At 70.9% G+C, this 57,671-nt stretch carries 44 protein-coding genes and 1 pseudogene (2 of these 45 only partly in view); 22 read left to right on the forward strand and 23 right to left on the reverse strand.

The features are described 5' to 3' along the window. From MYF83_RS23600 to MYF83_RS23635, 8 genes are all read left to right on the forward strand, one after another. Positions 1–89, forward strand: the final stretch of a protein-coding gene (locus tag MYF83_RS23600; protein WP_248962807.1) for a sugar phosphate isomerase/epimerase family protein. 715 nt of this gene lie to the left of the window's left edge; only the last 89 of its 804 coding nucleotides appear in the window; its start codon lies beyond the left edge, outside the window; it ends in the stop codon at positions 87–89. Further along, positions 86–1,075, forward strand: coding sequence for an NAD-dependent epimerase/dehydratase family protein (locus MYF83_RS23605; protein WP_248962808.1), 990 nt, complete (start codon positions 86–88; stop codon positions 1,073–1,075). Before MYF83_RS23600 ends, MYF83_RS23605 begins: the two co-directional genes overlap by 4 nt. 90 nt (positions 1,076–1,165) lie before the next feature. Continuing rightward, entirely contained in the window at positions 1,166–1,921 is a 756-nt protein-coding gene (locus tag MYF83_RS23610) for a GntR family transcriptional regulator (RefSeq protein WP_248962809.1), read from the forward strand. Positions 1,922–2,248: 327 nt separating this feature from the next. Next, positions 2,249–3,286, forward strand: a complete 1,038-nt coding sequence (locus tag MYF83_RS23615; protein WP_248962810.1) for an SIS domain-containing protein — start codon at positions 2,249–2,251, stop codon at positions 3,284–3,286. Further along, on the forward strand, positions 3,283–4,179 hold the full coding sequence (locus tag MYF83_RS23620; RefSeq protein ID WP_248962811.1) for an N-acetylglucosamine kinase: 897 nt from the start codon (positions 3,283–3,285) through the stop codon (positions 4,177–4,179). Before MYF83_RS23615 ends, MYF83_RS23620 begins: the two co-directional genes overlap by 4 nt. Before the next feature lie 15 nt (positions 4,180–4,194). Beyond that, positions 4,195–5,112, forward strand: coding sequence for an alcohol dehydrogenase catalytic domain-containing protein (locus MYF83_RS23625; RefSeq protein ID WP_248962812.1), 918 nt, complete (start codon positions 4,195–4,197; stop codon positions 5,110–5,112). Between the two features lie 257 nt (positions 5,113–5,369). After that, complete coding sequence (locus MYF83_RS23630; RefSeq protein WP_248962813.1) at positions 5,370–7,565, forward strand: xanthine dehydrogenase family protein molybdopterin-binding subunit; 2,196 nt, start codon at positions 5,370–5,372, stop codon at positions 7,563–7,565. An 11-nt stretch (positions 7,566–7,576) separates the two neighbouring features. Then, entirely contained in the window at positions 7,577–8,038 is a 462-nt protein-coding gene (locus MYF83_RS23635; protein WP_248962814.1) for a (2Fe-2S)-binding protein, read from the forward strand. Positions 8,039–8,080: 42 nt separating this feature from the next. On the opposite strand, the gene MYF83_RS23640 is transcribed toward MYF83_RS23635, so the two are convergent. Next, positions 8,081–8,290, reverse strand: a complete 210-nt coding sequence (locus MYF83_RS23640) for a DUF397 domain-containing protein (protein WP_248962815.1) — start codon at positions 8,288–8,290, stop codon at positions 8,081–8,083. A 60-nt stretch (positions 8,291–8,350) separates the two neighbouring features. Continuing rightward, entirely contained in the window at positions 8,351–9,220 is an 870-nt protein-coding gene (locus MYF83_RS23645; protein WP_248962816.1) for a helix-turn-helix domain-containing protein, read from the reverse strand. Between the two features lie 620 nt (positions 9,221–9,840). Here MYF83_RS23645 and MYF83_RS23650 point away from each other — a divergent pair. Both MYF83_RS23650 and MYF83_RS23655 read left to right on the forward strand, forming a co-directional pair. Then, entirely contained in the window at positions 9,841–10,371 is a 531-nt protein-coding gene (locus MYF83_RS23650) for a hypothetical protein (protein WP_248962817.1), read from the forward strand. A gap of 261 nt (positions 10,372–10,632) precedes the next feature. Next, the gene (locus MYF83_RS23655) at positions 10,633–10,845 is read left to right on the forward strand and encodes a DUF397 domain-containing protein (RefSeq protein ID WP_248962818.1); all 213 of its coding nucleotides are present in this window, start codon (positions 10,633–10,635) and stop codon (positions 10,843–10,845) included. Positions 10,846–10,964: 119 nt separating this feature from the next. Here MYF83_RS23655 and MYF83_RS23660 read toward each other — a convergent pair. Next, positions 10,965–11,204, reverse strand: a pseudogene (locus MYF83_RS23660) (hypothetical protein); the annotation flags it as partial. Here MYF83_RS23660 and ligA point away from each other — a divergent pair. The 7 genes from ligA to MYF83_RS23695 all read left to right on the forward strand — a co-directional run bounded on the left by ligA (position 11,187) and on the right by MYF83_RS23695 (position 20,315). Beyond that, entirely contained in the window at positions 11,187–13,313 is a 2,127-nt protein-coding gene (gene ligA / locus MYF83_RS23665; RefSeq protein WP_248962819.1) for an NAD-dependent DNA ligase LigA, read from the forward strand. The pseudogene MYF83_RS23660 and the gene ligA sit on opposite strands and share 18 nt — an antisense overlap. Before the next feature lie 823 nt (positions 13,314–14,136). After that, positions 14,137–15,465, forward strand: coding sequence for an extracellular solute-binding protein (locus MYF83_RS23670; protein ID WP_248962820.1), 1,329 nt, complete (start codon positions 14,137–14,139; stop codon positions 15,463–15,465). Next, positions 15,462–16,388: a carbohydrate ABC transporter permease gene (locus MYF83_RS23675; protein ID WP_248962821.1), complete on the forward strand. Its 927-nt coding sequence runs from the start codon at positions 15,462–15,464 to the stop codon at positions 16,386–16,388. The genes MYF83_RS23670 and MYF83_RS23675 overlap by 4 nt, the downstream gene beginning before the upstream one ends. Position 16,389: 1 nt before the next feature. Beyond that, positions 16,390–17,280, forward strand: a complete 891-nt coding sequence (locus MYF83_RS23680; RefSeq protein WP_248962822.1) for a carbohydrate ABC transporter permease — start codon at positions 16,390–16,392, stop codon at positions 17,278–17,280. A 94-nt stretch (positions 17,281–17,374) separates the two neighbouring features. Beyond that, positions 17,375–18,319 (forward strand): fumarylacetoacetate hydrolase family protein, encoded by a 945-nt coding sequence (locus MYF83_RS23685; RefSeq protein ID WP_248962823.1) that lies wholly within the window; start codon positions 17,375–17,377, stop codon positions 18,317–18,319. Positions 18,320–18,328: 9 nt separating this feature from the next. Further along, entirely contained in the window at positions 18,329–18,790 is a 462-nt protein-coding gene (locus tag MYF83_RS23690) for an NAD-dependent epimerase/dehydratase family protein (RefSeq protein WP_308201495.1), read from the forward strand. An 88-nt stretch (positions 18,791–18,878) separates the two neighbouring features. After that, positions 18,879–20,315 (forward strand): M28 family metallopeptidase, encoded by a 1,437-nt coding sequence (locus MYF83_RS23695; protein WP_248962825.1) that lies wholly within the window; start codon positions 18,879–18,881, stop codon positions 20,313–20,315. A gap of 266 nt (positions 20,316–20,581) precedes the next feature. Here MYF83_RS23695 and MYF83_RS23700 read toward each other — a convergent pair whose 3' ends face one another. The 4 genes from MYF83_RS23700 to MYF83_RS23715 form a co-directional block, all read right to left on the reverse strand. Further along, entirely contained in the window at positions 20,582–21,109 is a 528-nt protein-coding gene (locus MYF83_RS23700) for a DUF6461 domain-containing protein (RefSeq protein ID WP_248962826.1), read from the reverse strand. Positions 21,110–21,257: 148 nt separating this feature from the next. Continuing rightward, positions 21,258–25,739: a DNRLRE domain-containing protein gene (locus MYF83_RS23705; protein WP_248962827.1), complete on the reverse strand. Its 4,482-nt coding sequence runs from the start codon at positions 25,737–25,739 to the stop codon at positions 21,258–21,260. 537 nt (positions 25,740–26,276) lie between these two features. Further along, positions 26,277–28,292, reverse strand: a complete 2,016-nt coding sequence (locus MYF83_RS23710; protein WP_248962828.1) for a serine/threonine protein kinase — start codon at positions 28,290–28,292, stop codon at positions 26,277–26,279. Further along, positions 28,289–30,295 (reverse strand): protein kinase domain-containing protein, encoded by a 2,007-nt coding sequence (locus tag MYF83_RS23715; RefSeq protein ID WP_248962829.1) that lies wholly within the window; start codon positions 30,293–30,295, stop codon positions 28,289–28,291. Before MYF83_RS23715 ends, MYF83_RS23710 begins: the two co-directional genes overlap by 4 nt. Positions 30,296–30,938: 643 nt before the next feature. Between MYF83_RS23715 and MYF83_RS23720 the strand changes: the two genes are divergently transcribed. The 5 genes from MYF83_RS23720 to MYF83_RS23740 all read left to right on the forward strand — a co-directional run bounded on the left by MYF83_RS23720 (position 30,939) and on the right by MYF83_RS23740 (position 38,568). Then, the gene (locus MYF83_RS23720) at positions 30,939–32,762 is read left to right on the forward strand and encodes a feruloyl-CoA synthase (protein ID WP_248962830.1); all 1,824 of its coding nucleotides are present in this window, start codon (positions 30,939–30,941) and stop codon (positions 32,760–32,762) included. 156 nt (positions 32,763–32,918) lie between these two features. Beyond that, positions 32,919–34,640, forward strand: a complete 1,722-nt coding sequence (gene boxC, locus MYF83_RS23725) for a 2,3-epoxybenzoyl-CoA dihydrolase (protein ID WP_248962831.1) — start codon at positions 32,919–32,921, stop codon at positions 34,638–34,640. Between the two features lie 2 nt (positions 34,641–34,642). After that, entirely contained in the window at positions 34,643–36,061 is a 1,419-nt protein-coding gene (gene boxB, locus MYF83_RS23730; protein ID WP_248962832.1) for a benzoyl-CoA 2,3-epoxidase subunit BoxB, read from the forward strand. Positions 36,062–36,077: 16 nt separating this feature from the next. After that, entirely contained in the window at positions 36,078–37,637 is a 1,560-nt protein-coding gene (locus MYF83_RS23735) for a benzoate-CoA ligase family protein (RefSeq protein WP_248962833.1), read from the forward strand. Positions 37,638–37,707: 70 nt separating this feature from the next. After that, complete coding sequence (locus MYF83_RS23740; RefSeq protein ID WP_248962834.1) at positions 37,708–38,568, forward strand: amidohydrolase family protein; 861 nt, start codon at positions 37,708–37,710, stop codon at positions 38,566–38,568. A 108-nt stretch (positions 38,569–38,676) separates the two neighbouring features. On the opposite strand, the gene MYF83_RS23745 is transcribed toward MYF83_RS23740, so the two are convergent. The 16 genes from MYF83_RS23745 to MYF83_RS23815 all read right to left on the reverse strand — a co-directional run. Further along, positions 38,677–41,070: a DNA/RNA non-specific endonuclease gene (locus MYF83_RS23745; protein WP_248962835.1), complete on the reverse strand. Its 2,394-nt coding sequence runs from the start codon at positions 41,068–41,070 to the stop codon at positions 38,677–38,679. An 80-nt stretch (positions 41,071–41,150) separates the two neighbouring features. Then, positions 41,151–43,310 (reverse strand): hypothetical protein, encoded by a 2,160-nt coding sequence (locus MYF83_RS23750; RefSeq protein WP_248962836.1) that lies wholly within the window; start codon positions 43,308–43,310, stop codon positions 41,151–41,153. A gap of 235 nt (positions 43,311–43,545) precedes the next feature. Beyond that, on the reverse strand, positions 43,546–43,869 hold the full coding sequence (locus MYF83_RS23755; RefSeq protein WP_248962837.1) for a prefoldin domain-containing protein: 324 nt from the start codon (positions 43,867–43,869) through the stop codon (positions 43,546–43,548). Between the two features lie 25 nt (positions 43,870–43,894). Beyond that, complete coding sequence (locus tag MYF83_RS23760) at positions 43,895–46,069, reverse strand: hypothetical protein (protein WP_248962838.1); 2,175 nt, start codon at positions 46,067–46,069, stop codon at positions 43,895–43,897. Beyond that, on the reverse strand, positions 46,066–48,198 hold the full coding sequence (locus MYF83_RS23765; protein ID WP_248962839.1) for a bactofilin family protein: 2,133 nt from the start codon (positions 48,196–48,198) through the stop codon (positions 46,066–46,068). The genes MYF83_RS23760 and MYF83_RS23765 overlap by 4 nt, the downstream gene beginning before the upstream one ends. Positions 48,199–48,235: 37 nt before the next feature. Beyond that, positions 48,236–49,927 carry a phage tail protein gene (locus MYF83_RS23770; protein ID WP_248962840.1) on the reverse strand — a complete coding sequence of 564 codons (1,692 nt, stop codon included), beginning with the start codon at positions 49,925–49,927 and terminating at the stop codon, positions 48,236–48,238. A gap of 31 nt (positions 49,928–49,958) precedes the next feature. Further along, positions 49,959–52,166 (reverse strand): putative baseplate assembly protein, encoded by a 2,208-nt coding sequence (locus MYF83_RS23775; protein ID WP_248962841.1) that lies wholly within the window; start codon positions 52,164–52,166, stop codon positions 49,959–49,961. Further along, positions 52,163–52,552 (reverse strand): GPW/gp25 family protein, encoded by a 390-nt coding sequence (locus tag MYF83_RS23780; RefSeq protein ID WP_248962842.1) that lies wholly within the window; start codon positions 52,550–52,552, stop codon positions 52,163–52,165. Before MYF83_RS23780 ends, MYF83_RS23775 begins: the two co-directional genes overlap by 4 nt. Beyond that, positions 52,549–52,887 (reverse strand): hypothetical protein, encoded by a 339-nt coding sequence (locus MYF83_RS23785; protein WP_248962843.1) that lies wholly within the window; start codon positions 52,885–52,887, stop codon positions 52,549–52,551. Before MYF83_RS23785 ends, MYF83_RS23780 begins: the two co-directional genes overlap by 4 nt. A 14-nt stretch (positions 52,888–52,901) precedes the next feature. Beyond that, the gene (locus MYF83_RS43865; RefSeq protein ID WP_248962844.1) at positions 52,902–54,545 is read right to left on the reverse strand and encodes a phage baseplate assembly protein V; all 1,644 of its coding nucleotides are present in this window, start codon (positions 54,543–54,545) and stop codon (positions 52,902–52,904) included. Beyond that, on the reverse strand, positions 54,542–55,306 hold the full coding sequence (locus tag MYF83_RS23795) for a CIS tube protein (RefSeq protein ID WP_248962845.1): 765 nt from the start codon (positions 55,304–55,306) through the stop codon (positions 54,542–54,544). Before MYF83_RS23795 ends, MYF83_RS43865 begins: the two co-directional genes overlap by 4 nt. 1 nt (position 55,307) lies before the next feature. Beyond that, complete coding sequence (locus tag MYF83_RS23800) at positions 55,308–56,309, reverse strand: eCIS core domain-containing protein (protein WP_248962846.1); 1,002 nt, start codon at positions 56,307–56,309, stop codon at positions 55,308–55,310. A 40-nt stretch (positions 56,310–56,349) separates the two neighbouring features. Next, positions 56,350–56,562 carry a DUF6760 family protein gene (locus tag MYF83_RS43870; protein ID WP_308201494.1) on the reverse strand — a complete coding sequence of 71 codons (213 nt, stop codon included), beginning with the start codon at positions 56,560–56,562 and terminating at the stop codon, positions 56,350–56,352. Next, positions 56,508–56,870, reverse strand: coding sequence for a hypothetical protein (locus tag MYF83_RS23805; protein WP_248962847.1), 363 nt, complete (start codon positions 56,868–56,870; stop codon positions 56,508–56,510). The genes MYF83_RS43870 and MYF83_RS23805 overlap by 55 nt, the downstream gene beginning before the upstream one ends. A 2-nt stretch (positions 56,871–56,872) precedes the next feature. Continuing rightward, positions 56,873–57,313 carry a phage tail protein gene (locus tag MYF83_RS23810; RefSeq protein WP_248962848.1) on the reverse strand — a complete coding sequence of 147 codons (441 nt, stop codon included), beginning with the start codon at positions 57,311–57,313 and terminating at the stop codon, positions 56,873–56,875. A 14-nt stretch (positions 57,314–57,327) separates the two neighbouring features. Continuing rightward, positions 57,328–57,671, reverse strand: the end of a protein-coding gene (locus MYF83_RS23815; RefSeq protein ID WP_248962849.1) for a phage tail sheath family protein. Its footprint extends 793 nt past the window's final position; 344 of the gene's 1,137 nt are visible here — the last part of the coding sequence; its start codon lies off the right edge, out of view; it ends in the stop codon at positions 57,328–57,330.

Consider the following 57,671-nt stretch of genomic DNA (forward strand, 5'->3'; position numbering starts at 1 on the left):
GCTACGACCATCTGGTCGGACGCGGACTCGCGACGGGAAGGCGTCACGTGGAGGGTCCCGGGGCGGACAGCGAGCTGGGGCGGCGATGAACCGGCTCAGAGTGCTGTTTCTCGGCGGCACGGGTGTGCTCAGCGCCGCCTGCGTTCGCGAGTTCCTCGCCTGGGACGTCGATCTGACCGTCCTGACCAGGGGCAGGACGCACCTGCGCCCCCTGCCCGAAGGCGTGCGGTCGCTCACCGCCGACGTGCGCGACGACCCTGCGACGCGCGCCGTGCTCGGTGACGAGACGTTCGACGTCGTCGTGAACTTCATCGGGTACACCCCCGAGGACGTCCGGGCCGACGTGGCGCGGTTCGGCGGCCGCACGGGCCAGTACGTCTTCATCTCGACGGGTTCGGTGTACGCGCGGCCCGCGCCGTCGCTGCCGATCGTGGAGTCCTCCGCGCGGCGGAACAACGGATTCGAATATCCCACGCAAAAACTCCGCTGCGAGGAGGTGCTGGAACAGGCCTATCGCTACGAGGACTTCCCGGTGACGATCGTGCGGGCGGCCCACGTCTACGATGAGATGGTGATCCCGAACCTCGCCGGGTGGACCACCGTCGCCCGCTGGCGGGCGGGGAAACCGGTGGTCGTGCACGGCGACGGGACCTCGCTGTGGAATCTCCTGCACGCGCGTGATTTCGCCCGCGGCCTCGCCGGGCTGATCGTCAATGGGCGTGGAGTCGGGGAGAGCGTTCATATCACTTCGGATGAGCTGCTCACCTGGGACGAGATTCATTTCTCGCTCGCGCGCGCCGCGGGCGTCGAGCCCCGAATCGTGCACCGGTCGAGTGAGGACATCGGGCGGGTAATCGCGTGGATGGGGCCGGTACTCGGCGAGGATTTCCGCCACTCGGTGATCTATGATAATTCCAAGATCAAGCGGCTTGTCCCGGAATTCTCCCCGCGGGTGCCGTTCACTCAGGGGGCGCGTGAGATTCTGGAGTGGTTCGACGCGGATCCATCGCGTCAACGCGTCGACGGTGACGTCGACGCGGCATTCGATCGCCTGGTCGGAGATCGCGATGGATGACGGCCGACGGTGCGGATCAGACATGACGAGGACGCTGTGTTCGCCGGAAGACGGATGAGGTCAGGGAAGGACATGGACAGGGTGAACATCGTGCCCCAGGCGACTCTCATCGCGTCCGACAATCCCGAGCCATTGTGGGTGCAGGCGGCCGAGGTGATCGAGCGCCGCGTGCGGGAAGGGGCTCTCCCCGCCGGAAGGCGCCTGCCCGCCGAGCGTGACCTGTGCGCCCAGTTGGGCATCAGCCGGGTGACGCTGCGCCGTGCGCTCCAGCACCTGGTCGAGGAAGGGATTCTGCGCTCGTCGCACGGCCGCGGCTGGTACGTCGCGGCTCGTACCGACCGCGAGTGGCCGAACTCCCTCGAGTCGTTCACCGAGACGGCGCGCCGCAAGGGCCTGGTCTCGACGTCGAAGGTCATTCGTGCCGAGGTCAGGGCGGCGTCCCTCGACGAGGCGGACGAGTTCGGCGTGGTCGCGGGCACCGACCTGTTCGTACTGGAACGCGTCCGCATGCTGGATGGCGTCCCGATAGGAGTCGACGCCTCCCGCGTGGCACTTCATCTCGCCCCCGGGCTCGCCGGCGCGGACTTCTCGCGCGCGTCACTGCTGGAGGAACTGGCCGGAGCCGGCGCGGAACCCATCGTCGCCGAGTCGATGATCGAGGCCAGAGGGTGCACGGTCGAGATCGCTCCGCACCTGGATCTCCGGCCTGGAGAGCCGGTGCTGGTCATGTACCAGTCCATGGTCGACGCCACCGGGCGCGTCGTGCTCGTGTCGACCATCACCTACCGGGGCGACAGGTATCGCCTGCGGACTTCCTTCGTCCGGGGCGGCGGAAGCTCCGTTTGACGGCGCGGCCGGTCCACAGGCGACACGAACGACGTCACCTCCAGACCACCTGAAGACAGGACCCGGTACTCCGGCCGGGCGTGTTCCCGGACCCCGGACGCACGAGTGCCATCGCGCCGCCGGGCGGCCGCATGACACGTGCCGCACCATCCAGCACGAGAAGTTCATTGAGTACCACTGTCCGCAGAAGAGGCAAGCTGGCATAACCTTGGTATGCTGTGGTCTGCAGTGGCATTCATGAGAAATCTGTGGTCTGCCGCGATAGGGGTGCGCGCGTGGAGAGCACCGGCGCACAACCCGTGAACCAGAAAAGGGAAAGAAGCTGAAATGGCCGGATCGAGGATCCCCTATGTCGAGGGCCGGGCGACCCAGCCCGCAGCGCTCGAACGCGTCGCGGCCCACCTGGCGGCGCGGCTCGCCGTCCTTGGCTCCGAGGGCGGCGCGCTGGCCTCGTGCTCGCGACCGGTCTTCGTCGGCATCGGGGCGAGCTACGCCGCCCTCGCGTTGCCGCTGGAGATGCTGGCCTCCGGCGGAGTCCTCGCGCGCCGCGAGATGGCCGGAGAGATCGGATCCGGCATCGAGTTCACCGGCGCCGACCTGGTGATCGGGGTCTCGCAGTCGGGGCGCAGCCCGGAGACCATCGACGCCCTCGCCCTGGTCCCTCGCGAGCGGCGGGCCGCCGTGGTGAACGTGGTTCCATCGCGCCTCGGCGACTCGGTCGCCCACCGCCTCGACCTCGGCGATGAGCCCGACAGCTACGCCTCCACCATCGGGTACACCGCCACCTTGATGGCGCTCGCGATGATGGCGCGCACCATGCTGGGACGTCCCGCCGGCGAGGTGGCGGCCGAATGGTCCGGCATCGGACCCGCGCTCGTGCGCCACGAGACCGCTCTCGCTCCCGTCGTGGACCAGGTGGCCCGGCTGGCCGAGAACGTGGTCGCCGCCGACGTCGTGGCCTCGGGCGCCGCGCGTTCCGCCTCCGAGTCGGGCGCGCTGCTGCTCCGCGAGGTCTGCCGCGTCCCCTCATCCGCCCTGGTCACCCGCAACTACCTGCACGGCGAGATGGAGTCGGCGGGCGGGACCCTGCACGTCGTCGTCGGCGACGGCCGCGAGGTGGAACTGGCACGCAGCCTCGCGGGCGCGGGCCACCTCACCCTGTGCGTCACCTCCGCCGCCGTCGACCCAGGCGGCCACCTGCACGTGGTGCCGATTCCGGGCGACGCTCCCCTGCCCGTGCGCACCTTGCTCCAGACCCTGGTGATGCAACGGCTCGCGGGGTCGATGGCCGAGGTTCGCGGCGTGGAGATCGAGGACTTCGTCTTCGACAACACCGACACCAAGATCGAGGAGCCCGTCGGATGACAGGCCTCCTGGCCGGCGTCGACGTCGGGGGCACCAAGACGCACATCCGGCTGGCAGACCCGCGGACCGGACAGATCATCGCCGACAGCACGCTGCCGAGCTCGGGGTGGCAGACGCGCTCTCTCACCGACGCGGCGGTCTGGCTGGCGGAGCGGGTCTATCCCCTTGTGCCGGCCGGTGACCGGATCCTCCACATGGTCGCCGGAGCGCAAGGATGCGAGACCGAGGAGCACTGCGGCGCCCTGGCACGCGAACTGGGCGCCACGATGAGCGCCCCGGCGACGGTCGTCAACGACGCCGAACTGCTGGTGCCGGCGGCCGGGCTGGAAAGCGGCATCGGCCTGGTCTCCGGCACGGGCGCCGTCGCCGTCGGCAGGCACCGCGAAACGGGCCGCTTCATGTCCGCCGGAGGCTGGGGATGGGTCCTGGGCGACGAGGGATCCGGCTCCGCGCTCGTCCGCGACGCCGCCCGGGCAGTGCTCGCGCGCGCGGACGAAGGCGCGGGCACGGACGAGCTCGAGGTCGCGCTGCTCCGGTCGTTCGACGTCCCGGGCCTGGCCGAGCTCGCGGCCACGATGAGCTGGGACTCAGGCGTGGAGACCTGGAGCGCGCACGCTCCCGTGGTCTTCGCCGCCGCGGAGCGGGGGTCGGAGCTGGCGGCGACCGTGATCAGGGACGGCGGCAGGGCTCTGGCCCGGCTCGTGGTGTGCCTGGTCCGGCGGGGCGCCGGCGGCGCGGCCGTCGTGGTCGCGGGCGGAGTCATCGTGAACCGGCCACGCCTGCGAGAGCTGTTCGAGAACGAGCTGGCCTCCCAGCTGCCCGAGATGCCCGTCACGGTCCTGCGGGCGCCGCCCGTCCAGGGGGCCGTCGAGCTGGCGCGGCGTGCCGTCTGAGGCGAGGAGAAGGACATGCGGTACTCACAGGTCGTCGCGCCGCGCACGTCGGAGGTGGCCGAGGTCCCGGACCTGCCACCCGGCGCCGGGGAGGTCAAGATACGGGTGCTGGCGTCGGGGATCTGCGTGTCGGAGCTGCCCGTGTGGGCGGACCACGACGGCACCGACCCCGTACGCCTCGGACACGAACTGAGCGGTGAGATCGTGGAGGTCGGCTCCGGGGTGCATGGCTGGTCCGCCGGAGACCGGGTCACGGGCTTCGGGTCCCCGGTGTTCGCGGACACCGTGAACATCCAGGCGAGGTCGCTGCTCCCCGTTCCCGCCAACGTTCCGGCGCGAGCGGCGCTCGGCGAACCCGTCGCCTGCGTCGTCGAGGCCCTGTCCAGGTGCGATCTGCGGCCTGGGCAGCGGGTCGCCGTCGTGGGTCTCGGATTCATGGGGCTGACGGCGCTGCAGGTGGCGGCGAGCCGCGCGCCCGCCGGCATCGCCGGCGTCGACCCGGCGCCGCACCTGCGCGAGCTGGCCTTGGAGCTGGGGGCCGGCGACGTTCTCATGCCGGAGGAGGCCGCGGACGACCTGCGCGCGAAGTTCGATGTGGTCGTCGAGTTCTCCGGGAGCGCGTCCGGGCTGGGCCTGGCGGGCGACCTCGTCGCGGAGCACGGTGTGCTGTGCGTCGCCGGGTACCACCACGAAGGCCGCCGCGATCTGGACATCGAGCTCTGGTACCGCGGGGTCACGATCGTCAACGGCTTCACCAGCCGGCGATGGCGCCTGATGGAGTCGATGGCCGAAGGCCTCCATCTGATGTCCGAACGCCGGCTGACCCTCGAGCCCCTGATCACCCACAGTGTCACGCTGAACGACGTGGACAGGGGATTCGCCTACTTCGGCGACCGCCCCTCGGGGTTCGTCAAGTGCGTCGTCATTCCTTGACCGTGGCGAGCGCGAGTCGATGGATCGTCAGGGCCGGTAGCCGGTCTTGTATGCCTGGGCGCACTGGTCCTACCCCTTGACGATGCGACCAGATGGTCTCTAGCGTGACTTCGATCACACGCCCGGTGCGCCCGTTCCGGCGTTGCCCGACCCGCACGAGGGGTGCCCGCTCCGCGCGGATCCGCTCCAGGCGTCCGGCGAAAGGGGATTCGATGTGCGACCCCGTCGCGAATTCTGCCCGGCACGCGGACAGTGGAGTGAGCCGGCGCCGGTTCCTGACCTTCCTGGTCGCCGCCCCGACGCTGACGCTCGCGACCGGCCTGGCTCCTGAGGCGGCCCTGCCCGCGAACGCCGAGACGGCCCTGCCCGGCCTCCCGCAGCCCGCGGACATCATGGACCTCGGCGAGATACTCATCCTCGCCGGAACGCCGACGGCGCATCTGCTGGTGCTGGAGGTGACCGAAGAGGGCGAGGCCCACTTCGAGCTGCCCCGCGCGGAGGTGGGCCAGGGCATCACCACGGCGGTGGCGATGCTGGTGGCCGAGGAACTGGACCTCCCGCTTTCCAAGGTGCGGGTCCGGCTCGCCGACGCGCGGCCCGAGCTGCTGATGAACCAGCTCACCGGCAGTTCCAACACGATCCGCTCGGTCTACGGCCCGGTGCGCCGGACGGCCGCCGCCGCGCGAGCGCGCCTGATCGCCGCGGCCGGCGCGCAGTGGGGCCTGCCGGCCGACCGGCTGGTCACCCGGGACGGCGCGGTCGTGGCGCCGGACGGGCGCACGGCCCCGTTCGGCTCGCTCACGACCATCGCGGCGAAGCTCTCCCTGCCGGATCTCACCGTCACGCCGAAGCCGGAATCCGAGCACCGGCTGGTGGGCACGCCGGCCTCGCGTATCGACGCCCGTGCGATGGTCACGGGCCAGATGCGGTACACGCTCGACCTCGACGTGGCCGGCGCCAAGCCCACGATGGTGCGGCGGCCACCGACGATCAACGGCACGGTGCGGTCGGTGAACAACGAGGCCGCGGTGCGGGCCATGCCCGGTGTGATCGATCTCGCCGTCGTCCCGACCGGCGTCGCCGTCATGGCCGAGACGTTCGGGCAGGCGCTGGACGCCAAGGACGCGCTCCAGGTCACCTGGAACGGCGGGACCGTCGACACCCTCTCGGACGCCGACATCCGCCTGCGGCTCCGCGCCGCCGCGCTGCCGTTCGTGGTGCCGCCGCTGCTGACCCTGCACCTGGACGCGGAGTTCGACTTCGCCTTCGTCAGCCACGCGCCGCTGGAGACCAACTCCGCGATCGCGGACGTGCGCGACGACCGGGCCGAGATCTGGGCCGGGCTCAAGTCCCCGATCGTCGCCAAGCAGACCATCGCCGCGGCGGTAGGCCTGCCGGCGGACCGGGTCACCGTGCACGTGACGCAGAGCGGCGGCTCGTTCGGCCGCAGGCTGTTCTTCGACGGCGCGCTCGAAGCGGCGCGGATCTCCAAGGCGATGCGCAAGCCGGTCAAGCTGATGTGGTCGCGGATCGACGACATGCGGCATGGCCGGGCCCGGCCGGCGACCCACCACAAGATCCGCGCCACCTACGCGCTCGGGCAGGTGCTGACCTACGAGCACCGGGTGGCCGCCGTGGAGACCGACTTCCGGCATGGTCTCGGCGAGATGCTCACCGCCGTCGCCGCCGACCTCCCGGTGGGCGGCGACCTGACCTTCGCGCAGACGGTGTTCCTCACCACGGTGAAGGTGCCCTACGACTTCGGGGTCGTGACCGAGCTGCTCAGCGAGGTGCCGCTGAAGATGCACACCGCGAGCTGGCGGTCGGTCTACTCGGCCAACACCCGGGGCGCCGAGGAGATCCTCGTCGACGAGCTGGCGAAGAAGATGGGCCAGGATCCGGTCGCGTTCCGCCGCAGGTTCCTCAAGACCGCCCGGCAGCGCGCGGTGCTGGACAAGGTCGCCACCGCCGGGAGCTGGGGGCGCGCCATGCCCGCGGGCTTCGCCCAGGGCGTCGGGTTCCACGAGGAGTACAAGTCCTGCACGGCCTGCCTGGTCGAGATCGACGCGCGCGACCCGAAGACGCCGAGGGTGGTCAAGGCGGTGATCGCGGCCGACGTCGGCCGCCCGATCAACCCGCGCGGGCTGGAGGCGCAATTGCTCGGCGGCCTGACCGACGCGATCTCCACGACGCTGCGCGCGGGCCTGCACATCGACAAGGGCCTGCCGCTGGAAGGCAGCTACTCACAGTTCCACTACGCCCGGCAGAAGGATTCACCGTCCGACGTGCAGATCTTCATCATGCCGGCCGGCGGCGAGCCGGGCGGCGCGGGCGAGCTGGGCGTCCCGGCCGCGGTCGGCGCGATAGCCAACGCCTACGCACGCGCCACAGGCCGCAAGCCGCGCGGCTTCCCGATCAACTTCGACGTCGACTTCACCCCGTTCCCTCGTTGAGGAGCAGCAACGTGCCCACCTACTCCTTCTCCGTGAACGGGAGGACCGTCACCGTCGACGCGCCCGCCGACCTGCCCCTGCTGTGGGCGCTGCGCGACAGGCTCGGTGTGAAGGGGCCCAAGTACGGCTGCGGCATCGATGTCTGCAAGGCCTGTACCAGCCACCTCGACGGGAAGGCGATCAACCCGTGTGTCGTCCCGCTCTCCGAGGTGGAAGGCAGGGAGGTCACCACGATCGAGGGCCTCGCCGACGGTGACAAGCTGCACCCGGTGCAGGAGGCCTGGCTCGAGCAGGACGTCGCACAGTGCGGCTACTGCCAGCCCGGCCAGATCATGGCCGCCGTCGCGCTGCTGAAGACGACCGGCGATCCCACCGACGCGGAGATCGACGCGATCCAGAACGTCTGCCGCTGCGGCACCTACTTCCGGATCCGGGAGGCGATCAAGAGCGCGGCGGCGAAGATGCGCAAATAGATCCGGTGAATGCACCATTCCCGGCAATCTGTTCACCGGACGTCAGACCGTGTCGAACGCGCCGTCCCGCACGCCGCTGATGAAGGCGGCCCACTCTCCCTTCCCGAAGATCAGGATCGGCCCGTCGGGTCGCTTCGAATGGCGCACGCCGACGCTTCCATCCGAGCGTCGCGTTACCTCTACGCATTCACCGTTGCCGAGGCTCCACCTGCTCTTGTGCCAAGACTCCGTCGAGGCATTCCCGTCGCCCATGCAGCCATCCTCACCATAGGATCTACAGAGATATGCCCTACTGGCGGGAAGATCTAACTTTTAGGTGTTTGTCAGGGTATGGAGAAGTTCGACCGACTTGTCGGGCGGCAAGGCCGCGTCTTCCAGGCTCTCGAGAAGGCGGGTGTACTTGAAGGTGATCTCCTCGTTGTCGGCCAGCACCGGAGAACTCAAGTCGTCGACGTAGATCACGTCGGGATAGAGCCGGCCGAGGGTCTCGACCTCAGGGAATCTCAACAATACGAAATTGCTGAAGTCCACGGGATGCGGATGGGACAACGGCAGGACGCGAATCGTCATATTGGGGAACTCGGTCAGCCGTAGCAGATGGCGCAGCTGTCCCCGCATGACGCTCTCGTCGCCGAAGCACCGCAGCAGAACGGCCTCGTCGATGACCGTGGAGTACCGCACGCCGTCCGGATCCGCCAGCCGCTCCTGCCGCCGCAGCCTGAACTGGGTTCGGCGCTCCACCTTGCCCGGGGTGAGGGTGTCCACCGGACGATGCAGGCTGTTGACCGCGCGAGCGTAGTCGGCCGTCTGCAGCAACCCCGGTATCACGGTGCTCTGCCAGCTCCAGATCTCGTCGGCCTCCGCCTCGAAGCCGACGAATGTGATGACGGGCTCCGGGAGGTCATCGGAGTATGACTCCCACCACGCCTTCCCCGCCGCCCCTCGGGCCAGGGCCAGGAGGCGTTCTCGTGTCTCGTGGTCGGTACCGTACCTGTCCAGGAGCGCCGCCACATCGTCCGCGTGCGGGATCACCTGGCCGTTCTCGATCCGGGACATCTTCGAGGTGGACCATCTGAGCTGTTTGGCGACCTGGACGCCATTGAGGTCGGCCTCGCCACGGAGCCGTCTCAGCTCGGCCGCGAGCCTGCGACGGCAGACGGTCGGGCTGAGTTCGCGCACCACCGGCCGCCTCCTCTCAGCAATTCGTAAGTGATACCCCTCCGGTGGAGGCGCAACGCTCGCCGGGACGCCTGAATATTATCCCGGCGGGTGTCCCGTATACCTTCCCAGCGGGAATTGCAGCGGGTGTCCCTTCCGCTCATTCTGAGACCAGCCCCTTCAGGCGAGCGGGGCAGGAAAGCAGCCAAGATGAGCCAGCCGCAGGAGTGGCGGGCGCCGCGACTTCCCGAAGTCGGCGCGCATCCGCCCTAGGACCTTCTCCCCTCGGCCCCCAACGAGCGCGCCTCGCACGAAACGGGCCGGGCCGGCGGCTCTCACCCGCCGGCTCAGCCCACTGCTTCAGACGCTTTCCCCTCGTTGTCAGAAGGATGCGTGCTGTATGACCGAGCGTAACAATGTGCGTGCGTATTTCAAGGCCCTGTTCCATGACCTCGACCGGGCCATCTGGGCGCGGGATGACGCGTTCGCCCGCCGAGCCGGCTGGCGGATCAGCAGGACGCGGTTCGGCGGCCGCGCATACCGGGACCCTCGTTTCGACGATCTGAGGATCGCCCGCACGCGGGACGGCTGCCGGGAACCTGCCCCGGCGGAGCGCGCTCCCAAGGAAAGGAGCGGATCAGGAGGTGGTGTTCCGCCTATGCGGGGGTTTCATCGGCGGGCCAGGACATCCGCGTAGCCATCCGGACATCCCCCGAGCGACCGGACTTCTCGCCGTCCTCGGGATGATCTGGCGCTGGCGCGTAGAAGCGGCGGCCGTCACCGCCACGGCCGGCCTCACCGGCTGGATGGTGGACGGCTCCGGCCTGCCGTTCGCCTGGCTGATGCCGGCCGGCGTCGTCCTCGCCTGTATAGGAACCCCGGTCATCCGGCAGGGCATCGGCGACCGGGTCAGAGCCCTGGTGATCAGGCACCGTTTCCAGGGGCTCTGCCTGGACACCGCGATGCGGACGAGGAAGGGCAGACTCCCGCTGGTGCTGACCACCACCGTAGTGCCGGGCGGGGCGCTGCTGCTGCTCTGGCTTCGCAGAGGGCTCACCGCGGAGCTCGTCGCGGACTACCTGCCGGAGATCCGCAGCGCGTGCTTCGCCGAGCACGTGACCATGACCCCGCACCACCTCGGCCCTCATCTGATCATGCTGGAGATCAGCCGCTAGCCCGGCGACCCGGGTGGAGCGCCGCCCGGGTCGGTCCGAGATCGCTCGGACCGGATGACCGGCGGGCACGGCGCTCTTGGGCCACCGTGCGCGCAGGCATCGGCCGGGGCAACCTTCGATCAAGTGTCGTTGCACGTGTGGCTGTTTTGGCTTCTGTGGCCAGTGTTATAGGGCATCATCGTCGCGTTGTGTCCGTGGACCGGGATGAGGACGGCACCGTCACGCCGGGCCGTACGCGAGAGTAGGTAGTCGGTGTCCTCGATGAACCATGTCGATGTGCAGTCGGTCCAGGTCCCCGTGTGGCGAAAGAGCAGCCACAGCATGGCGAACGGGGAGTGCGTCGAGGTGGCCGGAGGCCTTCCCGGCGCCCGCATCGGGATTCGGGACTCCAAGGACTCCTCCGGCCCGATCATTACCTTGCCGGTCGAGGCGTGGACGCACTTCGTCGGAGGTCTGAAGTCGGCAGGCCTCTGACACCGGCACGCCTCTGGCGCCCTCGCGCAGGGATCATGCGCTAGGGCGCTGTCAGGCGCGGGGGCGAAGGGGATGCCGGGCCGTTCGTGTTCGCGGTCCAGGTCCCAGGAATCGCGGCAGTGGCCGTTGAGAGCGCCGCCCAGCTTCATGCCCGGGGCGATGGTTCCGTCGGGGGCGATGGCGGGGGTGGGGTAGCAGCCGTCCTTGTCGTGGTGACCAGTCCGAGGACCGCGGCGCTCAGGCTCCGTCCAAGGTCGGTCCCGAGCGCGACCACACTGGCGCGCTGTCGACGTGGCCGAGCCTCGGTTCGCATTGTCGGTGGCGCACGGCACGATGTGGGCATGACCGACGCACTCCATGCCACCCCGCTCGCCGACCAGGCCGAATACGCCCAGGCCGTGCGACTGGCCGTCGACGCCGCCGCCGCGTACTACGGGGCGGGTGCCTCCGCCTTGGACGACGATTCCTATGACCGGCTGGTGCGCGGCATCGAGGCGTACGAGGCAGCCCACCCCGATGATGTGCTGCCCGGCTCGCCCACGGGGAAGGTCGCGGGGGGAGCGGTCGTCGGGGATGTGCCGCACACCGTCCCGATGTTGAGCCTGGACAACGTGTTCTCGCCCGAGGAGCTGGCCGGGTGGGCGGCCGGTCTGGAGCGCCGGCTGGGGCGTCCGGTCGCGGTGTGGAGCGTGGAGCCGAAGCTGGACGGGCTGGCGGTCTCGGCCCGTTATCGCGGTGGCAGGCTGGTCCAGCTGGTCACGCGTGGCGATGGCACGGCGGGTGAGGATGTCACGCACGCGATCGGCACCGTCGCCGGTCTTCCCGCGCGGCTGGCCGAGCCGGTGACGGTGGAGATCCGCGGCGAGGTGCTGATGACCGGCGAGCAGTTCGAGGCCGCGTGCGCCAAGCGGACCGCCCACGACGGGACGACGTTCGCCAATCCGCGCAGCGCCGCCGCCGGAACGCTGCGCGCCAAGGACCGGCCCTACACCTGCGAGATGACCTTCTTCTCCTACGGCGCCCTGCCGCTGCCGCCGCAGGACGACTCCGACCTGGCCGGGCGGCTGCGCGAGTCGCCGCACAGCCAGATCATGGCGATGGTGGCCGGCTGGGGTGTGCGGACCACCGAGGCCACTCCGGTCGCCGGGGTCGCCGTTGACTCGATCGAGCAGGTGCAGGTGCGCGTCGAGCAGGTCGCCGCCGCCCGGGCGGAGCTGCCGTTCGGCATCGACGGCATCGTGATCAAGGCCGACCTGGCCGCCGACCAGCAGGAGGCCGGGCTCAGCTCGCGCGCGCCCCGCTGGGCGATCGCCTACAAGCTGCCGGCCGTCGAGAAGATCACCAAGCTGGTCGGCGTGGAGTGGAACGTCGGACGCACCGGCATCATCGCGCCCCGCGCGGTGCTGGAGCCCGTCCAGCTCGACGGCAGCGTGGTCACCTACGCCACGCTGCACAACCCGGCCGACATCACCCGCCGTGGCCTGATGCTCGGCGACTCGGTCACCGTCTACAAGGCCGGTGACGTCATCCCCCGGGTCCAGGCGCCGGTGACCCACCTGCGCACCGGCCAGGAGCAGCCGATCGAGTTCCCGCAGGAGTGCCCGCGCTGCGGCAGCGACATCGACTCCTCGCAGGAGCGGTGGCGCTGCGTACGAGGACGGGCCTGCCACGCGGTCGCCTCGATCACCTACGCGGTGGGCCGCGACCAGCTCGACATCGAAGGGCTCGGCCAGACCCGCATCGTCCAGCTCCTTTCCGCCGGGTATGTCGCCGACTTCGCCGACCTGTTCACCCTCACCCGCGAGCAGCTCCTGGCCCTGGACCGGATGGGCGAGGTCAGCACCGACAACCTGCTGGCCGCCATCGAGCGGGCCAAGGGCAAGCCGCTCAACAAGGTGTTCTGCGCTCTCGGAGTGCGGGGGACCGGCCGGTCGATGTCGCGGCGGATCGCCCGGCACTTCGCCACGATGGACGCCATCCGGGCCGCCGGCGTCGAGGACGTGCAGGCCGTCGAGGGCATCGGCCCGGAGAAGGCCGCCGTCATGGTCGCAGAGCTCGCCGACATCGCGCCGCTCATCGACAAGCTGGCCGCGGCCGGGGTCAACATGACCGAACCCGGCGCGACCCCGCCCACCGCGGCCGGTACGGCCGGTGCCGCAGGTGCGGACGGCGGGGACGGTGCGGCCGGCGGGGAAGCGGAGACCGTCCCGGCGGCTGAGCCGCCGCTTTCGGGAATGGCCGTGGTGGTCACCGGCTCGATGAGCGGCCCGCTTGCGGCGCTGTCGCGCAACGAGATGAACGAGCTCATCGAGCGCGCCGGAGGCAAGGCCTCCTCCAGCGTCTCGGCCCGCACCTCGCTGCTGGTGGCGGGAGAGAAGGCCGGCTCCAAGAAGGCCAAGGCCGAGTCACTGGGCGTGCGCATCGCCACCCCGGAGGAGTTCGCCGCCATGCTCGGCGAATACATCTGACAGACCGCGGCCCGCCCAGCCGCCCAAAGCCGCCCGACGCCGGCGGTGCGGCGGTCTGGTGCCGGTGGTGCGCAGGCCGGGCGCGCGGTGGAAGGCGAGTGCCGCATCGGTGGGGTGAGTGTTTCGGTCAGCCCTTCTTGGTGGGCACCGTCCGGGCCACTCAGCCGTCGCCGTCGGCGGTGTTCGGCGAAGGACATGGGGTGCTCCGTGTTCGCCGATTGTCGGCATCGCGGTAGATATTGCCGTATCGGAGCGCTACGAGTGCGCACCTTTGGCACGAGCGATCAGGTACCCGGCAGGGGTATAGGCCCATGCCGAACCAGGTGTGGTGTTATGGGCGCTTTGTCGGTACTGATCTGTGTGGATCATGTCCGATCGCCGGCCTTCTGAATCCGAACGTCACACGCCTCATCGCCGTGGCCGTGCGGTGATCCGTGGGGGGAGCCGGCGTGTGCCGCCTTCCCGGGCGGCGCTTGTGGTCATAGGGCGTACGAAATGTTTCGAGATCGGGGCGCGAGAGGTCCCCTCGGGGCGAAACCGTCAGGTGGCCGCCGAGGCGAGGCCTTTGAACACGGTCTACCTGCCCGGCGAAGCCGGTGGATCAAAGCGCCTTTACAGCCGGGAAATGGGTCTTGACACGCCAACATCCGAAATCTAGATTGCGTGCCTGCACAGTATTGTCGCAAAAATAGTGAAATGTTTCGACGGGCCGATCCGGGAGGAGTGAGGAGCGGCATCCGGGGATGCCGATCCAGGCCCGCCACCACCGCGTCCACGATCAACGAGCCGCGGCAAGCCCCGGCATTCGAGTACGGAGATCAGCGTGGAGCCCAGGACAACGTCTCGCCGCACCTTCCTCAGCCTCTCCTTGGGTCTTCCTCTAGGAGCCGCGCTCGCCGCCTGTGGCAGCGCGGGACCCGGCACCACCAGCGGTGGTGGTACCAAGGCCACCTACTGGTACCTCTCCACCCAGCCGGCGGAAGGCGTGCGCAAGGCCGCCGTGGACCGGTTCAACAAGGCCAACCCGAACGGCCAGATCGCCGCGACCACCTTCCAGAACGACGCCTTCAAGACGAAGATCAAGACAGCGATCGGTGCGGGCCAGGCGCCCACCATCATCTTCGGCTGGGGTGGTGGCGGCCTGCGCAGCTACGTCCAGGCCGGTCAGGTCGACGACCTCACGTCATGGTTCGCGGAGAACCCCGCCGTCAAGGACCGGCTCTTCCCGTCCGCTTTCGGGGCCGCGACGATCGACGGCAAGATCTACGCGCTGCCGATCGAGCGGGTGCAGCCGATCGTCCTGTTCTACAACAAGAAGGTTTTCGAGCAGGTCGGCGTCGAACCGCCGCAGACCTGGGGCGACATCATGGACCTGGTGCCCAAGTTCAACGCCAAGGGCATCGCGCCGTTCTCCCTCGGCGGGCAGTCGCGCTGGACGAACATGATGTGGCTGGAGTTCCTCTTCGACCGCATCGGCGGTCCCGAGGTGTTCCAGGCCGTGTTCGACGCGGAGAAGGACGCCTGGTCCCACCCGAGCGCCATCGACGCCCTGACCAAGGTGCAGGACCTGGTCAAGGCCGACGGGTTCATCAAGGGCTTCTCCTCGATCACCGCCGACTCCAACGCCGACCAGGCGCTGCTGTACACCGGCAAGGCCGCGATGATGCTGCACGGGAGCTGGTCCTACGGGATCCAGGCGAACGACGGGGGAGACTTCGTCTCCAGTGGCGGCCTCGGCTACCTGAACTTCCCCCCGGTCGACGGCGGCAAGGGCGACCCCAGCGACACCGTCGGCAACCCCGGCCAGTACCTCGCCATCTCCTCCAAGGCCGGCCCCGAGCAGAAGGAGATCGCCAAGAAGTTCTTCGCCACCGGGCTGTCCACCGACGAAGAGGTCAAGCAGTGGATCGACGTCGGCTCGGTGCCGATCGTCAAGGGCACCGACAGCCTGCTGGCCGCCTCCAAGGACGCCGCGTGGCTGCAGTTCCAGTACGGCGTCGCCGGCAAGGCCAAGACCTTCTCCCAGTCCTGGGACCAGGCACTCAGCCCGGCGGCGGCCGAGACACTGCTCGACAACATCTCCAAACTGTTCCAGCTGTCGATCTCACCGAAGCAGTTCACGTCGAACATGAACGCGGTCATCGGCACGTGAGCACGTTCGCGACCTCCGTTCCGCGCGGGACGCCGCCGGCCACCACGCGAGGCGGTCGTGACCGCTCCCTCGCGTGGCTGGCCGCGCCGGCACTGATCGTCTTCGTCGCCTTCGGCGTGATCCCGCTGATCGGGGTCCTCCTGCTCAGCTTCACCACCTGGGACGGGATCGGCACCATCCAGCCGTCGGGCTTCGCCAGCTGGCGGGCCGTCCTCACCGATCCTGGCCTGCCGCACGCGCTCTGGGTGACGTTCCTGGTGATGGCCCTGTCATGGGGGGTCCAGACGCCGCTGAGCCTCCTCCTCGGGGTGTTCCTGGCCGGCGCCCAGCGCTACCGCGGGGTGCTGGCGGTGGTGTACTTCGTCCCGCTGCTGCTCAGCTCGGCCGCCATCGCCGTCACCTACAAGGCCCTGCTCGACCCGAACTTCGGGCTCGGCGCCGGCCTTGGGATCGAACTGCTCAGCCAGGACTGGCTGGGGGAGTCCCACCTCGCCCTGGGTGTCGTGATCTTCGTGGTGTCCTGGCAGTTCATCCCGTTCCACTCGCTGATCTACCAGGGTGGGGTCCGGCAGATCCCGCGCTCGATGTACGAGGCCGCGGAGCTGGACGGGGCCGGGCGGATCCGCAAGTTCTTCAGCATCACCTTGCCGCAGCTGAAGTACACGATCATCACGTCCTCGACCCTCATGGTGGTCGGGTCGCTGACCTTCTTCGACCTGATCTTCGTGCTCACCGCCGGTGGCCCGGGGGACGCCACCCGGGTGCTCGCCCTGGACATGTACAAGCGGGGCTTCCAGGGCAATCTCATGGGCCCTGCCAGCGCGATCGCCGTGATCCTCGTGCTCGTGGGCCTCGCCCTGGCGCTGTTGCTGCGCCGGCTCGGCGGGGGCGGCGACAGCGCCAGCCAGTTGGACGGAGCCTGACATGGCGACGACCCTTACAGAGGCCCCCGAGCAGGCGGCCGCACCCCCGCCGCAGAGCCGCCGCGGCGTGGCGGCCCGTCACCGGAACTGGCTGGGCGGTGCGGCCGGCTGGCTGTGGCTGGTGATCGTGATCGTCCCCATCTACTGGATCGTCATCACGAGCCTCAAGGCGCAGTCCAACTACTACGCGACGAATCCGCTGGCGCCGCCGGGCGAACCGACCCTGGACAACTACGTGCTGGTCATCCAGTCGGACTTCGCCCGGTACTTCCTCAACAGCGTCATCGTCACCGCCGGCGCGGTGGTTCCCGCGGTCACCATCTCCTTCATGGCGGCCTTCGCGATCGTCCGGGGCGGCTCCGGCGGGTTCCTGCGGTCGGTGAACTCCCTCTTCCTCATGGGCCTGGCCATCCCGCTCCAGGCGACGATCATCCCGGTGTACCTGATCATCATCCGGCTCCACCTCTACGACACCCTGCTGGCGATGATCCTGCCGTCGATCGCCTTCGCGATCCCGCTGTCCGTGCTGGTCCTGGCGAACTTCATCCGCGACGTCCCCAAGGAGTTGTTCGAGTCGATGCGGATGGACGGCGCCGGCACCTGGACGGTGCTCTGGCGCCTGGCGTTCCCCCTGACCCGGCCGGCCGTGGTGACGGTGACGGTCTACAACGCGCTGCACATCTGGAACGGGTTCCTGCTGCCGCTGATCCTCACCCAGGACCCGAGCAAGCGGACGCTGCCGCTGGCCCTGTGGAACTTCCAGGGCGAGTACAGCGTGAACGTCCCGGCGGTACTCGCCTCCGTCGTGCTCACCACGCTGCCCATCCTGATCCTGTACGCGATCGGCCGGCGCCAGCTCCTCAGCGGTCTCACCGCGGGGTTCAGCAAGTGACGCAGGGCGGCGGGGCGCGGCGACCCGGCTTCCTCGCCTGCCGATGTGCGGGAGGATTCCGGCAGGTGACCGCGACGGTTCCGGAAGGAGTCAGGTGGACCTCGTCAGGTATCGAACGCGACATTCCGGTCGGCCCCGGGTCGGTCTGCACGACGGCGGAGGCGTCGCCGAGCTGACGGGCGTCACCTCACTCGCGGAACTGTGGGCGCTGCCGCTGGCGGACCTGCGCGCCCGGCTGGCCGGCGGCCCGCTCGGTGAGCCGGTGCCGCTCTCGGAGGTCGAGCTCCTGGCGCCGGTCGACGGCCGCACCGAGATCTGGGCGGCCGGCGTCACCTACGAGACGTCCCGGGAGGCACGGGTCGAGGAGAGCGAGCGGGCCGCGACGGTCTACGAGCTCGTCTACGACGCCGAGCGGCCGGAGCTGTTCTTCAAGTCCGCCGGGTGGCGGGCCGTCGGTCCCGGCGGACTCCTGTCCATTCGTCCCGACTCGACCGTGGACGTGCCCGAGCCAGAGCTCGCCTTGGTGGTGAACCACCTGGGAGAGATCGTCGGCTACACCGTGTGCAACGACATGTCCTCGCGCAGCATCGAGGGGGAGAACCCGCTCTACCTGCCACAGGCCAAGATCTATTTCGCCGCCTGCGGTCTCGGGCCGTGGATGAGGCCGGTGTGGGAGATCGAGGATCCCTACGCCCTGACGATCGACATGGTGATCCACCGGGACGGCGGACCGGTGTGGAGCGGCCGGGCGAGCACCGCCCGGCTGCGCCGGCGGCTGGACGAGCTGGTGTCGTACCTGATGCGCGGCGACGTCCACCCCGACGGGGTGGTCCTGTCGACCGGCACCTGCCTGGTGCCGCCGTCGCCGTTCACGCTCGCCCACGGTGACGTGGTGGAGATCGCCATCGAGGACGTGGGCGTGCTGTGCAACACCGTCGTGCGCGGCAGGCCTCGCGCATCCGATCACGGGCAAGGCCCCGGCGGCGTCTCCTGGGAGGGAACGGCCGGCACATTCGGTCCCGGAGCCACCACCGGGTAGCCCGGGCGGATCCCCTCGCCGGGCTACTTCACCGACGCGCGGACGCTCAACGAGAACAACGCCATGAACGTCAACGTCTTCCTGGCCGCCGCCAAGCTCGGGGTCGGCCGGATCGTGTGGACGTCGAGCGAGGCGACGGGTGGCTACCCGTTCGGGCCGGCCTCCCCGCCGCGCTATCTGCCCGTCGACGAGGACCACTACCCCTACCCGAGGTCCGCCTACGCGCTGTCGAAGGTGGTCGGGGAGACGATGGCCGAGCACGTCTCGTCGTGGTCGGGCATCCCGATCATCGCCCTGCGGCCGTCGAACGTCTTCGACGCCGGAGACTACCCGAAGATCCCCTCCTACTGGGACGACCCGCTGATCAGGGCGGTCAACCTGTGGGACTACGTCGACGCCCGCGACGTCGCGCAGGCCTGCCGGCGGGCGTTGCTCGCGCCGGTCACAGTACTCGGCTACCCGCCGTCGTGACCGTTCCGGCTGCCCCCGTGGGTCTGGGAAAGCCGGCGATTGGTGAGTAGTGGTGGACTTTGTGGCGGATCGGGCATTGATTTGATGGATGGAGAACCCCCCTTCAAAGCGTGCGGGTTCGACCCGCCGCACCTTCCTGTCCGCCTCGGCCGTCACCGCGGTGACGGCGCCCCTGCTGGCGGGCCCGGCGCTCGGAGATGCCGGGCATGGCCTGGGCTCGCAGCCGGGACGGCCCGTCACCCGGCAGCGACCCGGCAAGGATCTGCGCGACCTGCTGGGTGAGATCGACCGCGACCGCCTCGAGGCCACGGTGATGCGGTTGACCCGGTTCGGCACCCGGCACACCCTGTCCAGCCAGGACGATCCGGAACGTGGCATCGGCGCGGCCACGGCCTGGGTGCACGGGCAAATGCAGGCGTACGCGGCCCTGTCCGGCGGCCGGATGACCGTGGAGAGGCAGTCGTTCGTCCAGCCTGTCTCCCCGCGGATCCCCGTGCCGACCACCATCACCAACGTCATCGCGACCCTGCGCGGAGACGCCTCGCCGGAGCGGGTCTACGTGGTGACGGGCCACCTCGACTCTCGCGTCACCGATGTCATGAACGCCACCGGCGACGCCCCCGGCGCCGACGATGACGCCTCCGGCGTCGCCGTCGTGCTCGAACTCGCCCGGGTGTTCGCCTCTCGTCACACCGAGGCCACCGTGGTGTTCGCCGTGGTCTCCGGCGAGGAGCAGGGACTGTACGGCTCGGCGTACATGGCCAGGCAGATGAAGGCGGCCGGCGCGGACGTGCAGGGCATGTTCAGCAATGACATCGTGGGCGCCAGTTCGGCCTGGGACGGCACCCGGCCCGATCCGCATACGGTCCGGCTGTTCGTGGAGGGCGTGCCGACCACCGAGACCCCGGCCGAGGCGTCGATCCGGCAGTCGGTCGGTGGCGAGAACGACGGACCGTCGCGCCAGCTGGCCCGGTTCGTCCAGGACGTGGCGGAGAACGAGTCGACGGACATGAACGTCCGGGTGATCTGGCGGCGGGACCGATATCTGCGCGGCAGCGACCACATATCGTTCCTGCAGCAGGGCTACCCGGCGGCACGGTTCACCGAGCCGCGGGAGAACTTCGACCACGAGCACCAGGACGTCCGGGTCGAGAACGGGAAACAGTTCGGCGATCTGCCGGAGTTCGTGGACTTCGGGTACCTCGCCCGGGTCGCCAAGGTGAACGGTGCGACATTGTGGTCGCTGGCCCAGGGACCGGGCACGCCGAAGAACCTCAAAATCCTCGCGGCGGTGCTCACCAACGACACCACTCTCACCTGGGATCGCGGAACCGAACCCGACCTCGCCGGGTACGAGGTGGTCTGGCGGGAGACCACGTCTCCGGACTGGACGCAGGTCCTCGATGTCGGTGATGTCACCTCGGTGACGATCGACATCGCCAAGGACAACGTGCAGTTCGGCCTGCGAGCCGTGGATCGGGGCGGTCACCGCAGCCCGGTCGCGTTCCCGCGGGTGTCGACATAGGGGCCGCGGCAAGCACGCCGTCCGCATCGGGTGAGCCGGGCCGGCGCCGCGGATCGCCGAGGCCGGGCCGGTGCCGCCGCTCGCGGAAGCCGGATCACCATCGAGGCTCGCGGAGGCTGGGGGTGGTTGAACTCCTGCCCCCGCGCGGGCAGGGTCAGGGCGCGCCAGTCACCATGCGGCTGCGCGACCGGTGGGAGGAGCGCAGGCACTGAAGAGGGTCTTAGGACGCAGGGGACCCGGCCACAGCTCTCAATGTCCGGGACGATTCACAGCAGGGTCGATATGACGAAGCGGGAATGCTCCGTCTCCAGCCACCGATCGGTCAGGTGGACGCCGCTCAGGCGGGCGGCGAGGGTGAAGGCGGCGATCTTCCACTGCTCGTCGAGGGCGGTCGTGAACGGCAGGCCGTGAGTATGGGGGACGAGGGGGACGCGGGCGGCGGGGGGCCAGTCGTCGACCAGGGATTTGGGGATGCTGGTAATCAGGTGTCCGTGGGCGGCATAGTTCATCTCGATTTTGACGGGGCCGTCCCAATAGATGCTGAATGCCTGATCGCTGTTGGAGAGGGAGGCGATGGTGTCCGGTGAGCGTCCTTCGCCGCCATTCGGTTCCATTGCGATGGTCCAGCCGTCGAGCGAGCCGATGAGGACGGTCTGGAGGGCCTCATCGTAGTGCTCCATCTCGGCGTCGGTGAAGGTCATCGGGGTGCCACTCGCGGGATCCGCGCCGAAACGGCGGGCGGCCTCCTCCACATCGATGCCGGAACACCAGGTGACGCAGGCCGGATCGGTCATCCACCGCGTGACCAGCCTGCCGTAATGGGAAACGTCGTCATCTGACATCCGGTCACCCTGACATGGTGTCCAAGGGGCGTCAAGAAGCGTCACGCCCTGGCCGGAGACCGCCCTTGCGGTCTCCGGCCGGCGTTATGGAATGGTCCGGTCAATCGCCCGGATCGTCACCGGAATACCATTCGTCGGCGACGTTCCGCGAGTGCACCACGCTCACCTTGAACGGGTCATTCTCCAGGACACGGTATCTCCGCCACAGGATGTTCTGCCGGGCGCCGCCCGAGGTGTTGGCGGACTTCGTTATCGGCCTTACGGAGAAGTCCCACTTCGGACTGGCCGCGCCTTCATGGGATTTGGCGAACGGATACTCGTCGCACTCCTTTCCCGCTCGTTGCTGCTCCGTCCACCATTGCTCGCACGCGGCGCCCATGACAGTTCTGTTCGACGCCTCCACCGCGGGGTCCATCGCCCGGGTGAGCGGGGGCTCCCAGCCGCCGTACGGGCTGTTGGCCCCGTTGCCGGGGAACTTCTTGTTGGTGCCCGGAGGCTTGGTCTTGTCCGGGTACCTGAAGACGTATCCGATGTGCTTGGCGAATTCCTGGGCCTTGTTGGGCTCGCCGTTCACCTGGGCCGTGGTGCTCACGACCATCGTGGGCATCGCCCTGACGAGCACGCAGCCGCCGTAGTACATCACGTTCGTGCGGGAGGTGTCGCAGTCGATGACCGGAGGATAGAGCCGGTGGGCTCCCCGGAGCCGGGTCGGCCTGTCGTCGTGGAAGCCGATGATGTGCACGTACGGCCGCAGAGTGCAGGTCGACAGCAGGTGCTCGTTGTGCGCCTGGGTCTCGTCGGAGTAGAAGGTGAACTCCTCCGTGGGAGTGGTGTCCGCGTTCCACTGGGTGATGGACTTGTTGTTTATCTCGGCGCCGCTGATCTGTGCGCATCCGCCGCTCACGGTCCAACCCGGCCGCAGGTACACGCTGGCGTTCTTGTGGCTCATGGACTTGCTGAATGGCCAGACGTTGTTGATCCGGAGCTGCCCGCGGATCTGCCGGGCCTCGGGGATCGATGGCGGCCACGTGAGGGGCGCACCGTCCTCGGACGTCGGCTTCTTGATGCCCTTGCCGACGTAGGTATTGAGCAGCGCGGTGAACACCCAGGTCGCGTCGTCGATCGTCACGCGGACCCAGCCGTCCGTCAGGCCCCGCCACACGGTCCTGTAGTAGTAGATCTTGTGGGTGTACTTGATGCACCAGGAGAAGGAGTTCTTGGTCCACCCCTCGTAGAAGGCCGCGCTCCACACCGGGCCCTCGTGCTCGGGTTTGTCGCACTCTTCGAAGGTCGCGTGCTTGTAGAAACTGCGATTGGGGAGCGGCGCGGCGGCGGCCGCGGTCTTCGACGGTTCCTCCGGCGTTCGCGTGATGGGCGGTGCCTCCGATGTGCCGATCCGCAGGGATGACCATGGCGACCACCGGCCGGTGACGCCGTCCGTCACCGGGCGGGCGCGCCAGCGCACCGTCCAGCCCTGCTTCAGTTTGCCCGGCGGCACCTGGACGCTCGTGACGGTCTTCGCCGGCGCTTCGCGGACGGTCCCGCTCCAGATGACGCCCTTGCCCTGGGACGACCCGGGGGTGTGGGCGACCTCGACCTCGACCGAGGAGCGGCGGTTGAGCCGGTCCTTGACGTTGACCAGCAGGTACGGCTCGGCGGTGGTGCTCGTCCGCCTGTTCGCCGTGTCGGAGCCGCGGACCCGCAGGTCCTCCGCGACCGGCTGCACCTGCGACGAGGCCCGGGCCGCCCAGCCGGCGGTGAGGAAGTACCAGGAGTACAGACCTGCCATCGTGTTGCCGGCGGTGTCCCGGGCCCCGTCCACCTCGGCGGAGTAGACGCCGTCCAGCGGCTCCGATGGGGTGAAGGTCAGTACGGTGCCACCGGGGTTCATCGAGGTGGTGCCCGCGACCTGCTCTTCGGTGAAGATGTCCACGAGCGCGAACCGGACGCCGGTCACCGGCTCGCTGAAGGTCACCGTCACCTGCGTGCCGGACGGCACCTCCTCGGCGCCGTCGGCCGGGCTCACCGCGACGACCTCGGGGGCCGTGGTGTCCGGGCCCGGGGTGGTCGGGGTGGTCGGGGTCGCGCCGCCGTCTACATAGGTCACGGTCAGCGTCGGCGGGTCCTCCCCGAGTGCCCGGGAGGAGGCGAACCCGCGGTCGTAGAGCGGCGCGGTGCCGGACTCGTTGGCGCTCTGCAGCACTAGGCCGTGGTCGGGCTGGCCCGACGCCCACGCCTGCGCGATGCCGGTCACCGCCCACGACCACTCGACGTCGGCCGGGGGCGATCCGGTGCAGCCGCCCGGGTCGCGGGCCACCGCCTCGTCGCCGCCGGTGGCGGCCGGCTGGCTGCTCCAGCCGAGCGTGTCAGGGTCCCAGGCGCCGGTGATCCGGCGGGCCTTGATGCCCGACGTGCCGTCGCCGCACCCATAGGAGTCGATGTTCCACAGATTCAGCCGGGCGTTGGTGATCGTCTTCCCGGCCAGCTCCGTCGTGTCGAAGTTCAGGTACGTGCGCTCGGTCGTGCTCGGACTGCCGTAGACACCGGCCCACAACGTGTCACCGAACTGGTCGGTGTACTCGTTGCTGTCCAGCCACAGGTCGGTCTCCAGCGGCAGGGTGATCGTGTGCTCTCCGCCCGGCGGGCCGGTGGGCGTCGGCGTCGGGCCGGGCGTCGTGTCCCCGACCGTGAACGTCCAGGTGTACGGCGCGGCCATGACGTTCCCGGCTTCGTCTCGGGCGCCGGTCACTTGGCCGGTGTAGGTCGATGTGGGCAACCCTGCGGACGGCGCGAAGGTGAGCACCATCCCCTCGTCGTCCATGGCCGCGGTGCCCTGGATCGGGGAGCCGGCCTGGTCGGTCAAGGAGAGCGCCGCGCCGGTCACGGGTTCGTCGAAGACCACCCGCACCTGCGTCTGCGACGGGACGTCCTCGGTGTCCTCGTCGGGGCTGGTCTCGTGTACGAGCGGGGGCGTGGTGTCGGGCACCGGTCCCGGGAAGCAGTCGAGAGCCGACTCACCGCATTCAGGGATCGTCTCCGACCAGTCCTCGTCCGGCAGCGGCTTGGCGATGTCCTCACCTGGCGAGAACGCCTGCCGCGACTGCTGGCCGATGACCGTCGACTGCTCGCTGGTGGTGAGCGGGGCGTCCGACTCCTGTTCCGGCGAGCTCACCTGGTGCGCCAGCATCTCCTCGTACGAGGGTTCTTCCGTGACGTCCTCGGGGAAGACGGCGGCGATCTCCTCGGTGACCGCGGGCTCGTACCCGATGACCAGTCGCGGGCCGTGGGCGGGGTCGGGGTCAGTCGTCTCCTTGCTCCGGTAGCGGCGCCAGTTCGTGAGATCGGACTCGTTGCCCGCGGTGAGCTGGAACCCGTAGTTGGCGCCTCCGTCGGCCCAGGTTTGGACAATGGAGTTCACGCCGTGGTAGAGGTCCCACGGGTAGTCCATGTAACCCCGGCCGCAGTCGGGGCTGTAGGCGCCGAACTCGGTGTTCTGGCCGGTCGTGGTGACCGTCGGCTGGTTGGCCCAGGTCAAGGTGGACACGTCCCAGCGCTGGGTGACCCGGCGGGCGGTGATGCCGGAGCCGACACTCGCGCCGCAGTCGTTGGACAGGTAGTTCCACAGGATCAGGTCGGCGTTGGTGACCCGGCCGCCGCGCAGCGGGGAGTCCTCCGGCAGCTCCTCGAAACGGATGTAGCCGCGCCAGCGCACCGATCCACTGTTCGACTTGCCGACGAGGATGCGGTCCAGCCCGCTGTTGGCGTAGCCGTCGGGGTATTCGGCGTTGTTGACGAAGGTGTCGTTGCCGACCGCGCTGCTCGTCCAGTCGGTGGCGCTCACGGACAGGGTCACCGGGAAGGTCACCCCGGGGTCGGCGAGGAAGGCGGCGTCCGGCTTGATCACCAAAGTGGAGGCGCCGTCCACCGTGGTGACGGCGTGGCCCACGCGGCCCTGCTCCGGCTTGGCGTCGGCGGCGGCGTCCAGCATGAGGGTGGTGGAGACGTGGGCGATCTCCTCCGCCTTCGTGCCCGCGGTCTTGGTCACGGACAGCTCTCCGGAGGCGTTCTTCCCGTACTGGATACCGGCCGGGAGCCCGATCGGGACACGGAACCGCAGGTCCTTCTCGGGCCGCTGCCGGATGACGATGTCCTGCCGGAAACCGGTGGGAATGGCGGTCACCACGAGGTCGATGCCCGGCCCGTACACCGATGCGTATTCCGCCTTATTTCCGGACAGCCGCGGTGCGGGAAGGTCGACCGGCGCAAATACCTTGGTCAGGCCTTTCTTGCCGTCGGCCTCGGGTAACTCTCCATTCATGGAGAGTAACTCCGTGCCGCCCCCGTCGGAGAGACGCAGTTCGGGCTTGGTCATGCGCGGCCTTACGAAACCGCCCTCCGACACGAGCGTGGTGTCGATGTCATGCCACTGGCCGTTCCGCTTGGTGCGGACGGGCGCGCCGTACATCACCGTCTGCAGTGTCCTGCCGTCGCTGTTGGCGTACGTGCTCGACGACTCGGTGCGCAGAGACTCGATTTCGACCGGGGTCTTCCGTTGCTTGGCCTGCTGTCTGGCGACCTGCATGGGATCGTTCGCGGCGGGAGTGGGGGGCGTCTGTTTCAGCGGTGCGGGTGTCGGCGCCGCCGCCGCGGAAACGCCGACCATCAGGGACACGAGCAGTCCTGACACCATTAACAGCGCGGTACGGCGGTAAGTGCGGCATAAAACCCCTCGACTTTTCACCTGTGTATCCACTCCAAGCACGCCGAAGTACCCGAACAAGGACACTTGATCTTCCCATGTGATCCTGGTCGAGTACATATCTGGTCAAATCTGCCGAGGTGTGTTTGAATCCTTCGTCCTTGCCGGTAAATGCGTCTTGTCAACGCCTGGACACGGAATGAGTCGGCGCCGGGAATAACGCCAGGCAGATCTGGGTGAATGAACCGAGGCGCCGACCTGCCGGGGGTCCGGCCGGCCTGGTTGAGGTTGTGTTGACGGCGCCGTCGTCGGCGACGTGGCGGCGGCAGGCGCGTAGGAACGCGGCGCGCAGGTCGTCGTCGGCGGTCTCGATGACGAACGACATCAGTAGCACGATGCCGCTCGGCCGAGGCCGCGCGATCAGGTTCTGGTGTACCGCATCAGGAGTTTCGTGAGCCCGTACTCGGCCGGCGGGATTTCGGCGAGGACGCGCACGACCTTGCCCTGGAGGTTCACCACGACGATCTGGCGCGGGTCCTTCGTCTCGTCGGCCAGAATGAGATGGGCGTCGTTGAACCAGCCGATGAGCGTCGTGCCGGCGGGCGCGGGAACGGTGGCCTGCCCACGGCCGGTGGCGACGTCCCACACGCATACCGATGACGTCGGACTCGGGCAGAGCGTGGCGAAGCGTCTTCCGGCGGGGGCGAAGGTGCTCTCCTTGAAGCTCGGCTGGCCCACCTTCTGGAAGCCCCGCACGGCCTTGCCCCGCAGGTCGAACAGGCGAAGGCCGATGTCCACGCCGGACGGGAAGCGATGGGCGACCCCGGTCTCGCCGGGCGCCCACATGAAGGGAGCGTCGCTGTCGTCGCCGGCGTCGGCCGAGACGGTCGTCGCCGTCGCGGTCGCGGTGTCGACGACGACGAACCCCACGGCGTGCTTCGAGTTCCCCGAGGTCGCGTAGGACGTCAGCAGGAGTCGCCGGCCGTCGGCGGACCAGTAGGGGTTGAAGGTCTGCAACGGCGTCCGCACGGTGTTCACCAGGAACTCCTCGCCGGTGGCCCGCCTGATCAACTTGATCGAGTCGTAGGTTCCCGGTGTCTCCGGCTTGATCCAGGGCTGGAGCGCCGTCCAGGTTCCGTCCGGTGAGACGAGGGCTTCGTGGGCTCGGCCGATCTGCCGGAACTCGTCCCCCTTGGGGACCCGGGCGTAGGTGCGCGCCTCTCCGGCCTTGGCGTCGATGTGCAGAAGGGACGTCACGCGCAGCGGATCGCCGGGGTTCTCGTGCAGGACGGCGTTCATCCGAGGAAGGCGAACGTCCTTGGTGGGCGTGGCGGGGGCGGCGGTGACCTCTCTGACGGCGACCGGGGAGGGGGTCCCGGACCGGGCTCGCGCTCCGATGCCGCCCGAGGCCACAGCGTAGATCGCCCCGCCGGCCAGCAGAGCCGCCGCCGCGGTCACCGCTCCGAGGACGATCCGGACGCGACGCCGGTCGGACCGCCCGCCGGGCACGGTGGTGGGCTGAGCGCCGGGTTCGGTGACGGGCAGGCCGCCGGATCCGGTGGTGGGCTGAGCGCCGGATCCGGTCGGTCTGGCCGCGATGGAAGTGCCCTGCTCGAGCAGGTTCCCGCCCGGGCGCACGCGCGTTCCGATCAGGCGCAGCAGCGCGTCCTTCGTCGTGGGACGCCGGTCCGGGTCCTTGGACAGGCATTCGGCGGCCAGAGCCCGCAGGTCGCCGTCGAGGGCGCCGAGGTCCGGCTCGCCGCGCAGGATCCGGTGGACGATCGCCGGAATGGAGTCCGCTCCGAACGGCGGTCGTCCCGAGGCGGCGAAGACCATGGTGGCCCCCCAGGCGAACAGGTCGGCCTCCGGCCCCACCAGGCCGGACTCGAACTGCTCGGGAGCCATGTAAGGCGGCGTGCCGACCGCGTGCGAACTGGTGAGCGCGACGTCCAGCGCGCGGGCGATGCCGAAGTCGATCACCCGTGGCCCGTCCCCGCCGAGCAGGACGTTGCTCGGCTTGAAGTCCCGGTGCACCACGCCCGCCCGGTGGATGGCCGCCAGGGCGGTCATCGTGCCGACGGCCAGCCGCCGCAGCCGGCCGCCCCGCAGCGGCCCGCCGGTGTCGACGGCGTGCTGGAGCGTCGGTCCGGCGATGTACTCGCTGACGATGTACGGCCGCCCGTCCGCCGTGCCGGTCTCGACGACCTGGGCGGTGCAGAAGGGGGACACCTGGCGGAGGATCTCGGTCTCGCGCAGGAACCGTCCCGGCGCGGAGTCGTCGGGGACCCGGTACAGCAGCTTGACGGCCACCTGCTCGCCGGAGCCGGTGATCGCCAGGAAGACCGCTCCCTGGCCGCCGTCGCCGAGCCGCCCGATGAGCCGGTAAGGACCCAGGTGCGCCGGGTCGCCCGTGCGCAGGGGATCGATGCCCGTCATCTCGGCGAGAACCTGAGCTCGGCCACGTCCTCGTCCTTCTTGGGGATCTCGGCGAGGGTGCGCACCGCCTTCGCGTGGAAGTCCATGACGACGTACTCGTAGGGATCTCTTCTGGTGTCCATGACGATCAGATGGTCTTCGTCCCACCAGCCCCGCACGATGGCGCCGCGACTGGACACCGGGACCGTGGTCCTCCGGTCGCCGGTCCCGGTGTCCCACACGCATACGGCGGTCCGCACACGGGGGCAGTAGGTGACGAACGACCTGCCCGACGGCGAGAACGTGGCGGGCTCGGTGGAGGCGCCGACCCAGCTCAGCTCACGCCTGATCCGGCCGTCCAGGTCGCGGAACCGCAGTCCCCACTGGCCGCCGTCGTGGACGTACGCCGCGGTGACGCCCTTCCCGCCGGGCGCCCAGCCGAAGAAGCCGCGGTCGTGGCGGGTGTCCCCGGTCACGACGACCGTCGCCTTCCGCGTCTCGACGTCCACGACGACGAACCCCTTGGGGTTCGGCACGGTCTTGCCCTTGAACTCGTAGAAGGTGAGCAACACGCGCCTGCTGTCGGGGCTCCAGTTCACGTAGTAGCCCTTCAACGGCTCCCCGGTGGTCTCGACGGCGAATCTCTCGCCGGTCGCGCGATTGATGATCGTGACGAAGTCGGTGGTCGACGCGGTGAACTTGAACCAGGGGTTCACCGCGATCCACTTGCCGTCCGGGGAGACGGCGGGATCGCCGTAGTCGCCGTCCCTGGCGGCCAGGCGGAAGGCGTCGCCGCCTGAGTCGCGGACGTAGGTCCGGTAGGTCCCGGCCTTGACGTCGCCGATGAAGTACGAGGTCAGGCGGACCGGATCCGAGGGGTGCTCGTGCACCGTCAGCTTCAGCCCAGGAGGCTTGAGCTTCTTGGCGGGGGGACGGGGCGAGGTGGGCGACGCCTGGACGACCTTGACGCTCGGGGCTCGCACCGGTGTGGGGGTGGGACGGGAGACGGCCGTGGCCTGGACGGCCGTCGCCCGGGGAGCCAGCATGTAGACGGCTCCCCAGGAGATCATCGCGATGACGACGCCGATCGCCACCGAGGGCAGAGCGACGCGGCGCCGGGTCGGCGGGCGCGGAGGCACGAGCGGGACCCGCGTGGACGGGGTGGGCGGCGGCGCCGAACGGAGGTCTGCGGGGGGCGGGTCGATGGTGGCCAGGATCTGGGAGTGGCCGACCAGCCTCAGGAGGGCGTTGCTCGCGAGGGGCCGCTGCGATGGGTCCTTCGCCAGGCAGTCGGCCACCAGCCCGCGCAGTCCATCCTCCAGGAGGCCGAGGTCGGGCTCGGTGCCGAGGATGCTGTTCGTCGTCGCCGCCATGGATCCGGTGCGGAAGGGCGACCGCCCGGAGGCGGCGAAGAGCATCGTGGTGGCCCACGCGAACATGTCCGCGGCGGGTCCCGCGGGCGTACCGGACAGTTCCTCGGGTGTGACATGCACGGGTATGCCGAACGGCCGGGTCGCGCTGGTGGCGCCGGCCTCCGTCGCCCGGGCCATGCCGGGCTCGATCACCCGTGGACCGTCGGAGCCGAGGATCACGTTCCCGGGCGTGAGGTCATGATGCTGGACGCCGGCCTGGTGCATGGAGGCCAGCGCCGTCATCGTGCCGATGGCCAGCCGGTACAGCGCCGGCCCCTTGAGCGGGCCCTGGCTCTCGACGGCCGTTCGCAGCGTCGGGCCAGGGACGTACTCGCTGACGACGTACGGCCGGTCGCGGTACATGCCCGTGCCGATGATGTGGGCGACGCCCGCGACGGAGGCCAGGCGCAGCCTGCCGGCCTCGTCGGCGACCCGCGCCAGGGCGGCGCCGGTGGCCAGGCCGGCGTGGAAGAGCTTGAGCGCCGCCCGCCCGCCTGCCCGGGCGTGCACCAGATAGACGACGCTCCGGCTGCCTTGACCCAGCCTGCCGACGATCCGATGACCGTTCACGGACAGCGGATCGTCGGGCTCGAGGGGGAGGACGTCAGACATGGCTGCGGGGTATCCCTTGTCGCGATGAGCCGATCTCGCCGCCGTCGACCCTGACGACGAGCCGGGGCGGCCCGGTGGACTTCACCGTTCAGCAGGTACACATCTGGGAATACACGCCACCGCTTGCAAGGTCATTGAGGATCGCTAACGCGGGGGCTTCCGGCGGCGCCGACCGGCCATGTCCTTGAGGCCGGAGACCGCGAGCGGTTCCGGCCGGGGGTCAACCTGGCGACTGTGCGGCTGCCGCTGCGGGACGGGCTGGGGACGTCATCGCGGCCGTCAACGTCAACGCGCACGCGGCCGAGACCTCTGTGGAGAAACTGACCGAGGAGCACCTGCCGCTGCTCCTCAAGATCTCCAGCGCGATCAGCGCCGACTGGGCGCTGTACGAGGCGGTTCCGCAGGTCACGGCATGCTCCGCTCGAAAGTAGCAAGCGTCGCGAGCGAGCGCGCACCGGGAAACATGCTACAAAGACATTGACGGATGCCCGCTCTAGTGTGGAATATCGCTCCACGGCTGTAATCCGCGTCACATGAGCCGGTGACCGGTTCCACGGCCGGATCGGAGCACCATGCCACGCTTCGCGCCGTCGGAGACGGGTGGGGTGCCTCGTACGGAACGCCGCACCCCCCGAAGGTGATCATGTCGATTCCCCTTTACGCGACACCTCGCACCGTCCGCCGCGACCGTCCGGACGGCTCGGTGCTGCTCGAGTCGGCGCATCCGCTCCGGCCGCACGGGACGCGGCTGGCGGAGATGCTGCGCACCTGGGCGGCCGTCGATCCCGGCCATCCGCTCGTCGCCGAGCGCGGGCCGGACGGAGCCTGGCGGCGGCGTACGTACGGTGAGGCGCTGGCCGCCGCCAACGCCATCGGGCAGGCGCTGCTCGATCGCGGCCTGTCGGCCGAGCGCCCGCTGCTGCTCCTGTCGGGGAACTCGATCGGGCACCTGCTGATGACGCTCGGCGCGCTGACCGCCGGGGTGCCGGTGGTGCCGATCAGCGTGGCCTACTCCCTGCAGAGCCGTGACCACGCCCGGATCAGGGCCATCGACGCCCTGGTGCGGCCGGGCGCGGTGTACACCGAGGACGCCGAGCCGTACCGGGCCGCGGTGTCGGCGATGAGCGGCGGGGCGGTGCAGGTCGCCGCGGTCGGGGGACCCGCGGAGCACTCACTGGAGGCGCTGCTGGCGACGGCGCCCGGCGCCGCGGTCGAGGCGGCATACGAGTCGGTCGGCGGGGACACGGTAGCCAAGATCCTGTTCACCTCCGGCTCGACCGGCATGCCGAAGGGGGTGATCAACACCCATGGCATGCTGTGCGCCAACCAGCAGATGATGCGGCAGGCCTGGCCGTTCCTGGCCGAGGAGCGGCCGGTGCTGGTCGACTGGCTGCCGTGGAGCCACACCTTCGGCGGCAACCACAACATGAACATGGTGCTGGCCAACGGCGGCACGATCTACATCGATGAGGGGCGCCCGGCGCCGGCCCTGTTCGGCAAGAGCCTCGCCAACTACCGGGAGGTCTCGCCGACGCTCGCGTTCAACGTGCCCGCCGGGTACGCGCACCTGGTGCCGGCCCTGGAGCGGGATCGCGACCTGGCCGAGCGCTTCCTGGCCCGCACCCGCCTGGTGTTCAACGCGGCCGCGGCCCTGCCGCCGGCGCTGCGCGCACGGCTCGAGGCGCTCGCGCGTGAGGTCACCGGCAGGGACATCCCGGTGACCGGATCATGGGGGACCACCGAGACCTCCCCGGCGGCGACCTCGGCGCACTTCGACTACGCGGACGCGCGGTGCATCGGCGTTCCGCTGCCCGGCGTCACGGTCAAGCTGGTGCCCGCGAGCGGCGACACCTACGAGATCCGGCTGCGGGGCGTGTCGGTCACGCCCGGCTACCATCTGCGTCCCGACCTGACCGAGGCGGCCTTCGACGACGAGGGCTTCTACTGCCCGGGCGACGCGGCCGGCTTCGCCGACCCCGCGGACCCGGACGCCGGGCTGCTGTTCCGGGGCCGCCTGGCGGAGGACTTCAAGCTGTCGACGGGCACCTTCGTGCACGTCGGCGCGCTGCGCACCGCGCTCCTGTCGGCCGCGCCCGTGCTGGCCGACGCGGTGATCGCCGGCGAGGGCCGTGACAAGGCGTGCGCGCTGGCCTGGCTCAACGCCGCCGAGGCCGAGCTGGTGCTCGGCGAGCCGCCCGCCGCCGACGGCGAGACCGTGCACTCGGGACGGCTGGCGGCCCACCTGGCGGCCGTCCTCGCCGGATTCAACGCCGGGGCCGGCTCCTCGGCGCGGATCGAGCGGCTCCTGATCCTGGCACGGCCCCCCGGCCTGGACGCGGGCGAGATCACCGACAAGGGCTACGTGAACCAGCGGCAGGTCCTGGCGCAGCGCGCGGACCTGGTCGAGCTGCTGTACGCCGACCCGGCGCCCGCGCCCGTCATCACCCCGGAGGCACGCGTCTCATGAAGTGCCTCCAGGGGACGCCGGTGCTCCTGGACGGCCCGTCGCGGCGCGCTCTCCCTCCATCGAGCCCAGGTCATCAGGCTACAAGCTGTTGACGTGGGGCAATCAGAATGTGGAGTATGAACTGACCGTTGACACCGCGCCCGGGAGGACGACCCCATGACCGCCACGGCAAGCTCGCCGCGCCCCCCCGGGCACGCGCCGCCGGAGGGCCGTCCGGCGCCGCCGATGCCGGTGGACTTCCAGACGCACCCCTCCCGCTACCGCCACTGGCGGCTCGCCTTCGACGGCCCGGTCGCGACCCTCACCATGGACGTCGACGAGCAGGGCGGCCTCGTGCCGGGATACGAGCTGAAGCTGAACTCCTACGACCTCGGCGTGGACATCGAGCTGTACGACGCCGTGCAGCGGCTGCGCTTCGAGCACCCCGAGGTGCGCACGGTCGTGGTGACCGGCGGCAAGGAGAAGGTGTTCTGCGCCGGGGCCAACATCCGGATGCTGGCGGCCGCCTCGCACGCCTGGAAGGTGAACTTCTGCAAGTTCACCAACGAGACCCGCAACGGCATCGAGGACGCCTCCGCGCACTCCGGCCAGACCTACATCGCCGCGCTCAACGGCACAGCGTCCGGCGGCGGCTACGAGCTGGCCCTGGCCTGCGAGCACATCATGCTGGTCGACGACCGCTCCTCGGCGGTGTCGCTGCCGGAGCTGCCGCTGCTCGGCGTGCTGCCCGGCACCGGGGGCCTGACCCGCGTCGTCGACAAGCGGCACGTCCGCCGCGACATCGCCGACTACTTCTCCACCAGGTCCGAGGGCGTGAGCGGCAGGAAGGCCGTCCAGTGGCGGCTCGTCGACGAGGCGGTGCCCCGCTCCCGGTGGGAGGAGACCGTCGCCGAGCGGGCCGCCGAGTTCGCCGGACGGTCCACGCGCCCCGCCGGAGGCTCAGGCATCGAGCTCCCCCCGCTGGCCAAGACCAGGACCGCGGAGCGGATCGCCTACCGGTACGTGACGGCCGCGCTCGACCGTGAGCGCGGCTGCGCGGAGATCACCCTGCTCGGCCCCGACACCGGCGTACCCGCCGGCGTGCACGAGCGGGGAGCGGGCTTCTGGTCGCTGGCGCTCGCCCGGGAGCTGGACGACCTGATCCTCGACCTGCGCACCAACGAGACCGAGCTGGGCACCTGGGTGCTGCGCACCAGGGGCGACGCCGAGCGGGTGCTGGCCCACGACGCGCTGCTGCTGGAACACCGCGACGACGACTGGCCGGCCAACGAGATCGTGCTCTACCTCAAGCGCACGCTCAAGCGGCTGGACGTCACCAGCCGCAGCCTGATCGCCCTGATCGAGCCGGGGAGCTGCTTCGCCGGCTCGCTGCTGGAGGTGGCCTTGGCGGCCGACCGCTCCTTCCAGCTGTCCGGCGTGTTCGAGGACGCCGACCCGGACGCCGAGCCCGCCGCGATCACCGTCGGACCGATGAACCTGGGGCCGCTGCCTATGGGCAACGACCTGACCCGCCTGGCCACCAGGTTCCACGGCGACGCCGGCGCCCTGGCCGCGGTGGAGAAGCGGGCCGGCGAGCCGCTGAGCGCCGAGGAGGCCGAGCGGCTCGGGCTGGTCACCTTCGCGCCCGACGACATCGACTGGGCCGACGAGGTGCGCATCGCGATCGAGGAGCGGGCCAGCTTCAACCCCGACGCGCTGACCGGGCTGGAGGCCAACTACCGCTTCGCCGGCCCCGAGACGATCGAGACGAAGATCTTCGGCCGGCTGTCCGCCTGGCAGAACTGGATCTTCTACCGCCCCAACGCCTCCGGCCCCGACGGCGCACTGCGCAAGTTCGGCACCGGGCGGCGCGCAGACTTCGACCACAAGCGAGTGTGACCATGACGAGCACCGCCGACTACTCGGAGAAGATCCCGAACAACGTCGACCTGCACGAGGACCGCCGGCTGCAGCGGGCGCTGGAGTCCTGGCAGCCGAACTTCCTGTCCTGGTGGGAGTCGATGGGCCCCACCCTGCCCACCCAGGACGTCTACCTGCGCACCGCGGTCAACGTCGGCCGGGAGGGCTGGGCGCACTTCGGGCACGTCCCGATGAAGGACTACCGGTGGGGCGTCTTCCTCGCCGAGCGCGACCCCGACCGGCGCGTCGCCTTCGGGCAGCACAAGGGCGAGCCCGCCTGGCAGAAGGTGCCGGGGGAGTACCGTGCGGCCCTGCAACGCCTGATCGTCATCCAGGGCGACACCGAGCCCGCGTCAGTCGAGCAGCAGCGCAACCTCGGCGCCACCGCCCCGAGCCTGTACGACCTGCGCAACCTGTTCCAGGTCAACGTCGAAGAGGGCCGCCACCTGTGGGCCATGGTGTACCTGCTGCACGCCTACTTCGGCAGGGAGGGCCGCGAGGAGGCCGAGCAGCTGCTCCACCGCAACTCCGGCAGCGAGGAGTCGCCGCGCATCCTCGGCGCCTTCAACGAGGAGACCCCCGACTGGCTGTCGTTCTTCATGTTCACCTACTTCACCGACCGCGACGGGAAGTACCAGCTCGGCACGCTGAAGGAGTCGGCGTTCGACCCGCTGTCCCGCACCTGCGAGTTCATGCTGAAGGAGGAGGCGCACCACATGTTCGTCGGCACGACCGGCATCGACCGGGTCGTGGAGCGGACCGTGCAGCTGATGATCGAGCACGACACCGACGACGTCGGCCCGTACGGCGGCATCCCGCTGAACGTGCTGCAGAAGTACCTGAACTTCCACTACTCGGTGTCGCTGGACCTGTTCGGGTCGGAGACCTCGACGAACGTGGCCAACTACTTCACCGCCGGGCTGAAGGGGCGCTGGTCCGAGGAGCGGCGCCGCGACGACCACCTGCTGACCGACGACTCCATCATGGTGGACGCCGTCGTCGACGGCCGCATCGGCCAGAACGAGGTCGCCGCCCTGGTCGGGCTGAACACCGACCTGCGCCGGGAGTACATCGGCGACTGCCAGAACGGTGTCAACCGGTGGAACCGCATCCTGGAGGACGCCGGCATGCCACAACGCCTGCGCCTGCCGCACGTCGCCTTCAACCGGAAGGTCGGCGCGTTCTCCGGCATCGAGGCCACCCCCGGCGGCGAGATGATCTCGGCCGATGAGTGGGAGCGGCGCAAGGGCGCGTGGCTGCCGACCGAGTTCGACAAGACCCACGTGCGCTCACTGATGCGCCCGGTGCACGAGCGCGGCAAGATCGCGGCCTGGATCGCGCCGCCGCGCCAGGGCATCAACGGCAAGCCGTTCGACTACGACTACGTACACCTCGCCTGAACCCGAAACGGTGGTCATGACCGAGCCCTTCAACGCCTCCGCCTACCTGCTCGACCGGCACCTCGAGCGGGGGGACGGCGACCGCCTCGCGCTCACCGGCGCGCACGGCGAGCTGACCTACGCGCAATTACACGACCGCGTCCTGCGCACCGCCGCGGGCCTGCGGCAGGCCGGCCTGCGGCCCGAAGAGCGGCTGCTGATGTTCATGGCGGACTCGCCGGACTTCGTCACGGTGTTCCTGGCCGCGCTGCGCATGGGCGCGGTGCCCGTCCCGGTCTCGACGATGCTGCGCGCCGACGGGCTGGCCGATCTGCTGGTCGACTCGCGGGCCCGGTTGCTCGCGGTGAGCCCGGAGTTCACCGAAGTGGCCTGGGAGGCGGCGGCTAAGGCGCCCGAGCTGGAAGGCGTCATCGGCGACGCGGCGTCCGGCTCGGGCATCCCGGTCCACTCGCTGGAGGAACTCGCCCGAGCCGAACCGGACGCCGCGGCGTACCCGACGAGCGCGGACTCCCCGGCGTTCTGGCTCTACACCTCCGGCACCACCGGCACCCCGAAGGCCGCCATGCACCGGCACGGGGCGATCCGCGTGGTGTGCGAGACCTACGGCGAGCAGGTGCTCGGCATCCGTCCCGGCGACCGGTGCCTGTCCGCGGCCAAGGCGTTCTTCGCCTACGGCCTCGGCAACTCGGTGCTGTTCCCCCTGGCGGCCGGCGCGGCGGCGATCCTCGAGCCCGCCCCCTCGCGGCCGGACACGATGGCCGAGCGGGCACAGGCGTACGGCGCGACGCTGTTCTTCGCCGGGCCGACGTTCTTCGCCAACATGCTCCGCGCCGGCCTGCCGAAGGACGCCCTGCCCGCCGTACGGCTGGCGGCCTCGGCCGGCGAGCCGCTGCCGGCGGCTCTGTACGAGCGGTGGACCGCGCACTTCGGCGTCGACATCATCGACGGCATCGGCATGACCGAGATGCTGCACATCTTCTTGTCCAACCGCCCCGGCGCGGTGCGGGCGGGCACCACGGGGGTCGCCGTACCGGGCTACGACCTGCGGATCCTCGGCGACAACGGCCAGGAGGTCGCCCCGGGTACGGCCGGCACGCTGTTCGTGCGCGGCGAGTCCACCGCGACCGGCTACTGGTCCCGTTACGCGGCCTCGCGCCAGGTGTTCCAGGGCGAGTGGCTGCGCACCGGCGACACCTACGTCCAGGACGGCGATGGCTACTACACCTGCCTCGGCCGTTCCGGCGACATGCTCAAGGCCAGCGGCATCTGGGTGTCCCCGGCGGAGGTGGAGAGCCGGCTGCTGGCGCACCAGGCGGTGGCGCAGGCCGTGGTCGTCGCCGCGCCCGACGGCGACGGGCTGGAGAAGCCGGTGGCCTACGTCATCCTGGACGCCGGGCGGGCGGCGACGGAGGAGGAGCTGATCGAGTTCTGCCGCGCCGGCCTGGCGTCGTTCAAACGGCCACGGAAGGTGGTCTTCGTCGACGGCTTCCCGACCACGGCGACCGGCAAGATCCGCCGCGTCGAGCTGCGCGCCCGGGCGGCGACCGTCCTGCTGGAGCCGGGGGTGCTGTCATGACCGCCGTCGAGCCCGACCTGCTGATCATCGCCGCGGCACCGGCTCCGGTGACCGCGCACGGGGGGCACTGATGCTCGACGGCCGCCCCCTCGTGGACGTCCACCAGCACGCGGCGCGCCTGCCCACGCTGAAACCCGCCTGGCGCCAGTGGGCGAGCGACTTCGGCGACGCGTCGGTGCTGGACCGGGTCTACGACGCCGGCGGCACCGTCGACCCGGCCCGCTTCGACGCCTACCTCGCCGAGGAGGGCGTCGACGTGGCGCTGGTGCTCGCCGAGTACAGCCCGAAGGCCACCGGCATCCAGCCCATCGAGGACCTGCTGCCGCTCGCCGAGCACAACCCCGCGCGGGTGAAGGTGATCGCCAACATCAACCCGCACCTGCACTACCCCATCGAGGAGGAGCTCCAGCGGCAACTCGAGCTCGGCGCGGTCGCCTGCAAGCTGCATCCGGTGCACGCGGGCGTCGCGGCCAACGACCGGGCGCTCTACCCCGCCTACGAGCTGTGCCAGTCGGCGGGCGTCCCCCTGGTCGTGCACTGCGGCACCAGCACCTTCCCGGGCTCCTCCAACCGCCTGGCCGACCCGGTGCTGCTCGACGACGTGCTGCGCGACTTCCGCCGGCTGAACGTGGCGCTCGCGCACGGCGGGCGCGGCTGGTGGTACGACGCAGCGGCGTTCATGGCGCTGTCGAACGAGCGGGTCTGGATCGAGCTGTCCGGCCTGCCGCCGTCCCGGCTGCGCGAGTACTACTCCCGGCACAACTGGAACCGGCTCACCCGCCGGATGATCTTCGGTACGGACTGGCCCGGCGTGCCCGGCATCGCGAGGAACGCCCGCGCCGTCGCCGCCCTCTGCCCGGACGAGGAGACGGCCTGCCTCGTCCTCGCAGGCAACGCGACCCGCGTCTACAACCTGAAGCCGGTGAGCTGAGGGCCGTCCACGCCGCGGGCGATCTGACACCCGGCATCCACCCGGACGCGTTCGTGCACCCGGACGTGGTCGTGATCGGGAGGTCCGGTGAGGGGAGTGGCCGGCCTGTCAGTCGCTCTGGGTTCTGGTGATGTCCCTCAGGCCGGGGGTGGCGATGTTGCGGACCGGGACGACCACCTGGCCACCCGTGGTCGTCGCCCAGACCTCGACCGCGTAGGGTGCGAGCTCGTGGCCCCTGTACTTGGGCCGTACCCCGAACCGGACGCTCTGTCCCGACTCCAGGGCGCGCCGCAGCGGGTTCTCGAACTGGACCTTATAGTCGGAGTTGTTGATCTTCTCGTGCATCCATGCCAGGTTGCCGCGGTCGCGGCCCGAGCCGCCGAACAGGTTGCCGAGCAGGTGACCGCGCCGCGCGCCCAGCGGGTCGAGCTCGCCGGTCCGCAGGCCGATCGGGTTGACGTCGCTCGACGACGGTGATCCGGTGTGCAGGTCCGCTGGGACCAGCTCGCCGGTCACACCCGTCGGCAGGCCGTTCTCCAGATCGCCCACCAGCACCCGCTCGGAGATCGGCAGCGTCTCGTTCTCCGCCGGCTTGGCCGTCTTGGCGGCGGCGCCGGAATCTGAGCGCCGTCCCGGGGTACGTCCCGGGGTCGCGTCACGGCGCATGCCGCCGGACTCGAGGGCGCGTTCCTCGAGCGATGCGCCCCGATCGGCGCTCTTCATGGCTTCGGCGGCCCCCTCGCCTTCGGCGAACCGGCTGCGCGAGCCGGGACGGCGCGCTCCAAGCGGCCCCTCGGGCGCCGGCGTGGATCGCCGCGTGGCCGTCGCCTCGGGCCGTGCGGTCGTCGCTTTGGGCTGCGTGGTCGTGGCTTTGGGTGGGGCGGTCGTCGCTTTGGGCTGCGTGGTCGTGGCCTTGGGCGGGGTGGCAGTCGTGCCGGTGGGTGCCGGTTCGCTCGTCTTGGCCGTCGGCTTCGGTGTGCCGGTGGCGGGGGCCGTCTCGGCCGGCGATTTCGGCGTGACGCTCGTGGGTGCCGTCTCGGTCGGTGGTTTCGATGTGGTGCTCGTGGGGGCCGGTGAGGCCGTCTTGGGGGCGGGAGTGGGAGTCGCGGGAGTGGGCTGCGTCTTGGGGGCCGGGCCACCGGCGGGAGCGGGGCTGCGGGCGGGTGCGGAGCCGGGCGCGGAAGCGGGACCAGACGCGGAGGTGGAAGTGGGGGTGGAGGGGCGGGCCGCGCGGTCCACGGCGATGCTCGCGCCCAGTGGGACGGCGCTCATCAGGGCCGCCATGAACAGGCCCTTCGGATCGGTGAGCCGCTGCTCCAACTGGTCGGCGAAGCCCGCCCAAGTGACATCGCGACCCCGTAAGGCGTCGACGGTCTGGTGTACCGCGACGGAGAACCCCTGCGACAGTTCGTGGGTCGTCACGCCGGCGGCGATCGAGGCGAACGCCTTGCGGGCGAGTGTCTGGGCGGCGGGATTCCCGGCCAGACGGCCGAAGATGGTGTGGCTGACCCGTCCGCCGACCCGGGCGAGCACCACCTGGACCGCCGCCTCCACCGCGATGGCCCCCCAGTCGACCTTCTCCCCGTACGCGGCCTTCACCGCTCCCACGCCGACCGTAGCGGCGATCGGGGCGCCGACCGAGATGGCGGTCGCCGTGCCGCTCACGCTGAGGCCGGCCACCCCGGTGCCGATGACCTCGGGCGCGAGCCCCAGTGCGGCGCCGCCCGACACCAAGACCGCCAGGACGCCGAGGGTGACGAAAGCGGCGTCCCTGGTGTATTCGAGCCCGGTCGCGAGGCTCTCACCACCCTCGATCAACTGGTCGACGTAGGCGCGCACCAGCATCGCCGACCGCTCGGAGGCCGCGTCCGCCTTGGCCAGATGGCCTGCGGCCTCGGTGAACGCGCCGGCCGTGATCGCGTGGCGGGCCGCGGCCGACTCCGCCGTCAAGGTGAATCGCAGAGCCTCCAGCGCGGTGCCGGGGTGGTCATAGCCGCCCCACGTGCGGACGTAGGCCCATGCCTTCACCGCGTGGGACGTGACCGGGAAGTCGGAGTTCACCTCCTCCTGGGCCCGGTAGCGGCCCATCGCGTCCTCGGACCGCCTGGCGCTCCGGTTCAGCGCCAGCGTCAGCGCCGTCCGGGCCGAGGCGCGTACGCGCTCCGCCTGCTCAGGGGTGAGCGTGATGACCTCGCCCCGGTAGGTGGTGCGCATGAGGGAGTCCGGGCCCATCGAGAGGCCCTCGATGGCAGCCATCACGGTCCGCGCCGCCGCCAGTCCGTCGCCGGGCGGCAGTGTCAGCTTCGCCAGGGCCTCCGTTCCGGCGCCCGTGCCGTGCCCGCCGACCAGGCCCGTGACCGCCTGGTTGCCGGCGACGGCCTGCGAGGCCAGCATCCCCTGGCCGGTGCCGCCCGGGCCGGCCCGCCTGGCCGCCGGTGGAGGCCGGACCGCTTCCGGTGACGGAGCGGGCCTGGAACGCAGATGACCGTCATGCCCGCCCATGACACGTCCCGGCAGTGGTGGGGAAGTAGACGGGCAGGCGGTGACGTCGAGGGGCATTGGGGAGGTGGGCGGCCATCGTGCTACTCGAAATCGACGATTTTGAGGATGACGATCGCGTCGGGGTCGTTCACCAGAATGCGCTTCGCGTGATCCATCGCCCGCTCTCCCGGTGCCCGGTCATATTCGATGTGGATGCGGCGGCCGTTCAGCTCGGTCTCGATGGTGAGCTGAAAGTCCGGGCGGTTCGTGCCCGCGCGCGTGGCGGCGGCACTGGTCTGAGTCTGGTCGACCCGTACGTCGGTGATCTGCATGTTCGTGTCTTTCAGAGCGTCCTTGGTGAGCCTGAAATCGGCGTCGAGCTCGGCTGCCTGCAGCTTGCTGCGGCTCACCTTCCGGCCTTGTATCGGTAGCGCCTCCGGGGCGGGGCGACCAGGCGGGGGCGCCTTCGCGGGGACGAGCTCCGGGAAGTCGGCGCCGGTGAAAACGGTTCCGCTGTCCAGGACCAGATCGGGTACCCCGGCCTGCCTGGCCACCTCCCGGCTCTCCAGCAGCGCCGGCGACGGGGACAGGGCGGCCGGGTCGGCACGGTCCGTCGTGGGGCCGCGGCGCTCCTCCGGCACCATCGTCGCCGCCTCGTCCAGAGACTCCTGGACCTCTGCCTCGATCGACCTCTCCCGTCGCACCGGGGCCTCAGCGGCCTTGACGGGTTGGCCAGGGCGATGGCCGGCGGGATGGGGGCCGGGTTGGCCGGCCGGACGGCGGATCGTGTCCGGCATCGAGGTCTCCACCCGCTTGTAGCGGAATCCGGCACCGGTCCCCTCTGCCGTGGCGCCTCTCAGCGGGGCGCGTTCCAAGGGCCTCGACGCCTTCACCGGTCTCACGGGTTTCGCGGGTGCGGCCGGGTTCCGCGTCTGCGCGATGGTCGGCTGCGCCCCGATCGTCGTCGGGATGGTTTCGGAGCCGGCCGATGTCGCTGTGGTCTCGACACCGACCGGTGTCGCTGCGGCGTCGACGGCCGTGGGGTGGGGCGAGTTCGGGTGGAGCCTTCCTCGTTCGGCCGGCGCCGGGTGTGCGAGCTTCGCGCCGCCTCTGGCCACGGCCTCGCCGGCCTCCCGTTCGGCCGCGCCGAGCATTCGTTTGAGAAGGCGCTGCAACCGGGAGACGAATCGCTCCAACGGCTCGGCGATGGGCTTGAGCAACTTGCCCACGACGAGGCCGATCGCCGTCTCCACGATTTCGATCACCTTGCCGATCGCCACCACGGCCTCGCCGGCACGCGTGAGCAGCGGGGCGAGCCTCCCGAGGCCGGCTCCGATCTTGGTGAGGGCGTTGCCGACCCCGCTGGTGAACACGAACAGCAGCAGGTTGCTGACGACGCCGCCGATGACGTAGCCGAGGTTGTAGCCGATCTTCCTCCATTCGGTGTCGAACGCCGCTCTGCGCAGGCGGGTGGCCTTGGACATGATCACGCTGAGCACGCCCGCGTGTTCCTCGTCCGTACGGTTGGCGAGGATCGTGCCCACGCTCTCCTTGGGCCCGTCCGGCTCGTCCTTGCCGCTGACGTATCCGGCCACGCCCGCGGCCACCGACCGTCCGGCTCGCCCCGCCTCGGCCACCGCCCTGTCCTGTACTTCGTCCAGGAACTCCATGACGGCCGCGACATCCTTCTTCTTCCAGATCTGGGCCAGCGTCTCCTCGATCCTGGCTCTCACTTCCGCCAAATCCTTGCTCAGCAGCTCAGCCTCGCCCGCCAGTCCGGCGACCTTGGCGTAGGCCGACGTGGCGAGTCCGGAGACGATCCGGGGGAGCTGCTCGGCCAGGGCACCGATGCCCAGCAGGTCCGTCAACGGGCTGACGAAGCCCGCCGCCGCCCCGCCGGCATACCCCAGGAAGAAGTCGGCCGCGTTGCCGGGTACCAGCAGCTCCCTCAACGCGGAGCCCAGCCGCGACCGCTCCTTCTCGCCTCGCGTCTGCCGGCTCATCTCGGCGATGAATCCGCGTAACGCGGAGGCGAGCATCCGTTGCCCGACGCCGCTTCCCGCCGCGCCGCGGGTGACGGCTTCGACCACGAGGTCGCCCATGGCGCCGAGAGAGTCGTCGGGAACGGGGCGCGGCCTGTCCGGCGACGCGGCCGGAGTGGCCGGAGTGGCCGTGGAGGGTGCGGCAGGTCCGGCCGCATCGCCTCCGGCGTGCCCGCCGACCAGTGCCGTGACGGCCTGGTTGCCGGCAGTGGCCTGCAACGACGTCACCGCCTGGCCGACGGTCCCGCCGCCGCCCGCCCCGCCCGGCGAAGATGTCCCGGCCCGGGCGGACGCCCCGGCATGTGCTGAGGCCCCGGCGTATGAGGACGGCGCGGAGTGCCGGGCCGCCTCGCTGGAGGGAGCCGGTCCGGGTCGCTGGTGGTGTCTGTCCTGTTCACTCACGGGGCATCCCGCCGTCCACGAGTCCCGCCTGCCCGCTTTGCCGTGGTCTGTGCTAGGGCACGGTCAGTACGGCGGGCTGGTCGCCGGCCCCGTTCCGGTCGCCTGGTTCGTTCGCGGTCACGTTCCGTTCGGTGGGCTGGTCGCCGGTCCCGTTCCGGTCTCCGGCCACGCTCCGGTCGGCCCGGGTGGGGCCGGAACGCGCGCCGTCGCCGGCCTCGGCTGCGGTCAGTTCCTCCAGGACCTGGATGGCGCCGCTGATGCGCAGCAGCGTCTCGCGCAGGGCGGCCTCCTGTCTGGTGAGCTCACGCAACTGCCCTTCGCCCAGCTGGTACTCCCGCTTCAGTTCGGCCAGCCGGGCCTGCAACTGTTCGATCACGGCGATCACTTCCTCCGTCGTGTGGTCATCTCGGTTCGAGCCCGGGATCCATGACGTTCATGGCTTCCGGCTGGTCGTACATCTCCGGGTGCAGGAGCAGGCCACGCTCGGCGGCCGGCTTGTCCTCCTCCACCACCATGCGGTTGGCCTCGGCCCACGGGTCCTGCCGGACGCCGGTCACCTGCCACGAGACCGTGACCCCGGGCTTGTCGGTGCAAATGGTGAAGGCGCCGTCCCGGACCTCCTCGCGTACCCACGTCAGGGCCGCCTGGCCGACGGGCGTCAGCTGGAAGCGGTGGTCTCGGTTGAGCGCCTCGAAGAAGCCGGGGAGGGTGATCTCGGCCTCGCCCCGCTCGTCGGTCACGGCCACGCCGGCGTACACGTTCAGCCGGTCCGGCGACTCGACGAACGAGTGCGACAGGTACTTGTTGTCCGGGTCGAGCGGATGGTCGATCCGGAAGCCGCCGCCGCCCTTGGAGAGCGTGCCGCGGACGTCGAGGTCGCCGTTGATCTGCACGCGGCCCAGGAACAGGCCCGCGGAGTTGCTGCCCGCCGCCATGATGCCGGTGCCGGTGCCCTCGACCCACGCGCCGATTGTGCCGGTCGCCCGTATGCCGGCCTGGAAGGCGCCGTTGCCGCCGCGCGCGGTGATGGCGGTGCCCCCGCTGACGACGTCGAGCGGGGTGGCCGGGGCCCTGGTGTTGATGCCGACGTTGTCCCCACCGTCGAAGGCCACGACGCCGCCGCCGCTGCGCACGAACAGGACCCCGCTGCCGGTGTCGCCGATCCGCGAACCCCACAGCGACAGCGTGGAGGGACCGTTCGGCTGCCCGTAGTCGCCGCCGAACTGCAGCTCTCCGCTGTTGACGTGCATCCGCAGCGCCCATCCGATGCCGATGCCGAACAGTCCCACGTGGTCGTTGCCGGCCATCCCGACGAACGCGCGGTCGGCGTCCGGGTTGGCCTGCCGGAACCAGATGCCGGCCGATCCGTCGCCGCCCTGCCGTACGCGCATCCGGCGTGCCACATCGAGCCCGCCGCCCTCCCCGGTGGCGGAGACGCTGATCCGGTTGAAGTTGGACCACAAGTGCGCGGCGCCGTCCTGGGAGTACCAGACCCAGCGCTGTCCGGTGCCCGCGCCCGGTGTCTCGACGAAGCCGGCCACGTTGCGGTCGGCGAAGGAGTACCCGCCGGCGGTGCCGCCGCTGTGCACCTCCGTGCCTTCTACGTGCACGATTCGCTGTGCCGGCGCCGCGCCGATGCCCACGCCCAGCTTCCCGGACTTGTCGATCACAAGCCGGTCGGCGCGCGTGGTCGCGTCCGTCAGCCGCCACGTGCCGTCGGAGTTCGATGACAGCTGGTAGGCCGGGCCCGCCGGGGACGACAGCCGCAGGGGGGCCGACACCGACAGCGTCGAGGACACCGACAGCGTCGACACCCGGACCTCGCCGGTCGCTCCGGTGACCGCCAGGGCTTCGCGAGGCGCCGCCCCGGACAGCAAGGTCAGGGCGACGTTCCCGGTTGCGTCGGCGGTCAGTTCGGCCACCGGCCGGTCGTCGACGCCGGGCACGCCTCCGCCGGCCGTACGCGGCGCGCGCAGCTCCAGCCTGCCCGCGGGGACTCCCGCCGGGCGCCGGGCGCCCGCCGACAGCCCGGTGACCCTGCCCTCGCCGTCTAGCACCACCCGGGCGAGCACCACCTGCCTGCCGTCGTCCTGGAATCCGGCCGCCGGGACGAGGCGCAGCCAAGGCGCGTGCAGCAGGGCGGGCGCGTTGGCCAGCGCGCTGTCGCCCAGCACCTCGCGCCAGGTGAGGGTGAGCAGGCTGTCGGCGCCCGCGCCGGCCGTGTCCAGGTTGAGCCCGTCGTCCCCCGCCAGGACGGTCGGCACGTCCTGGATCTGGGCCGGGTCGACGGTCTGATCGACGACGGCTGTGCCGCCCGGGGGCAGGACGATCAGCCGGCCGTCGGCGTCCAGGGCCGTACCCGGTGAGACCGTGACCCCCGTCTGACCTACGGTGGCGCGTACCGCCAGCCCGCCTGCGACCCCCCAGGAGTGCAGGCCGGCGTTGCGGGCCCGGTCCAGCGGCAGCAGGTAGGTCTCCATGTCGGTGAGACTCTCGCCGTGCCCGGTGGCTCCGTTGCGCACGGTGCCCGTACTGAGGTTCCAGTACTCGGTGCGCTTGACGCCGCTATCGCTCATGCCGGCTCCATCATCGGGATCGCGGAGGGTCTCTTCTCGGTCTCGACCACCAGCGGGTCGACGTCGGCCCTGACCGCCTTGACCTCCCAGCAGAAGCGCTGGGCGGGGTTGCGGCCGTCGGCGGCCAGCACGGTGAACCCGCCGCCGGCGACGGGGGTGGCGGCCAGCGCGCACACCGGCTCGTCCAGGTCCGACACCGGCGTGAGCAGCACCGTGCGGCCGTCGGCGCGGGCGAGGGCCTCGAAGTAGTCCGGCAGCGTCACCCGGGCGCGGCCACCGCTCAGCCGTCCCTCGCCCCGGTAGTAGACCGCCGCCTCCGGTCCCTCCACGCACGCGTGCGTGAGGACGCGGCCACCGGGGTCGAGCGGGTGGTCGATGGCGAACCGCTTGGTGCCGTCGTTGAGGAACTGGCACCTCGGGTGATCGGGATCCGTGCCGACGTACACCGCGCCTCGGGCGAACACGTCCCACGTGCCGATGCCGCCGCCGGACCAGTCGGGGTACCGCGGGACGTCGGGCCAATGGATGGTCATGTACATCCTGTCCGGACCGGTGACGTTCAGCCGTGTCGTCGCGCTGACGACGTTGCCGTCGAGCAGGGTGAGCCCGCCGCCGGCCCGCACCGTGGAGGCCGTCGCGAGAGCGCCGCCGATCACCGTGTCGCCGCCGACCACGGCGTCGCCGGCGACGTGCAGGCTCGCACGCGTGGGACCGCCGATGTTGACCGACCCGGTCGCCACGTCCATCCGCAGCCCCCATCCGGCGCCGCCGTTGCCCCAGAAACCGACGTGCCCGTCATCGAGCATGCCGACGAACGCGCGGTCGGCCTGCGGGCCGGTCTGGAAGAGCCAGATCCCGGCGGAGCTGTCGCCGCCCTGCCGGACCCGCATCCGCCGGTACACGTCCAGGCCGCCGCCTTCACCGGGCGCGCCGATGGACAGCCGGTCCTGGCCGGACCACAGCCGGGCGGTGCCGCCGTGGGCGTACCAGACCCAGCGCTCGGCCGCGCCGGGCGTCTCCACGAAAGTGCGCACTGCCCGGTCCGCGAAGGAGAACCCGCCGCCGGGGCCGCCGCTGTGCACCTCCGACCCCTCGACGTGCAGCACGCGCACCGCCTTCGCCCCGCCGATGCTCACGTTGCCCGCGGTGTCGACCACGAGGCGGTCTCGTACGCGCAGGTCGCCCGCGATGGTGACGGTGCCCGTGTTGTCGACGGTGAGGCGGTCGCTCACACGCAGGTCGCCGGTGATGGTGACGGTGCCGGCGGTGTCGACGGTGAGGCGGTCGCTCACCAGCAGGGCGCCGGAGATGTTGACGGCGCCGGTGGGCTCGACCGTGAAATGGTCGCGTACGCGCAGGTGCCCCACGACGATGATGTCGTCGGAGAACTGCACGGCGCCGGTGCCGAAGACCGACAGCGCGCGGCGCGGTGGCCCGGTGGGCGGGAGCATGTTCAGATCCACCCTGTCGTCCGCGCCGGCCACCAGCTCGGCGGCCGCGCCGTGGTCCACGCCGAGGGCATCACCGCGGGGCCGGCGCAGCTCCAGGCGTCCGGTGGGCGTGCTCGCCTGGCGCCGCACGCCTGGGCCCAGGGCGTCGACGACGCCGCCGGTGCCGAGCGTGACCTCGGCCAGCACCACCTGGTCGCCGACGTCGGGGAAGCCGGCCGCCGGGACCAGGCGCAGCCAGGGCGCGTGCAGCAGCACGGGCGCGTTCGGCAGCTCGAAGCCGGCCACCTCGCGCCAGGTCAGGGTCAGCAGGACGGCGCCGGTGAGGTCGGCGGAGTCCACGGTCACGCCGGTGGCGGTGACCGGGACCGTCGGGACGTTCTGCACCTCGTCCGGGTCCACCGCGGGGTCGACGATCGCGACGCCGCCATCGGTGAGGACGATCAGGTTGCCCTCGGCGTCCAGCGCGGTGCCGAGGGACACCGTGACGCCGGCGGCCCCGGGCGTCGCCGTCACGCGGAGCCCGGCGGCCACGCCCCAGCCGTGCAGGCCCGAGTTGCGCAGCCGGTCCATCGGCATCAGGTGGCTCTCGATGTCGGTCAGGCTCTCGCCGTGCCCGGTCGCGCCGGAGCGTACGGTGTCGGCGCCGAGGTTCCAGTACTGAGTGCGTTTCACTGCCATGCCGCCTCCTCCCTTCAGTGGGCGATCGCCCGTCCGGCTAGATCGCGGTGATCAGGTTCCACAGCGTGTGCGCCGGCTTCTCCTGGTCGATGATGCTGCGGATGTTGCCCACCGCCTGGTTCAGCACGAGCTGGCGTGCGGAGGCGTCCGGCGGCAGCCGCCCGTCGGCGAAGTGGACGACGACGCCGAACTGGAACGGCCGTACCCGCGACCAGAACGGCTGCAGCCCCGCCACCTCCGGCTGGCCCGGATCGCACACGACCAGCCGGTCGCCGGTCGCCGCCATGCCGGTCGGGTAGACGAACTGCCCGGGCTCGGTGATCCGTACGGCGGTGGGCGGCGCGGCGGCCGGATCGACCTCGAACACCGCCGCGTGTTCGGCCACGGCGCAGATGAACGGGTCGGTGGCCGACGGCGCGAACGGCTTCAGCCCGGCGTCCAGGACGTACAGCCGCCCGTCGCCAGTGCGGGCGATGGCGGTCGGCGCCACCAGCGGGTTGCCGGCGGGGAGCAGCGGTGTCTCGGTCCATGCCTGGGCGGCGCGGGTGATCCGTACCAGGTTGCCGGGGAACCGGGCCGGCGCGGCGGGTTCCTGATCGCCGCCGTCGCCGACCAGCAGCGTGCCGCCGGGTTCGACGGCCAGCGACAGCGGCTCGACGACCGTGCGCAGCGTGGTGCGGGTAGCGGCCGGTGGGTCGGTGCGCACGGTGATGATCTTGGGTCGGCTCGGCGAGCCGGGCCCGTCGCCGCGGTCCAGGACGAGCAGGTCGCCGCTCGCGGGATCGACGGCCATCGCGACGGGCCACAGCGGGGTGCCTGCCGTGGCCAGCGAGATGATCTGCGTCGCGGGGGTGTCGGGGAACGGCGCGGGGACCGCGTACAACTGCCCCGCACGGTCCAGCACGTAGAGCGTCTCGGGCGCCGCGCCCCGGGCGGGCCGCACGGCGGCGGCGACCACGCGGGTCAGGTTGAGGGTGTCCGGCGCGACCGGCCGGGGCTTCGGCGGCGTTCCCGCCACGTCGTGGTTGCCGGCCGGGCTCAGCCGCCACACCCTGTTCTTGAGCTGCGGCGAGACTCCGGCGGGCAGTGCGATGTCGCCGGCGAACAGGCCACCGTCCGTGCCGGCTGCCACGCACCAGGGCCTGGTCACGCCTTCGACGCGGACGCCGGCGCCGGTGACGACCGGTCCCTGCACGACCAGCCCGGCCACCGACGCGGCCGTGCCGGGCTCGGGTCCGGGGGTGACGGTGAGCAGGCGGGTGCCGTCGTCGAGGGCGACCCGGGGGCGGGTGCGGCCCACGGCGTACAGCTCGAGGTACTTGTTCAGCCCGGCCTTCCTGCCGCGCAGGCGGTAGATCCGGGCGATCTCCGAGGTCACTTTGCGCCGCTGGTACTCGTCCCACAACGGGGCGTCCTGCAGGGTCGGGTAGCGCAGCGCCACCCAGGAGGCGAGCCAGGGCAGGAACGGCTCCGGGGTCGTCCACGGGTCGAACAGCCGGTCCAGCCGGGCGATCTCAGTGGTGATCGGCTCGTGCTCGTGCTCGCGGGGCGGTTCGTGCTCGTGCTCACGCTCGTGCGGGCGGTGCGGCAGGGGGACGCCGTCCGGGATGCCGGTCAGCACCTTCTCGAAGATCCGCAGCGCGGTGCCGAGGCCGAACTCCGATGTCTCGGGCTCGTCCTGCCACAGCACCGGCGGGAGGTGCCGCAACCAGCCGCTCTTGTCGCTCACGGCGTCCTCACCTCCCGCGCGTCCGCCCGTCTCATGCGTTCAGTACCGTGGTAGTGATCTTGTGGGAGTTCTCGGCGGCGGCGCAGACCAGCTCGTAGTCGGCGACCCGCACCGACGCCCCGAACGGCGACAGCCGGAACGGCCGCTCCCGGTCCTGGTTGTAGTTGTCGGCGGTGCCGGCCGGGTTGAGCGGCGGGAAGTGATAGGCCGGGACGTCCGGGCGCAGCTGCAGGGTGGAGATGTAGCCGAGGTCCCCGGACGGCATGATCGCGCGGAACAGGTCGGAGGTGAACACCGGCTGCCCGACCTGCCAACCGGTGCCGGCCGGCCCGCCCCGGGTCGGGTGCAGAAATGCCTGGATCCGGGCCAGGGTGTCGCTCCGCACCTTGTCCTGGTCGGCCCCCGCGTCGATCGCCTGCTGCCACACCACCAGCTCGACGTTCACGATCACGGGCAGGTACCGGGGCCCGAGCACCTCGAGGCGGGCGGTCAGGTCCCGCCGGGGGTCCAGGTACGCCCGCACCTGGCGGATCTGGTCTTGCGTGGGCTCCGGCCGGGCGACCGTAGCGTCCTGGTCCGGGACGATGATCATGTTGACCGTGCCGGGCGCGCGCACGATGCCGGCGAAGGTCCACGGGTCGCCCTTCACCCACGGTAGCGGGGCCGGGCCGGGGCCGTCGGCCGCCTGCAGGCGCGGCGGCAGGCAGCGGCGGATCAGCACGTCGTTGCCCGCCTCGCCGGCGAGGAACTCGTAGTCGTCCACGGTGACCGCGCGGTCGCGGATCTTCAGCTCCTCGGGCGCACGGCGCAGCGTGTCCTCGATCGGCTCCTCATCGGCGCCGTCGCGGCCGGGCCCGAGGTTGGTGACGTTCGTGACGCCGGTGGGCAGGATGCCGGAGAGGGTGGTGCCGAGCACGGTCACCTGGGCGGGCGCGACGTTCCCCGCCGCCCCCGCGTCGACGTACCGGTAGCTCAGCGCACGGATCAGGCTGCCGGCCGGCGGCACCGAGCCGTGCCCCTGCCTGCCCTGCTCGCTCCGGTCGTCGTGGTTGCCGAAGCTGATCTCGCCGGTCACCGGGTCGGCCCGGTACACGGTGCCGGGGCCGGGCGGGAAGTCCTCGACGAGCGTCCAGTCCTGCCAGACCGCCGGGTCACCGGTGCCCACCTGCACCTTCAGGTCGGCGTACGGCGCGCCGGTGCCCAGGCGGCGCAGCAGCGGCCGGTAGCGGAGCGGGAACACCTGGAACGCCTCGCCGGTGCTCTGCCCGAGCGGCTCCGGCGCCCGTACGGTCAGCGCGGTACGCGCGGCGGCGGCGTTGAACAGCAGCCGGTCGACGCCGATGGCCAGCGGCGTCGCGGCAGGGTTGGCGATCCGCAGGCCGATCCAGAACAGCGGGTCGGTGACCGCGGCGGCACCGTCGCGGGGTGTCACCGTCGTCCACGGCTTGGTGGCTGCCGGGCCCGCCGCGCGCTGCGGCGTCCAGTCGCCCGGCGGCGTCAGCCGCACCCTGCCATCGCGCCGTAGCCCGCCGGTGGCGTCGGCGACCCCGTTGATGGAAGGCCATGCCAGAGGCTCGGCCGTGCCTCGGGAGTAGGTCCAGGTGAGGGTCGCCTGGGCCTGCTCGGGCACCGGCAGGTACAGCCGCAGGCCGAGCGTGATCTCCTCGGCGACCTGCCGGTCGAAGCCGAGGCACAGCTGCGTGGCCTGCCCGGGCGGCACCTCCACCAGGTACTTGCCCGCCGGCGGGCCGACCAGTGTGGCCGTGACCACGTCGTACCGGCTGGACGCCGCGCCCGCCGGGTGCGGGCCGGCCGCGAGCGCGGCGGTGAGGGTGGTCGGCAGCACCCGGACGTCCTCGTCGGTCTCGAACACGACCGGTGTGCGGCCTTCGAGCGCGGTGGTCTGGGCCTGGGTGCCGACGGCAACGACGACCGGACCGGCTTTGGCGGTGAAGGTCAGGTGGGTGCGGGCGGGCGTGGCCGGGTTCCTGGTGATCCCGAGCAGGTTCAGGAACGCCACGTAGTTCTTGTCCGGGGTTTGGTTCAGGCGGTAGATCACGCCCTCGGCAAGCCACGCGAACAGTTCGATCAGCGTGATGCCGAGGTCGCTCGGGTTGTGGTCGGTCCATTGCGGGGCGTACCTGGGGATGAGCGCGCGCATCTGGTCGACGAGGTCCTGCCAGGTCCGGTCGTCGAGGTCCGGGGGCAGGATCCGCCCGCGGCGCGATTCGAACGTCATTGTGCGCGCTCCAGGTAGAACGGGTAGACGAGGTTGCGTACATCTCGTGTCGCGCGCAGCCGGTAGCGGATGTCGATCAGCAGCCTGGCGCGCACGTTGTCGTTGGCGACCTCGACGTCCAGGACCTCGATGCGCGGCTCCCACTGGGCCAGGCCCTCGGTCACGTAGTAGCGGGCGAGGTCGGCGGTCGACCCGTTGTTTGGGGCGAAGGCGAGGGTCTTGAGGTTGCACCCGAAGCGGGGGCGCATCACCCGCTCGCCGTGCTGGGTGCCGAGGATGATGCGGATCGACTCCTCGACCTTGGCCACGCCCGTGGACTCGGCGAGCCCGGCGACGCCGAGCCGCATCGGGAAGGCCGGCCCTCGGCCGGGGAACGGCTCGGTCACGTCGCCGCCAGCCTGCCCTGGACGGCCCTCACCGTCAGGGTGCCCGTGACGCCGCTGATCTGGCCGCTGGTGGTCCCGGCGAGTGAGTCCAGCATCACTGGAAACCCGCCGGCGAAGAGCTTGGCCGACCGCCCGCCTGTGATCGCCGTGACGGTCGCGCAGGGGACGTCCCCCTGTGCCCTGACCGTGCAGCCGGTGCCGATCGTCTTGATGCCCGATTCGACGAGCACCGGCTTGCCGCCCACGGCGAGCTTGGCCGCGCTCTGCGGCACCACGGTACCGGGCGGCACGTGCCCGCAGGTCACCGTGCTTTCGGTGGTCAGTACGCGCGCCATCCGCGCCTCCCTCCTCAGGTGACGTTCACCTGGGTGCTGGTCATCGAGATCTTGGTGGCGCCGCCGGCGGCCTCCAGGTTGATCTCGCGGTTGGCCTTGATCGTGAGGCTGCCCTGGGCGCTGATGGTGATCGAGCCGTCCTGGGCGTCCAGCGTGATCGAGCTTCCCGACTTGTCCTCGATCGTGAGCTTTCCGATGTTCGCGGTGTCGTCGAACGTGATCGTGTGGCCGGCCCTGCTCTTGATCACGCGCTTGCTGTTGGTGCCGTCCACGTTGGTCGCCGGCGGTGCCTGCTTGGCGGTCCACAATCCGCCGATCACGTACGGCTTGGCGAGGTCGCCGTGCTCGAACGCGACCAGCACCTGGTCGCCGGGTTCGGGCAGCGCGTAGAAGCCCATGTCCTTGCCGGCCATCGGGCGGGCGCACGGCGCCCAGCCGCTGGTGAAGTTGTCCGACATGCCGGGAAACGCCACCTTGACCCGCCCGATCGGCACCTGGGGCGGCAGGTCGCGCAGCTCGTCGTTGTCCTGCACCACGCCGACCACCACGCCGTAGAACCGCTGCGGCTCGTTCGGCGACGGCTCCTGAACCATCTGCCTGCGCAGCAGCCCCAGCAGGCTGGAGTGGCCGCGCTGGGTGATCGAGAACTCGGTGGTGAAGCCGTTGCCGTCGATCCGGTGGGTGACCTTGCGCGCCCGATAGGTGCCGCTGAACCGGCGCCCCACGCCCTGGACCGCGATGTAGTCCCCGGCCCGCAGGTCAGGGATGCCGATGCACGATCCGGACCCCTCGTACATGCCCTCGAGCAGGTCCGCCAGCAGCGACCTGGCCAGCACCGCGGCGTCCAGCGGGTTCTCCACCGTGTGCTGCCTGATGCCCTTGCGGGCCAGCGAGCCGAGCAGCTCGATCGCCGCGCTGCCGAGGCGTTCCACCAGGTCGTCGAGGTCGAAGTCGGCCGCGAGGGCGGTGACGGTGATGGCCTGGGCGAGCTCCTGGTTGTACCCGCGGATCACCTGCAGGCCCGCCATGCCGGCCGCCGAGATGCGCGGGCTGAAGCCGGACAGGTTCCTGCCCCACGTGAGGACGTGCGCGGCGAGCCGGGGCCGGGGGAGCTGGAAGTGCAGCCGGTCCCACTCGACGTAGACGTCGAAGAAGTACCGCTCGGCCCGGCTCTTGAGGAAGGCCATGTCGCTCTCGGCCTGGATCACCTTCGCGGGCAGGCCAGGTGTGGGGTCCACGACCGGGATCAGCCCGTTCTCGGCCGCGATCCGCGCCGCGATGAGGCTGTCGTTCATGAAGGTGTACTCGGTGGGCTCGGGCTGCGCGCGGCGCATCCGGAAGGACTTGTCGTAGCCGGACACGCGGATCGTCGGCGGCCCGTCCTGCGGGAACGACGGTTCGATCGCGGCGATCTCGCCGAGGAAGGCGGGCCTCAGGTCGTTGCCGTAGCCGAGGTGGATCTCGACGGTCTTGCCCAGGTCGAGCAGTGCCGAGTCCAGCAGGGCGTTGCCGGCGTTGTGCAGGGTGATGCCGAAGGAGCCCGCGAGGTCCAGGTCGCTCTCCACGACCAGGCCGAGGATCTGGCGGGTCAGGTCGGCGGCGAGCGTCACGCCGGAGAGGCGCACCTCGAACCGCGGCGCGAACGGCGGCGCGCTCACGGCCGCCGCCCCGTCGCGCCGGTGGTCGCGCCGCCCGGCGCGGGGATGACCAGCGACCTGCCCGGCAGCAGGTCGAACGGGTCGTCGATCCTGTTGGCGCCGGCGATCTCCCGCCAGCGGCCCGGATCGCCCAGGTAGGCGGCGGCGATGCCGCTCAGCGTGTCGCCGGACACCGTGACGTGGAGCGTCGCCGACCCGGACAGCACCGCGTTCGCCGCCGCCACCGTGCCGGCCGCCGCCGCGTTCGCCGCCGCCGAGACGGTCGGCGAGCCGAAGAACACTCCTTGGCGGATCTCGACGCCCACCTCGACGTACTCCTGCAGGCGCACCGACATGGTGGAGCGCACCGGGGTGCCGTCGCGCCGGAACATGGTGAACCGCTGCCCGGCGTCGGTCAGCACGCAGCGGAACTGCACCCGGCCGAGGGAGAACAGCAGCACCGGCGGCGCCTGGGTGCGCGGGTCCCTGTCGAGCAGCCGCACGATGGGCGCCGTGTGCTCGCGCACGTCCTCGCCGGTCTCGTAGGTGTCGAAGAACAGCTCCATGGTGAGCACCCGCGCCTTGCCCCGCACGTACTGCAGCGGCGGCGCGTCCAGGCCCGGGATGCCGACCTCCGCGAACACGTTGCCCTGCTCGAGCTGGAGCTCCTCCGGGTTGTACATCACCGCGTGGCCGGTGCCGGTGGTGGTGTCGATGATCAGCGCCTTGGCCAGCTCGTTGCTGACCCGCCTGGCCGGGCGTACGGGCTTCGGCACGGGCATGTCAGCCTCCCCGCTCGAACTCGGTGCGCAGCTGGCGCATCAGGTCGGCGATGAGGCCGCGGCGCAGTGCCTCGACGTCGAACGGCGGCTGCTGAGCGAGATCGCGGCCGACCGGCGCCGTCATCGGGTGCGCCGCCGCGTGCGGCGCGATGGCCGGGGTGGGAGCGGGCGCGGCGGCCGGAGCGACGCCGGGATCGGGGAGCGCGGGCGGGCCGGCCGGGGGCGGCGCCGCACCCGGGCCGGGCGCGCGCAGATCGGGGTCGTCGCCCGAGCCGGGGGCGTGGCGGGCCGCCGACTCCCGTGCCAGCGCCGCCCGCTCCTCGGCGGCGACTCCGCCGGGCGCCGCGCGCCGCCAGGCACCGCCTGGGTCCAGCAGCGCGGTCACGTGGGTCGCCTCGTGGGCGAGCAGCCCGAAACCGGCCGGATCCCCGGGACGGAACCGGCCGTCGCGGAAGTAGACGTCGGCGCCCTGAGTCACGGCGTCGGCGCCGTGCGCCCGGGCGACGGTGTCGGCCGCCGCGTCGTCGTGGACGCGCAGCGCGTCGGCGCCCAGCCCGGCGACGCCGCGCAGGCGCGAGCGCACGCCGGACGGCAGGGCCCGTCCCGGGGCGGCGGCCGGGGCGCGCACCGGCTCCGCACCCGGGAACTCGGCCGGCGTCCGATCGCCCGAGGGGTCGTGCGCGGCGGGCGGCCCCGGGGGAGAGGCCTCACCCGGGGATGCCGCGGAAGGGCCGGCGCCGGGCGCATCGCCCACCGGCACGCCGCGCACGATCTCGCCCTGCCGGCCGACAGGCGACTCCTGCCGTTCGAACCGCCCGTCGAACGGCTCGGTCAGGCGCGTCACGTGCTCGAACACCCGCGCCAGCCCGCCGGCCCAGGGATAGGACGGCAGGTGACGTGCGGCCATCCGGCGGCCGGCCTCGTCGAGGCGCTCCCCGAGCGTCCCCGCCGGTGTGCCGTCGTCCGTCATCGTTCGCGCCACCCCCTCCACCTGCTCGTCCATTTCCGTCCCGTCCTGCCGCGGCCGGCGTCGGGTCCGCGCCTCACCCGCCGCCCCGCTCGCGTTCGAGCTGGCTCGCGACCTCCCGCACCCAGCGCCGCCGCTGGGCGTGGTCGAGGTTCAGCACCTCGGTAAGGGTCCAGTGCACATGTCTTCCGAGGAAGGCCGCCTCCTGGTGGACCCGGTCCAGGGGGTAGCCCGCTATCCCCCCAGCGGCGGCACCTCCAGCTCCTGGCGGCGGCCACAGTGCGGGCACTCCGCCGTGAGCGTCCGCGGGCTCAGGCCGTTGACGCGGTTGTAGAGGTCCTGCAGGTAGGCCAGATCCGCGGAGAACAGCCCTTCGATGACCCCGGGATTGACCTCCTCCAGGCCGCCGAGCTTGATCACCACCCGGGAGAGCAGGATGACGATCAGGTAGGCGGGCAGGTTCCGCACCCGTGGATCGTTGAGCGGGTAGATCTCGTCGGCGGCCGTCGCCAGCCGCATCACGCCCGTGCGGTGGAGGTTGCCCTCCGCGTCCACGTACCCCTTCGGCAGCTCGAACTCGACCTCGGTGACCAGCACGCTCAGACCCGCGTCAGTCCCTCGTGCGCGAGCACGAGGGTGTCGATGGCGATGTCGCCGCCTTTGGCGCTGAACGCGGGGCCCTCCCACTTGGTCGGCCAGGCGCGGAAGAAGTTCCACCGGGCCACCTCGGCGCTGTTGGCCAGGTCGAACACGACGATCGAGCCGTTCTTGCGCACGACCAGGCCGTCGGCGATCTGCTGGCGCCACTCCCACAGCTCGGTGGAGGCGGTCAGGCCCCACTTCAGGGAGATGTCGGAGAAGCTGGTCTTGCCGGGCAGCTTGCGCACCGTCACGTTGTCGCCGCCCTCGCGGTTCTCGATCACCTCTGTGGTGGAGCCGAGCCCGCTGCACTCGGTGAAGCTCGCCTGGGCGATGCCGTCGAGCTCCACCAGGAAGTTGAAATTGCGGAAGGGATCGACGCGCTGTCCTGTCTGAGCCATCTGCTGTCCTCCTGCTAACCTTCGCTGATCCGCGCGCCGCCGTCCCACAGGCCGATGCGCAGCACGACGTATTCGGCCGGACGGGTGGGGGCCACCCCGATCTCGACGATGACCTGGCCGAGGCCGCGCACCGCCGGAGGGTTGAGCTCCTCGGTGATGCGCACGTAGAACGCCTCCTTGGCGGTGGCGCCGAACAGCGCGCCCGCCTCCCAGACCCGGGTCAAGAACTCGGTGATCGAGCGTTCCAGGCCCTTCCACAACGCGGTGTTGTTGGGCGCGAAGACCGCCCAGCGGACGCCCTGGACGATCGAGTCCTCGATGTAGGACACCAGCCGCCGCACGTTGACGTACCGCCACT

Origin of the sequence: Sphaerisporangium perillae, assembly GCF_023276435.1 — a bacterium.
GTDB classification, from domain to species: Bacteria; Actinomycetota; Actinomycetes; order Streptosporangiales; family Streptosporangiaceae; genus Sphaerisporangium; species Sphaerisporangium perillae.

Bases quoted from the DNA above. Each gene is read 5' to 3' on its own strand.
- MYF83_RS23700 (WP_248962826.1), bottom strand. From the start codon at position 21,109: ATGACCGATCCGGCCTGCGTCACCTGGTGTTCCGGCATCGATGTGGAG.
- MYF83_RS23810 (WP_248962848.1), bottom strand. From the start codon at position 57,313: ATGGCTCAGACAGGACAGCGCGTCGATCCCTTCCGCAATTTCAACTTC.
- MYF83_RS23705 (WP_248962827.1), bottom strand. From the start codon at position 25,739: ATGCAGGTCGCCAGACAGCAGGCCAAGCAACGGAAGACCCCGGTCGAA.
- MYF83_RS23715 (WP_248962829.1), bottom strand. From the start codon at position 30,295: ATGTCTGACGTCCTCCCCCTCGAGCCCGACGATCCGCTGTCCGTGAAC.
- MYF83_RS23640 (WP_248962815.1), bottom strand. From the start codon at position 8,290: ATGGGCGACGGGAATGCCTCGACGGAGTCTTGGCACAAGAGCAGGTGG.
- MYF83_RS23655 (WP_248962818.1), top strand. From the start codon at position 10,633: ATGAACCATGTCGATGTGCAGTCGGTCCAGGTCCCCGTGTGGCGAAAG.
- boxB (WP_248962832.1), top strand. From the start codon at position 34,643: ATGACGAGCACCGCCGACTACTCGGAGAAGATCCCGAACAACGTCGAC.
- MYF83_RS23740 (WP_248962834.1), top strand. From the start codon at position 37,708: ATGCTCGACGGCCGCCCCCTCGTGGACGTCCACCAGCACGCGGCGCGC.
- boxC (WP_248962831.1), top strand. From the start codon at position 32,919: ATGACCGCCACGGCAAGCTCGCCGCGCCCCCCCGGGCACGCGCCGCCG.
- MYF83_RS23785 (WP_248962843.1), bottom strand. From the start codon at position 52,887: ATGGCGCGCGTACTGACCACCGAAAGCACGGTGACCTGCGGGCACGTG.
- MYF83_RS23680 (WP_248962822.1), top strand. From the start codon at position 16,390: ATGGCGACGACCCTTACAGAGGCCCCCGAGCAGGCGGCCGCACCCCCG.
- MYF83_RS23760 (WP_248962838.1), bottom strand. From the start codon at position 46,069: ATGAGCGATAGCGGCGTCAAGCGCACCGAGTACTGGAACCTCAGTACG.
- MYF83_RS23745 (WP_248962835.1), bottom strand. From the start codon at position 41,070: ATGGGCGGGCATGACGGTCATCTGCGTTCCAGGCCCGCTCCGTCACCG.
- MYF83_RS23800 (WP_248962846.1), bottom strand. From the start codon at position 56,309: ATGGACGAGCAGGTGGAGGGGGTGGCGCGAACGATGACGGACGACGGC.
- MYF83_RS23795 (WP_248962845.1), bottom strand. From the start codon at position 55,306: ATGCCCGTGCCGAAGCCCGTACGCCCGGCCAGGCGGGTCAGCAACGAG.
- MYF83_RS23720 (WP_248962830.1), top strand. From the start codon at position 30,939: ATGTCGATTCCCCTTTACGCGACACCTCGCACCGTCCGCCGCGACCGT.
- MYF83_RS23615 (WP_248962810.1), top strand. From the start codon at position 2,249: ATGGCCGGATCGAGGATCCCCTATGTCGAGGGCCGGGCGACCCAGCCC.
- MYF83_RS23765 (WP_248962839.1), bottom strand. From the start codon at position 48,198: ATGGCAGTGAAACGCACTCAGTACTGGAACCTCGGCGCCGACACCGTA.
- MYF83_RS23710 (WP_248962828.1), bottom strand. From the start codon at position 28,292: ATGACGGGCATCGATCCCCTGCGCACGGGCGACCCGGCGCACCTGGGT.
- MYF83_RS23775 (WP_248962841.1), bottom strand. From the start codon at position 52,166: ATGACGTTCGAATCGCGCCGCGGGCGGATCCTGCCCCCGGACCTCGAC.
- MYF83_RS23625 (WP_248962812.1), top strand. From the start codon at position 4,195: ATGCGGTACTCACAGGTCGTCGCGCCGCGCACGTCGGAGGTGGCCGAG.
- ligA (WP_248962819.1), top strand. From the start codon at position 11,187: ATGACCGACGCACTCCATGCCACCCCGCTCGCCGACCAGGCCGAATAC.
- MYF83_RS23620 (WP_248962811.1), top strand. From the start codon at position 3,283: ATGACAGGCCTCCTGGCCGGCGTCGACGTCGGGGGCACCAAGACGCAC.
- MYF83_RS23735 (WP_248962833.1), top strand. From the start codon at position 36,078: ATGACCGAGCCCTTCAACGCCTCCGCCTACCTGCTCGACCGGCACCTC.
- MYF83_RS23605 (WP_248962808.1), top strand. From the start codon at position 86: ATGAACCGGCTCAGAGTGCTGTTTCTCGGCGGCACGGGTGTGCTCAGC.
- MYF83_RS23695 (WP_248962825.1), top strand. From the start codon at position 18,879: ATGGAGAACCCCCCTTCAAAGCGTGCGGGTTCGACCCGCCGCACCTTC.